This window comes from Streptomyces sp. NPDC059850 (assembly GCF_042731515.1).
Classification (GTDB): domain Bacteria; phylum Actinomycetota; class Actinomycetes; order Streptomycetales; family Streptomycetaceae; genus Streptomyces.
Genome location: NZ_JBHWJI010000060.1, coordinates 1 through 55,220, shown reverse-complemented (window position 1 = coordinate 55,220; position 55,220 = coordinate 1). Strand labels below are relative to the sequence as shown.

At 71.0% G+C, this 55,220-nt stretch carries 56 protein-coding genes and 2 CRISPR repeat arrays (1 of these 58 running past the window's edge); of the genes, 25 read left to right on the top strand and 31 right to left on the bottom strand.

The window, feature by feature from the left end:
* Positions 1–204: the 3' portion of a sporulation protein gene (locus ACFV9T_RS35045; protein ID WP_385446558.1), read on the top strand. 579 nt of this gene lie to the left of the window's left edge; the window shows 204 of its 783 coding nt (coding positions 580–783); its start codon lies off the left edge, out of view; its stop codon occupies positions 202–204.
* Positions 205–275: 71 nt separating this feature from the next.
* Here ACFV9T_RS35045 and ACFV9T_RS35040 read toward each other — a convergent pair whose 3' ends face one another.
* Positions 276–611: a barstar family protein gene (locus ACFV9T_RS35040; RefSeq protein ID WP_385446557.1), complete on the bottom strand. Its 336-nt coding sequence runs from the start codon at positions 609–611 to the stop codon at positions 276–278.
* Positions 612–698: 87 nt separating this feature from the next.
* Here ACFV9T_RS35040 and ACFV9T_RS35035 point away from each other — a divergent pair, with 87 nt between their 5' ends.
* Together ACFV9T_RS35035 and ACFV9T_RS35030 are read left to right on the top strand one after the other, a co-directional pair.
* On the top strand, positions 699–1,238 hold the full coding sequence (locus ACFV9T_RS35035) for a YbhB/YbcL family Raf kinase inhibitor-like protein (RefSeq protein ID WP_385446556.1): 540 nt from the start codon (positions 699–701) through the stop codon (positions 1,236–1,238).
* Positions 1,239–1,344: 106 nt separating this feature from the next.
* Positions 1,345–1,848, top strand: a complete 504-nt coding sequence (locus tag ACFV9T_RS35030) for an HNH endonuclease (protein ID WP_385446561.1) — start codon at positions 1,345–1,347, stop codon at positions 1,846–1,848.
* A gap of 72 nt (positions 1,849–1,920) precedes the next feature.
* Here ACFV9T_RS35030 and ACFV9T_RS35025 read toward each other — a convergent pair whose 3' ends face one another.
* From ACFV9T_RS35025 to ACFV9T_RS35015, 3 genes are all read right to left on the bottom strand, one after another.
* Positions 1,921–2,889, bottom strand: coding sequence for an SPFH domain-containing protein (locus tag ACFV9T_RS35025; RefSeq protein ID WP_385446555.1), 969 nt, complete (start codon positions 2,887–2,889; stop codon positions 1,921–1,923).
* Positions 2,890–3,026: 137 nt separating this feature from the next.
* Positions 3,027–3,452, bottom strand: coding sequence for an NfeD family protein (locus ACFV9T_RS35020; RefSeq protein WP_385446554.1), 426 nt, complete (start codon positions 3,450–3,452; stop codon positions 3,027–3,029).
* A 106-nt stretch (positions 3,453–3,558) separates the two neighbouring features.
* The gene (locus ACFV9T_RS35015; protein WP_385446553.1) at positions 3,559–4,350 is read right to left on the bottom strand and encodes an ABC transporter ATP-binding protein; all 792 of its coding nucleotides are present in this window, start codon (positions 4,348–4,350) and stop codon (positions 3,559–3,561) included.
* 110 nt (positions 4,351–4,460) lie between these two features.
* Here ACFV9T_RS35015 and ACFV9T_RS35010 point away from each other — a divergent pair, with 110 nt between their 5' ends.
* Positions 4,461–5,264: a hypothetical protein gene (locus ACFV9T_RS35010; RefSeq protein ID WP_385446552.1), complete on the top strand. Its 804-nt coding sequence runs from the start codon at positions 4,461–4,463 to the stop codon at positions 5,262–5,264.
* A gap of 101 nt (positions 5,265–5,365) precedes the next feature.
* On the opposite strand, the gene ACFV9T_RS35005 is transcribed toward ACFV9T_RS35010, so the two are convergent.
* The 3 genes from ACFV9T_RS35005 to ACFV9T_RS34995 form a co-directional block, all read right to left on the bottom strand.
* Positions 5,366–5,593: a chaplin gene (locus ACFV9T_RS35005; protein ID WP_385446551.1), complete on the bottom strand. Its 228-nt coding sequence runs from the start codon at positions 5,591–5,593 to the stop codon at positions 5,366–5,368.
* Positions 5,594–5,731: 138 nt separating this feature from the next.
* Positions 5,732–6,388: a response regulator gene (locus tag ACFV9T_RS35000; RefSeq protein WP_385446550.1), complete on the bottom strand. Its 657-nt coding sequence runs from the start codon at positions 6,386–6,388 to the stop codon at positions 5,732–5,734.
* Entirely contained in the window at positions 6,381–7,538 is a 1,158-nt protein-coding gene (locus ACFV9T_RS34995; protein WP_385446549.1) for a GAF domain-containing sensor histidine kinase, read from the bottom strand. The genes ACFV9T_RS35000 and ACFV9T_RS34995 overlap by 8 nt, the downstream gene beginning before the upstream one ends.
* Before the next feature lie 447 nt (positions 7,539–7,985).
* Between ACFV9T_RS34995 and ACFV9T_RS34990 the strand changes: the two genes are divergently transcribed.
* Positions 7,986–8,723, top strand: coding sequence for a lytic transglycosylase (locus tag ACFV9T_RS34990; protein ID WP_385446548.1), 738 nt, complete (start codon positions 7,986–7,988; stop codon positions 8,721–8,723).
* Positions 8,724–8,828: 105 nt separating this feature from the next.
* Here the strand turns inward: ACFV9T_RS34990 and ACFV9T_RS34985 are convergent, their stop codons facing one another.
* On the bottom strand, positions 8,829–11,471 hold the full coding sequence (locus tag ACFV9T_RS34985) for an FHA domain-containing protein (RefSeq protein WP_385446547.1): 2,643 nt from the start codon (positions 11,469–11,471) through the stop codon (positions 8,829–8,831).
* Positions 11,472–11,746: 275 nt separating this feature from the next.
* Here ACFV9T_RS34985 and serB point away from each other — a divergent pair, with 275 nt between their 5' ends.
* Complete coding sequence (serB, locus tag ACFV9T_RS34980) at positions 11,747–12,982, top strand: phosphoserine phosphatase SerB (protein ID WP_385446546.1); 1,236 nt, start codon at positions 11,747–11,749, stop codon at positions 12,980–12,982.
* A 71-nt stretch (positions 12,983–13,053) separates the two neighbouring features.
* Here the strand turns inward: serB and ACFV9T_RS34975 are convergent, their stop codons facing one another.
* From ACFV9T_RS34975 to ACFV9T_RS34960, 4 genes are all read right to left on the bottom strand, one after another.
* Positions 13,054–13,572 carry a SixA phosphatase family protein gene (locus ACFV9T_RS34975; protein ID WP_385446545.1) on the bottom strand — a complete coding sequence of 173 codons (519 nt, stop codon included), beginning with the start codon at positions 13,570–13,572 and terminating at the stop codon, positions 13,054–13,056.
* 97 nt (positions 13,573–13,669) lie between these two features.
* Complete coding sequence (locus tag ACFV9T_RS34970) at positions 13,670–13,885, bottom strand: hypothetical protein (protein ID WP_385446544.1); 216 nt, start codon at positions 13,883–13,885, stop codon at positions 13,670–13,672.
* 177 nt (positions 13,886–14,062) lie between these two features.
* Entirely contained in the window at positions 14,063–14,179 is a 117-nt protein-coding gene (locus tag ACFV9T_RS34965; RefSeq protein ID WP_385446543.1) for an SGM_5486 family transporter-associated protein, read from the bottom strand.
* Between the two features lie 23 nt (positions 14,180–14,202).
* Positions 14,203–15,480: a CynX/NimT family MFS transporter gene (locus ACFV9T_RS34960; RefSeq protein WP_385446542.1), complete on the bottom strand. Its 1,278-nt coding sequence runs from the start codon at positions 15,478–15,480 to the stop codon at positions 14,203–14,205.
* A gap of 130 nt (positions 15,481–15,610) precedes the next feature.
* Here ACFV9T_RS34960 and ACFV9T_RS34955 point away from each other — a divergent pair, with 130 nt between their 5' ends.
* A complete protein-coding gene (locus ACFV9T_RS34955) occupies positions 15,611–16,291 on the top strand; it encodes a FadR/GntR family transcriptional regulator (protein WP_385446541.1) in 681 nt (226 codons plus the stop codon).
* Positions 16,292–16,358: 67 nt separating this feature from the next.
* On the opposite strand, the gene ACFV9T_RS34950 is transcribed toward ACFV9T_RS34955, so the two are convergent.
* From ACFV9T_RS34950 to cas3, 11 genes are all read right to left on the bottom strand, one after another.
* Positions 16,359–16,694: a hypothetical protein gene (locus tag ACFV9T_RS34950; RefSeq protein WP_385446540.1), complete on the bottom strand. Its 336-nt coding sequence runs from the start codon at positions 16,692–16,694 to the stop codon at positions 16,359–16,361.
* A gap of 207 nt (positions 16,695–16,901) precedes the next feature.
* Entirely contained in the window at positions 16,902–17,672 is a 771-nt protein-coding gene (gene fabI, locus ACFV9T_RS34945) for an enoyl-ACP reductase FabI (RefSeq protein WP_385446539.1), read from the bottom strand.
* A gap of 5 nt (positions 17,673–17,677) precedes the next feature.
* The gene (gene fabG / locus ACFV9T_RS34940; RefSeq protein WP_385446538.1) at positions 17,678–18,382 is read right to left on the bottom strand and encodes a 3-oxoacyl-[acyl-carrier-protein] reductase; all 705 of its coding nucleotides are present in this window, start codon (positions 18,380–18,382) and stop codon (positions 17,678–17,680) included.
* A gap of 476 nt (positions 18,383–18,858) precedes the next feature.
* Complete coding sequence (gene cas2e / locus ACFV9T_RS34935) at positions 18,859–19,173, bottom strand: type I-E CRISPR-associated endoribonuclease Cas2e (RefSeq protein ID WP_385446537.1); 315 nt, start codon at positions 19,171–19,173, stop codon at positions 18,859–18,861.
* A gap of 25 nt (positions 19,174–19,198) precedes the next feature.
* Positions 19,199–20,191, bottom strand: a complete 993-nt coding sequence (gene cas1e / locus ACFV9T_RS34930) for a type I-E CRISPR-associated endonuclease Cas1e (RefSeq protein WP_385446536.1) — start codon at positions 20,189–20,191, stop codon at positions 19,199–19,201.
* Positions 20,188–20,913 carry a type I-E CRISPR-associated protein Cas6/Cse3/CasE gene (locus tag ACFV9T_RS34925; protein WP_385446535.1) on the bottom strand — a complete coding sequence of 242 codons (726 nt, stop codon included), beginning with the start codon at positions 20,911–20,913 and terminating at the stop codon, positions 20,188–20,190. The genes cas1e and ACFV9T_RS34925 overlap by 4 nt, the downstream gene beginning before the upstream one ends.
* Complete coding sequence (gene cas5e / locus ACFV9T_RS34920) at positions 20,910–21,785, bottom strand: type I-E CRISPR-associated protein Cas5/CasD (protein ID WP_385446534.1); 876 nt, start codon at positions 21,783–21,785, stop codon at positions 20,910–20,912. The genes ACFV9T_RS34925 and cas5e overlap by 4 nt, the downstream gene beginning before the upstream one ends.
* Positions 21,782–22,951, bottom strand: coding sequence for a type I-E CRISPR-associated protein Cas7/Cse4/CasC (cas7e, locus tag ACFV9T_RS34915; protein ID WP_385446533.1), 1,170 nt, complete (start codon positions 22,949–22,951; stop codon positions 21,782–21,784). Before cas7e ends, cas5e begins: the two co-directional genes overlap by 4 nt.
* 45 nt (positions 22,952–22,996) lie before the next feature.
* Complete coding sequence (gene casB, locus ACFV9T_RS34910) at positions 22,997–23,701, bottom strand: type I-E CRISPR-associated protein Cse2/CasB (RefSeq protein ID WP_385446532.1); 705 nt, start codon at positions 23,699–23,701, stop codon at positions 22,997–22,999.
* Positions 23,698–25,386 carry a type I-E CRISPR-associated protein Cse1/CasA gene (gene casA / locus ACFV9T_RS34905; protein WP_385446531.1) on the bottom strand — a complete coding sequence of 563 codons (1,689 nt, stop codon included), beginning with the start codon at positions 25,384–25,386 and terminating at the stop codon, positions 23,698–23,700. Before casA ends, casB begins: the two co-directional genes overlap by 4 nt.
* A gap of 277 nt (positions 25,387–25,663) precedes the next feature.
* The gene (cas3, locus tag ACFV9T_RS34900; RefSeq protein WP_385446530.1) at positions 25,664–28,624 is read right to left on the bottom strand and encodes a CRISPR-associated helicase Cas3'; all 2,961 of its coding nucleotides are present in this window, start codon (positions 28,622–28,624) and stop codon (positions 25,664–25,666) included.
* A gap of 403 nt (positions 28,625–29,027) precedes the next feature.
* A CRISPR array of direct repeats spans positions 29,028–30,031; the repeat unit is 29 nt; unit sequence GTGTTCCCCGCGCAGGCGGGGGTGGTCCG.
* A gap of 44 nt (positions 30,032–30,075) precedes the next feature.
* On the opposite strand from cas3, the gene ACFV9T_RS34895 reads away from it, so the two are divergent.
* The 5 genes from ACFV9T_RS34895 (at position 30,076) to ACFV9T_RS34875 (ending at position 32,849) form a co-directional block, all read left to right on the top strand.
* Complete coding sequence (locus ACFV9T_RS34895; RefSeq protein ID WP_385446529.1) at positions 30,076–30,714, top strand: HAD family hydrolase; 639 nt, start codon at positions 30,076–30,078, stop codon at positions 30,712–30,714.
* 70 nt (positions 30,715–30,784) lie between these two features.
* Entirely contained in the window at positions 30,785–31,900 is a 1,116-nt protein-coding gene (locus ACFV9T_RS34890; protein WP_385446528.1) for a helix-turn-helix domain-containing protein, read from the top strand.
* Between the two features lie 213 nt (positions 31,901–32,113).
* Complete coding sequence (locus ACFV9T_RS34885; RefSeq protein ID WP_385446527.1) at positions 32,114–32,482, top strand: hypothetical protein; 369 nt, start codon at positions 32,114–32,116, stop codon at positions 32,480–32,482.
* Entirely contained in the window at positions 32,479–32,679 is a 201-nt protein-coding gene (locus tag ACFV9T_RS34880; RefSeq protein ID WP_385446526.1) for a hypothetical protein, read from the top strand. Before ACFV9T_RS34885 ends, ACFV9T_RS34880 begins: the two co-directional genes overlap by 4 nt.
* Positions 32,676–32,849 (top strand): hypothetical protein, encoded by a 174-nt coding sequence (locus ACFV9T_RS34875; RefSeq protein WP_385446525.1) that lies wholly within the window; start codon positions 32,676–32,678, stop codon positions 32,847–32,849. Before ACFV9T_RS34880 ends, ACFV9T_RS34875 begins: the two co-directional genes overlap by 4 nt.
* A gap of 199 nt (positions 32,850–33,048) precedes the next feature.
* Positions 33,049–34,235: a CRISPR direct-repeat array (repeat unit 29 nt; unit sequence GTGGTCCCCGCGCAGGCGGGGGTGGTCCG).
* A 259-nt stretch (positions 34,236–34,494) separates the two neighbouring features.
* Here the strand turns inward: ACFV9T_RS34875 and ACFV9T_RS34870 are convergent.
* Together ACFV9T_RS34870 and ACFV9T_RS34865 are read right to left on the bottom strand one after the other, a co-directional pair.
* Positions 34,495–35,760 carry a CynX/NimT family MFS transporter gene (locus tag ACFV9T_RS34870; RefSeq protein WP_385446524.1) on the bottom strand — a complete coding sequence of 422 codons (1,266 nt, stop codon included), beginning with the start codon at positions 35,758–35,760 and terminating at the stop codon, positions 34,495–34,497.
* A 7-nt stretch (positions 35,761–35,767) separates the two neighbouring features.
* Positions 35,768–35,941 carry a hypothetical protein gene (locus tag ACFV9T_RS34865; protein ID WP_385446523.1) on the bottom strand — a complete coding sequence of 58 codons (174 nt, stop codon included), beginning with the start codon at positions 35,939–35,941 and terminating at the stop codon, positions 35,768–35,770.
* 73 nt (positions 35,942–36,014) lie between these two features.
* On the opposite strand from ACFV9T_RS34865, the gene ACFV9T_RS34860 reads away from it, so the two are divergent.
* The 4 genes from ACFV9T_RS34860 (at position 36,015) to tyrS (ending at position 41,516) form a co-directional block, all read left to right on the top strand.
* The gene (locus ACFV9T_RS34860; protein ID WP_385446522.1) at positions 36,015–36,953 is read left to right on the top strand and encodes a LysR family transcriptional regulator; all 939 of its coding nucleotides are present in this window, start codon (positions 36,015–36,017) and stop codon (positions 36,951–36,953) included.
* A 110-nt stretch (positions 36,954–37,063) separates the two neighbouring features.
* Positions 37,064–38,596, top strand: coding sequence for a TldD/PmbA family protein (locus tag ACFV9T_RS34855; protein WP_385446560.1), 1,533 nt, complete (start codon positions 37,064–37,066; stop codon positions 38,594–38,596).
* Positions 38,593–39,978 carry a metallopeptidase TldD-related protein gene (locus ACFV9T_RS34850; RefSeq protein WP_385446521.1) on the top strand — a complete coding sequence of 462 codons (1,386 nt, stop codon included), beginning with the start codon at positions 38,593–38,595 and terminating at the stop codon, positions 39,976–39,978. Before ACFV9T_RS34855 ends, ACFV9T_RS34850 begins: the two co-directional genes overlap by 4 nt.
* 119 nt (positions 39,979–40,097) lie before the next feature.
* On the top strand, positions 40,098–41,516 hold the full coding sequence (gene tyrS, locus ACFV9T_RS34845; RefSeq protein ID WP_385446520.1) for a tyrosine--tRNA ligase: 1,419 nt from the start codon (positions 40,098–40,100) through the stop codon (positions 41,514–41,516).
* A gap of 71 nt (positions 41,517–41,587) precedes the next feature.
* Here tyrS and ACFV9T_RS34840 read toward each other — a convergent pair whose 3' ends face one another.
* On the bottom strand, positions 41,588–41,869 hold the full coding sequence (locus tag ACFV9T_RS34840) for a GlsB/YeaQ/YmgE family stress response membrane protein (RefSeq protein WP_385446519.1): 282 nt from the start codon (positions 41,867–41,869) through the stop codon (positions 41,588–41,590).
* A gap of 213 nt (positions 41,870–42,082) precedes the next feature.
* Here ACFV9T_RS34840 and ACFV9T_RS34835 point away from each other — a divergent pair, with 213 nt between their 5' ends.
* Positions 42,083–42,463 (top strand): DUF3099 domain-containing protein, encoded by a 381-nt coding sequence (locus ACFV9T_RS34835; RefSeq protein WP_385446518.1) that lies wholly within the window; start codon positions 42,083–42,085, stop codon positions 42,461–42,463.
* A gap of 241 nt (positions 42,464–42,704) precedes the next feature.
* Positions 42,705–42,947 carry a hypothetical protein gene (locus tag ACFV9T_RS34830; RefSeq protein ID WP_385446517.1) on the top strand — a complete coding sequence of 81 codons (243 nt, stop codon included), beginning with the start codon at positions 42,705–42,707 and terminating at the stop codon, positions 42,945–42,947.
* Here the strand turns inward: ACFV9T_RS34830 and moaA are convergent.
* The 3 genes from moaA to ACFV9T_RS34815 form a co-directional block, all read right to left on the bottom strand.
* Positions 42,930–43,919 carry a GTP 3',8-cyclase MoaA gene (moaA, locus tag ACFV9T_RS34825; RefSeq protein WP_385446516.1) on the bottom strand — a complete coding sequence of 330 codons (990 nt, stop codon included), beginning with the start codon at positions 43,917–43,919 and terminating at the stop codon, positions 42,930–42,932. The two genes, ACFV9T_RS34830 and moaA, sit on opposite strands and share 18 nt — an antisense overlap.
* A 262-nt stretch (positions 43,920–44,181) precedes the next feature.
* Positions 44,182–45,801, bottom strand: a complete 1,620-nt coding sequence (locus ACFV9T_RS34820) for a cation acetate symporter (RefSeq protein WP_385446515.1) — start codon at positions 45,799–45,801, stop codon at positions 44,182–44,184.
* Positions 45,798–46,154 carry a DUF485 domain-containing protein gene (locus tag ACFV9T_RS34815; protein ID WP_385446514.1) on the bottom strand — a complete coding sequence of 119 codons (357 nt, stop codon included), beginning with the start codon at positions 46,152–46,154 and terminating at the stop codon, positions 45,798–45,800. Before ACFV9T_RS34815 ends, ACFV9T_RS34820 begins: the two co-directional genes overlap by 4 nt.
* A 326-nt stretch (positions 46,155–46,480) precedes the next feature.
* Here ACFV9T_RS34815 and ACFV9T_RS34810 point away from each other — a divergent pair, with 326 nt between their 5' ends.
* Both ACFV9T_RS34810 and ACFV9T_RS34805 read left to right on the top strand, forming a co-directional pair.
* Positions 46,481–48,025: a S8 family serine peptidase gene (locus tag ACFV9T_RS34810; protein ID WP_385446513.1), complete on the top strand. Its 1,545-nt coding sequence runs from the start codon at positions 46,481–46,483 to the stop codon at positions 48,023–48,025.
* Positions 48,026–48,115: 90 nt separating this feature from the next.
* Positions 48,116–48,637 (top strand): hypothetical protein, encoded by a 522-nt coding sequence (locus tag ACFV9T_RS34805; RefSeq protein WP_385446512.1) that lies wholly within the window; start codon positions 48,116–48,118, stop codon positions 48,635–48,637.
* Here the strand turns inward: ACFV9T_RS34805 and ACFV9T_RS34800 are convergent.
* Positions 48,612–49,277, bottom strand: a complete 666-nt coding sequence (locus tag ACFV9T_RS34800) for a lysoplasmalogenase (RefSeq protein WP_385446511.1) — start codon at positions 49,275–49,277, stop codon at positions 48,612–48,614. The genes ACFV9T_RS34805 and ACFV9T_RS34800 overlap by 26 nt on opposite strands.
* Positions 49,274–50,182 carry a sterol desaturase family protein gene (locus ACFV9T_RS34795; protein ID WP_385446510.1) on the bottom strand — a complete coding sequence of 303 codons (909 nt, stop codon included), beginning with the start codon at positions 50,180–50,182 and terminating at the stop codon, positions 49,274–49,276. The genes ACFV9T_RS34800 and ACFV9T_RS34795 overlap by 4 nt, the downstream gene beginning before the upstream one ends.
* Positions 50,183–50,334: 152 nt before the next feature.
* Here ACFV9T_RS34795 and ACFV9T_RS34790 point away from each other — a divergent pair, with 152 nt between their 5' ends.
* The 5 genes from ACFV9T_RS34790 (at position 50,335) to ACFV9T_RS34770 (ending at position 55,132) form a co-directional block, all read left to right on the top strand.
* Positions 50,335–51,342, top strand: a complete 1,008-nt coding sequence (locus ACFV9T_RS34790; RefSeq protein WP_385446509.1) for a DEDDh family exonuclease — start codon at positions 50,335–50,337, stop codon at positions 51,340–51,342.
* Positions 51,343–51,406: 64 nt separating this feature from the next.
* Positions 51,407–51,640 (top strand): hypothetical protein, encoded by a 234-nt coding sequence (locus tag ACFV9T_RS34785; protein WP_385446508.1) that lies wholly within the window; start codon positions 51,407–51,409, stop codon positions 51,638–51,640.
* 89 nt (positions 51,641–51,729) lie between these two features.
* A complete protein-coding gene (locus ACFV9T_RS34780) occupies positions 51,730–52,560 on the top strand; it encodes an SURF1 family protein (RefSeq protein WP_385446507.1) in 831 nt (276 codons plus the stop codon).
* A 30-nt stretch (positions 52,561–52,590) separates the two neighbouring features.
* On the top strand, positions 52,591–54,372 hold the full coding sequence (locus tag ACFV9T_RS34775) for a glycoside hydrolase family 15 protein (RefSeq protein ID WP_385446506.1): 1,782 nt from the start codon (positions 52,591–52,593) through the stop codon (positions 54,370–54,372).
* Positions 54,373–54,376: 4 nt separating this feature from the next.
* Positions 54,377–55,132: an SDR family oxidoreductase gene (locus ACFV9T_RS34770; RefSeq protein ID WP_385446505.1), complete on the top strand. Its 756-nt coding sequence runs from the start codon at positions 54,377–54,379 to the stop codon at positions 55,130–55,132.
* Positions 55,133–55,220 lie beyond the last annotated feature (88 nt).

Sequence of the window (55,220 nt, the reverse complement as noted above, 5' to 3'; positions counted from 1 at the left end):
AACCAGGTGGAGCTGTCCTTCGTCGCGGACGACCGCGAGATGGACGTCGTCCTGGAGATGGACAAGAAGCCGGGGCTGTTCAGCTCGGGCAGCGACTCGTACCGGTCCTTCACGGTCGGCCTGGACTCGTACCAGGAGACGGACTGGGCCGCGTACCTGAACCAGTGGCTCGCCGAGGTCGGCGGCAAGCGCAACTGGTTGTGAGCCCTGGCGGATTCCGCCACCACGATTCCCCGCGGGGCGTGCACCGGATGTTCCGGTGTGCGCCCCGCGCGCTATGCGTCGTCCGGGCCGTCGTCGTACCAGATGGTCAGCGGTGTGCCCCGGGCCGACCAGTACGTCACGGCGTCGCTGAGGATGTCCGCCGCGATCGCCGCGGCTTCGGGTGCCGCGTCGCGGAACGCCTCCCAGCCCCGGACCCGCAGCAGATAGCCGCTGGGCTCGGCGCCCTCGCCCCACCAGGAGAGGTCGGTGAGGCAGTCGGCGAGCGCGTCCCAGTTGTGCCCGTACCAGTCGGGGAAGCGCAGATCCCGGGCGCAGCGCTCAAGGAAGCCGTCCTTGTCGGCCACACCATCGAGGTGCAGCGGGAGGACGGGGGTCGGGCCGGTCATGGGCGCCATGGTGCCAGCCCGCGGCGGCCGGGTCTCGTTAGGCTGGCCGGACAGCTGATCAACCGCGATCATCAGGAGGTTTTCGACGTGTCCGACCAGAACCGGCGTCCGCTCCCCCATGACTTCCATCCGCCGGTGCCGTCGTTCGCCGTGGTGAGCGACGATGTGGCGGCGGGCGGCACGCTGCCGTCCGCCCAGGTGTACGCGGAGGGGAACACCTCGCCGCAGCTGCGCTGGGAGGGTTTCCCGGAGGGGACGAAGAGCTTCGCCGTCACCTGCTACGACCCGGACGCGCCGACCGGCAGCGGGTTCTGGCACTGGGTGCTGTTCGACATTCCGGCGACCGTCACGGAGCTGCCGACCGCCGCGGGCACCGGTGGCTTCGCGGGGCTTCCCGAGGGGGCCGTGCACGCCCGTAACGACTTCGGCACCCGGGACTTCGGCGGGGCCGCGCCGCCGCCCGGGGACGGTCCGCACCGCTATGTGTTCACGGTGTACGCGGTGGACACCGAGAAGCTGGGACCGGACGCGGACGCGTCGCCCGCGGTCGTCGGCTTCAACCTGCGGTTCCACACGCTGGGCCGCGCCCACCTGATCGGCGAGTACGAGGTGCCCGCGGCGGGCTGACCTGCCGCGAAATTGCGTTGTCCTCGGCCATCCTCCCGGCCAGAGTTGATCCCGGCCCGCCCGTCATGGAGCGGCGGGCGTGGCCGGGACGCGGGAGGTGGTCGGGATGCGCGAGACGCTGGTTCTGAACGCGAGCTTCGAGCCGCTGTCGACGGTGACGCTGCGGCGTGCGGTGGTGCTGGTCCTCCAGGAGAAGGCCGTCGTCGAACGCGCCCATCCCGGGCTGCGGGTGCGCGCCGCGGAGGTCGATCTGCCGGTGCCGAGGGTGATCCGGCTGTGCCGTTACGTACGGGTGCCATTCCGAAGACGGGCTCCGTGGTCGCGGCGCGGGGTGCTGGTGCGGGATCAGCACCGGTGCGCGTACTGCGGGCGGCGGGCGACGACCGTGGACCATGTGGTGCCGAGGTCGCGCGGGGGCGGGGACACCTGGCTGAACACCGTCGCGTCGTGTGCGGAGGACAACCACCGCAAGGCCGACCGGACTCCGGAGCAGGCGGGGATGCGGCTGCTCAACCCGCCGTTCGAGCCGACGCCTTCGGACGCGCTGCTGCTGGCGCTGGGGGCGACGGAGCGGGAGGGCCTGCCGGAGTGGCTGGCGCTGCCCGCCTGAGCCCGTAGGCCGCCAGGACGGCCGAAGGGCCGGTACCCGTCGCGGGTACCGGCCCTTCAGGCATGCGGCGTGTCAGTCGATCCTCGGCTGCTCGCGGCGCGGGGCGGCCTCCTTGCCGGTGCCCGACGGGGCGGCCGGGGCGGCGCCGCCGCCGTTCCCGCCGGTCAACGGGCCGAAGTTGCCCATGGCCCCGCCGAGGCCCTTGAGGGCGTCGCCGATCTCGCTGGGCACGATCCAGAGCTTGTTGGCGTCGCCCTCGGCGATCTTCGGCAGCATCTGGAGGTACTGGTAGGAGAGCAGCTTCTGGTCCGGGTCTCCGGCGTGGATGGACTCGAAGACCGTACGGATCGCCTGGGCCTCGCCCTCGGCGCGCAGCGCGGCGGCCTTGGACTCACCCTCGGCCCGCAGGATCGCGGACTGCTTCTCACCCTCGGCGCGCAGGATCTCGGACTGCCGGACACCTTCGGCCTGGAGGATCGCGGCGCGCTTGTCACGGTCGGCGCGCATCTGCTTCTCCATCGAGTCCTGGATGGAGGTCGGCGGCTCGATGGCCTTCAGCTCGACGCGGTTGACGCGGATGCCCCACTTGCCGGTGGCCTCGTCGAGGACGCCGCGCAGCGCCGCGTTGATCTCCTCACGGGAGGTCAGGGTGCGCTCCAGGTCCATGCCGCCGATGATGTTCCGCAGGGTGGTGACGGTCAGCTGCTCGATCGCCTGGATGTAGCTGGCGACCTCGTAGGTCGCGGCGCGGGCGTCGGTCACCTGGTAGTAGATGACGGTGTCGATGTTCACCACGAGGTTGTCCTGGGTGATCACCGGCTGCGGGGGGAACGGGACGACCTGTTCCCGGAGATCGACGCGGTTGCGGATCGAGTCGATGAACGGGACGACGATGTTGAGGCCCGCGTTGAGGGTGCGCGTGTAGCGGCCGAAGCGTTCCACGATGGCGGCACTGGCCTGCGGGATGACCTGGATCGTCTTGATCAGTGCGATGAAGACGAGCACCACCAGGATGATCAGGACGATGATGATCGGTTCCACAGCGGCTCCCCGTGCCCTTCATGCGTGCTTCTGGATGATCGGGATGATCAAGTCCGGTCTTGTGGGTGGAGTCTGTCAGATCGACGGCCGACTCCGCAGCTGAGCGGGGTGGCGCTCAGCTCTTGGTACTACGACGTCTACATGACGACGGCGGTGGCGCCGTCGATCTCGACGACATCGACCTGCTGGCCCGGTTCATAGGCCTGGCCGGGGTCGAGCGACCGGGCGGACCAGATCTCACCGGCCAGCTTGATGCGGCCGTCGCCGCTGTCGTCGACGCGCTCGAGGACGACGGCCTGCCGTCCTTTCAGCGCCTCCACGCCGCTGCGCAGCCCTGGTTGCTGGCGGCGGCTGCGGACCGCCATCGGCCGGACGACGGCGACCAGTGCCACCGAGACGGCGCAGAAGACGATGACCTGGAGCACGACGCCGCCGCCGAGCGCGTCAGTGATCGCACCGGCTACCGCGCCGACCGCGACCATCCCGAATTCGGGCATCGCGGTCAGCACGAGCGGAATGCCCAGTCCTACGGCGGCGATCAGCCACCACACCCACGGATCCACAAGGTCATGGTAGTTCTCATGGTCCGTCTGGGAACAGGGCGCGATGCGGGGCGCGCAGGACATGCGCCGTGTTCGGGGCGGGGGTTCAGGCCATCGGGGATCGGTTTCAGGTCAGCGGCAGGCCCTGGGCGGTCCACCGGTCGCCGTTGCGCTCGACGAGCAGCGGGAGCCCGAAGCAGCGCGAGAGGTTACGGGAGGTCAGCTCCATGTCGATGGGCCCGGCGGTGAGCACCTTGCCCTGACGGATCATCAGGACGTGGGTGAAGCCCGGGGGGATTTCCTCGACGTGATGTGTCACCATGATCATCGACGGCGCGTACGGGTCGCGGGCGAGCCGTCCGAGGCGCCGTACGAGGTCCTCGCGGCCGCCGAGGTCGAGCCCGGCCGCCGGCTCGTCGAGGAGCAGCAGTTCGGGGTCGATCATCATCGCGCGGGCGATGAGGGTGCGCTTGCGCTCTCCCTCGGAGAGGGTGCCGAACTTGCGGTCGAGGTACTCGTTCATGCCGAGGCGGTCCAGGAACGCCCGGGCCCGGGTCTCGTCGACCGCGTCGTAGTTCTCCTGCCAGTGCGCGGTCATGCCGTACGCGGCGGTGAGCACGGTCTGCAGGACGGTCTGGCTGCGCGGCAGCTTGTCGGCCATGGCGATGCCCGCCATGCCGATGCGCGGGCGCAGCTCGAAGACGTCCACCGCGCCGAGCTGCTCGCCGAGGATCCGGGCGGACCCGGCGCTCGGGTAGAGGTAGCTCGACGCGAGGTTGAGCAGGGTGGTCTTCCCGGCACCGTTGGGGCCGAGGATCACCCAGCGCTCGCCTTCTTTGATTGACCAGGAGACGTCGTCCACCAGAGCCCGACCGTCGCGGACCACGGATACGTCCACCAGCTCCAGAACCTCGCTCATGAGCGCGTTGTCTCCCATTGCAGTCTCGAGTGTCGCGTGCGCCTGTGGGCGCAGCCCCCAGAGGAAAACCTACGCCACGCGTTGTCGGTGGCAGTCCTTAGGCTGGTTCCATGCTCGATGAACCACGTTCAGGGCGCCTCGCAGCCTGGGGAAATGCCCTTCTCGCCGGACTTGTCTCACCGGACGAGGCCGCGCACCGGATCGCCGGGGAGGACGCGTCGCACCGGGTGGCGGCGCTGCCCGGCGAGTCCGGGCCGGTCGGACTGACGCTGGCGCTGGGGCGGCTGAGAGCGCTCGGGGCCAAGGGGCTGCGGGTGGCGCTGCCGATAGCGGGGCATCCGCTGGGGCTGAGCGGGCCGCCGGAGTTCAACGAGAAGGCGCTCGACGCGGGCGAGGCGGCGCTGGCCACGGGGGTGGCGCTGGGTCTGGTGCCCGAGGTGTCGGCGGTCGGGCCCGAGGGCGATCAGCACATCGAGGTGGTGTGGCGCTGTCTGCCGGTGCGGGAGGCGCCGCCCGCCGATGTGCCGTCGCTCGGCGAGGCCGAGCGGGAGCTGGCCGAGGCGCTGCGGGAGGCGACCGAGGTGCTGTCCCGGCTGAATGTGGCCGGGGCGGGCCCTGCCGCCCAGGCGGCGCTGGAGGCGTACCGGGCGCGGTCCGAGCGGGGGCGCGAGGTGCTGGCGCCGGGCTATCCGCCGCGGGCGCTGCGGGTGCTGGAGCTGGCGCAGCGGGTGGGCGCGCTGGTCGACATCGCGTACGCGCCGGGCGGGGACGGCAAGGATCACGGCGGGGCGGTGAGCGCGTCGGAGATCGGGGCCCGGGCGGAGGCGCTGCGGCCGGTGGAGCGCACGGCGCGGCGGGCGCAGGTGGCGGCGTACAACGCGTATGTGGAGGAGCTGGAGCGGGGCGGCTCCTGACGCCCTGGGCCGGAAGCACCCCGGCGGCATGGGGCCGGCCCCGCAGGCGATGCCTCCGGGGCCGGTCCGTGCTGAGCGGTATATCTGGCCCGAGGAGGGGCTCAGCAGAAGGCGGGGTTCATCGTCCCGATAGCGGAAATGGTGTTGCCGCAGACGCCGACCGGCACATGGACGGGCACCTGGGCGTTGTTGCCCGACGCGACGCCCGGGGACATGGTGGCCCGGCCGTCAGCCATGGGGCCGTCCTGGGCGGAAGCGACACCCGCACCGGCGACGGCGAGACCGCCGGCCGCGATGGTGATGGCAGCGATCCTCTTGATGTTCTTCACTTCTCAAGACCCTTCGTCCATAACGCGTCGCTGCGGCGAAGCACCGCAGTACGCCCTGAAGAACGGCGCCGGGACGGGCGGAGTTGCGCTGTTCGGGTGACATACACACGTTGGTGTGATTGCACGGAGAAACGCTGTTCATGCCCCGATTCCATGGCGTACCGCCCAGAGTGCGGCCTGAGTGCGGTCGGCGAGGTCCAGCTTCATAAGAATGTTGGACACATGTGTCTTTACGGTTTTTTCGGACAGTACGAGCGCGCGGGCGATCTCCCGGTTGGACCGGCCGTCCGCGATCAGCCCGAGCACTTCCCGCTCCCGCTCGGTGAGGGAACCCCCGCGCCCCTGGCCGCCGCCCGCCTCGTCCTGGGAGAGCAGCGCGTCGGCCACCTCGGGCTGGAGCACCACATGTCCGGCGTGGACGGACCGTATGGCGCTCGCGAGGGCGTCGGGGTCCACGTCCTTGTAGACGTACCCGGCCGCTCCCGCGCGCAGGGCGGGGACCACAGTGCGCTTCTCGGTGAAACTCGTCACGACCAGCACCCGGGCCGGGTTGCCGAGGTCACGCAGCTTGCGCAGCGCCTCGATGCCGTCGATGCCGGGCATCTTGACGTCCATCAGGACGACGTCGGGGCACAGCTCCTCGGCCCGGGCGATGCCCTCCTCGCCGTCCGAGGCCTCGCCGACCACCGCTATGTCGTCCTGCACCTCCAGGAAGGTCCGCAGGCCGCGCCGCACCACCTGGTGGTCGTCGACGAGCAGCACCCTGACCGCCACTCCGTCCCCTCGCTCAGCCACCGGGCACCTCCATCTCGATCACCGTTCCCTTTCCGGGCGCCGACTCCACGGTCAGCCCGCCGCCTACGCCGCTCGCCCGGTCGCGCATCGACACCAGCCCCAGGTGCCGTCCCGCCTGGCGCACCGCCGAGGGGTCGAAGCCGCGGCCGTCGTCGCTCACCCGCAGCAGGGCGCCCTGGCCGTGCCGGGCGAGGGTGACGCCGACCTGGCCCGCTTCGGCGTGGCGCAGCGCGTTGTGCAGGGCCTCCTGGGCCACCCGCAGCAGCGCCTCCTCCTGGGCGGCGGGCAGCGCCCGTACGCCGCGCGCCTCGAAGGTGACCCGGGCGGTGTGGGCCCGGTCCAGGACCTGGACCTGGGTACGCAGGGTCGCGACCAGGCCGTCCTCGTCGAGCGCGGCGGGGCGCAGCTCCACGACGGCGGAGCGCAGCTCGTCGGCGGCCTCGGCGGCGAGGGCCCCCACCTGCTGCAGCTCCTCCTTGGCACGGGCCGGGTCGCGGTCCACGAGCGCGGCGGCGGCCTGGGCGGTCAGCCGCAGCGAGAAGAGCTTCTGGGCGACGGCGTCGTGCAGCTCATGGGCGAGCCGGGCGCGCTCCCCCGCGATGGTCAGCTCGCGGCTGCGCTCGTAGAGCCGGGCGTTGGTGAGGGCGATGGCGGCGTGCTGGGCGAGGATGCCCAGCAGCTCCTCGTCCTCGGTGGTGAAGCCGCAGCCGCCGTCCGGCTTCGCGCAGCGCTTGTTGGCCAGGAAGAGCGCGCCGAGGACTTCGTCGCCGTCCGCGATAGGGAGTCCAATAAAGTCGGACATGTCCGGATGCGCGGTGGGCCAGCCCTCGAAGCGCGGATCCTGGCGGACATCGGCCAGCCGCTGCGGGGTGGCGTCATGGAGCATCGCGGCGAGGATCCCGTGCTGGCGCGGCAGCGGCCCGATGGCCTTCCACTGCTCGTCACTGACGCCATCTACTACGAACTGGGCGAAACCCCCGTGGTCGTCCGGAACCCCCAGCGCCGAGTATTCCGCGTCAAGCAGCTCACGGGCGGACACAACGATGGTCTTTAGGACATCCCGGACTTCCAGATGTCTGCTCATCGCGAGGAGCGCACTGCTCACCCAGGCCAGGCCCGCCCCGGCTCCACCACCCGGTCCTTTGGTCATGCGCTTCACCGTACCGGCGCCGCCGAGCAGTGCGTATAGGCCTTTCAGCAGCACTTCGTTGCGACCTGAGACCTAGGACGGGGGATGCGGCGATGGCGCTCGAAGGGGCCGTTACAAGGCCCGGAAATTCAGCCACACTCCGCATTTGCGCAGGCACACCTCGCAATATTAAAGACTCTGCAATGTGACGCCTAACACAGGATCCATGTCACTTACGAAGTCAGTTAGTTGATGTTTTTACCCGGCATGAGCGGGGACAACGCCCGCCCGCATGGGCAGCGAAGACCTACTTACCCACTAAGCAGCATCGTATGTCACACCTTTGCCACAGCATTTTGCGACCGCTAAGAATTTCCTCCAGTCGCACGGCGCCGTAGATCCAGAAACGGCGCACAAGGCGCCGATTTGGCCTGCGACACATAGCGATTGGAAGAGGTCTACTCCGCCATGCCCCTCCCCAGCATCTCTGGCTACAACCGCCTGAACAAGAAGACCAAGTACTCCGCCGCCGGTATCGCCGCGGTCGGCGCTGCCGCCCTGGCCGCCACCCTCGTCCCCGGTGGCAACGCCGACGCCACCTCGAAGGCCCAGGACCTTCCGGCGAAGCCGGTCGCCTTCACCTCGCAGAAGGTCGACAGCAAGGCCCAGCAGGAGGTTCTGCTCAAGCAGGCGACCCTTGCCAGTAAGCAGGCGCAGGCCGAGGCCGCGCAGAAGAAGGCCGCGGAAGCCGCCGCGGAGAAGGCCGCCGCGCAGACGGCCGCCAAGAAGGCCGCGGCGGCCAAGGCCGCCAAGGAGCGCGCCGCGGCGGAGGCCGCGAGCCGTGCCGCCGCGCGCGCCAAGCTGGCCGCCGCCAAGAAGACCTACCCGAACAACCTTGACGGCTGGATCCGGGAATCCCTCGACATCATGAAGAAGAAGGGCATTCCGGGCACCTACAACGGCATCCACAAGAACGTCATCCGGGAGTCCGGCGGTAACCCGCGGGCCATCAACAACTGGGACATCAACGCCCAGAACGGTGTCCCCTCGAAGGGTCTGCTCCAGGTCATCCTGCCGACCTTCCAGACGTACCACGTCGAGGGCACGCCCTTCGACCAGTACGACCCGGTCGCCAACATCGTCGCCGCGTGCAACTACGCGGCCGACCGGTACGGCTCCATCGACAACGTCAACGGCCCGTACTAAGCCCGGCGTCCACACGCCGAAGGGCGGCGGCACCCCCTGTGTGCGAGGGGTGCCGCCGCCCTTCGGGCGCTTCGTTCCGGGGCCTTCCGCCCCTTGCGCCTTCCGCTACTTGCGCATGACCTCCGGCTCATGGCGGCGCAGCAGCCGCGCCACCACGAACGCGCAGATGATGCCGAGCGCCAGCAGGACGGCCATGTCGATGCTCCACTGAGCGGTGGTGTGCTCCCACAGCGGGTCCGTGTCCAGCGGCTTCTTGCGGTCCCAGGGCGCCATCAGGTGACCCGGGCCGGGGCCGAGGTCCAGCGTCGCGCCGACCGCGCCGACCGCCCAGCGGGCGGGCATCAGATAGGCGAACTGCTCGATGCCCGGCGATCCGTAGATCTTGAACAGGACGCCGGTGAAGACGACCTGGACGATCGCGAACATGACCAGCAGCGGCATGGTCTTCTCGGCGGTCTTCACCAGCGAGGAGATCACCAGGCCCACCATCATCGAGGTGAAGCCGATCGCGATGATGGCCACGCACATCTCGACGGCGGGCGGCATGATCAGCGCTTCCTCGGGCAGCTCGCGGGGCGCGAAGCCGATGGCGCAGATGATCACGCCCTGGAAGGCGGTGATCACGCCGAGCACGATCACCTTGGACATCAGATAGGCGGAGCGGGACAGGCCGACCGCCCGTTCCCGTTCGTAGATCACCCGTTCCTTGATCAGTTCTCGTACGGAGTTGGCCGCGCCCGAGAAGCACATGCCGACCACGAGAATCAGGGTGATCGTGCCCGAGTCCTGGTTGAACTGGCCCTTCGGCGCCGGGAGGAAGCCGAAGTCCGACGGGATCACGGTACTGACCGCGCCGAGCACGGCGGGCAGGATCACCATCAGCGCCAAGAAGCCGCGGTCGGACGCGATGACGGACACGTAGCGGCGTATCAGCGTCCATAGCTGGGAGCCCCAGCCCTGCGACTTCTGCATCCGCGCGGGCGGCGCCTGTACGTCGACGGACTGCGGGGCGACGGCGTCGATGTCCGCGGCGTACATCTGGTAGTGCTGCGAACCGCGCCAGCGGCCCGACCAGTCGTAGTCACGGTAGTTCTCGAACGCCGAGAAGACGTCCGCCCAGCTGTCGTAACCGAAGAAGTTGAGCGCCTCGTTCGGCGGGCCGAAGTAGGCCACCGAACCGCCCGGCGCCATCACCAGCAGCTTGTCGCACAGCGCCAGCTCGGCGACCGAGTGGGTGACCACCAGGACGGTGCGGCCGTCGTCGGCGAGGCCGCGCAGCAGCTGCATGACGTCGCGGTCCATGCCCGGGTCGAGACCGGAGGTCGGCTCGTCCAGGAAGATCAGCGACGGCTTGGTGAGCAGCTCCAGCGCGACCGAGACCCGCTTGCGCTGACCGCCGGAGAGCGCGGTGACCTTCTTGTCCCGGTGGATGTCGAGCTTCAGCTCGCGCAGCACCTCGTCGATCCGGGCCTCGCGCTCGGCGGTCGCGGTGTCGCCGGGGAAGCGGAGTTTGGCGGCGTACCGGAGGGCCTTCTGAACGGTCAGTTCCTTGTGCAGGATGTCGTCCTGCGGGACCAGACCGATGCGCTGGCGCAGCTCGGCGAACTGCTTGTAGAGGTTCCGGTTGTCGTAGAGGACGTCGCCCTCGTTGGCCGGACGGTAGCCGGTGAGTGCCTTCAGCAGCGTGGACTTACCGGAGCCGGACGGGCCGATGACCGCGATCAGCGACTTCTCGGGAACGCCGAAGGAGACGTCCTTCAGGATCTGCTTGCCGCCGTCGACCGTGACGGTCAGGTGGCGGGCCGAGAAGGAGACGTCGCCGGTGTCGACGAACTCCTCCAGCCGGTCGCCGACCAGCCGGAAGGTGGAGTGACCGACGCCGACGGTGTCGTTCGGGCCGATCACCTGATGGCGGACCGGCTGACCGTTGACGTACGTACCGTTGTGGCTGCCGAGGTCGCGGATCTCGAAGCGGCCGTCGGGCAGCGCCCGGAACTCGGCGTGGAGGCGGGAGACCTGGAGGTCGGAGACGACCAGTTCGTTCTCCAGCGCACGGCCGATGCGCATCACGCGGCCCGCGTCCAGCTGGTGGAACGTCGTCGGGCTGCGGTCGCCCTGGCCGCTCCGCCCGTCGCCGGAACCGCCGGAACCGCCGGAACCTGCGGGTCCGCCGGATCCGCCCGGTCCGCCACCGGCGCCGTTCTGCGCGAGGTTGTCGCGCGGGCTCGGCTGCTGCGGTACGAACGGCTGCTGCTGGTGCGGGGCCTGGGGCTGCTGCCACCCCTGGCCCTGCTGGCCCTGCTGGCCCTGCTGCGGCCAGCCCGCGCCGGGCTGCTGCTGATAGGGCTGCTGCGGGGGCTGCTGTTGATACTGCTGGGGCTGTTGCTGGGCCTGCTGAGGTGCGCCCATGGCCGCCTGCTGGCTGTACGCGCTGGCCCCCGCGCCAGCGCCAGAAACGTTCAGGCGGGGCCCGTCGGACGCGTTGCCGAGATGCACCGCCGCGCCCGGGCCGATTTCCACCTGTTGGATTCGCTGGCCTTGCACATAAGTGCCGTTGGTGCTGCCGTGATCTTCGACGATCCAACTGCCCCCGCCCCAGCGCACCGTGGCGTGCCGCCAGGAGACCCTGGCGTCGTCCAGCACCATGTCGCCCTGTGGGTCACGCCCCACGCTGTATGACCTGGATGGATCAAGCGTCCAGGTCTGTCCGTTCAATTCCAGTACGAGTTCCGGCACTCCATGCCCCACTAGTTGTCCCCCGAGCTACCCCCTGCACAGGGAGTCTAGGGATGGCGAACATCGTGAGGAACTATTTCAGGCTCAGTCGCTCAACCGGAAGTCGGGTTTTGACAAGACCGCATGCTGGCCATCTCGCGCGGACTGGGGCGATCACGAACAGCGGCGGGGTACGGACCGGCCGTGACGGTGTGGCGTCCGGTAGATGAACGTTCCACACCGTATGGCCGTCCACGACCTGGGCTGCCGCGCGCCGGGCGGGGGCGTCCGGATACGGTGGGAAGACCATGAGCGCATCGCAGATTCCCCCTGCCACCGCCGTCCCCGCCGACGACGACCCCACCCTCCTTGTCAAGATCTTCGGCAAGGACCGCCCCGGCCTCACCGCCGGGCTCTGCGACACCCTCGCCGCCTACGGCGTGGACATAGTCGATATAGAGCAGGTCGTCACCCGGGGCCGCATCGTGCTGTGCGTGCTGGTCACGGCCCCGAAGGCCGACGGGGCCGAGGGGGAGCTGCGGGCCACCGTGCACAGCTGGGCCGAGTCGCTGCGGATGCAGGCCGAGATCATCTCCGGCCGGGGCGACAACCGGCCGCGCGGCACCGGCCGGTCCCACGTCACCGTGCTGGGGCATCCGCTGACCGCCGAGGCCGTGGCCGCGATCGCCTCCCGTATCACCGGCACCGGCGGCAACATCGACCGTATCTTCCGGCTGGCGAAGTATCCGGTGACGGCCGTGGAGTTCGAGGTCTCCGGCGCCGAGACGGAGCCCCTGCGCACCGCGCTGGCCACCGAGGCCGCCGACATCGGGGTCGATGTGGCGGTCGTGGCGTCGGGGCTGCAGCGCCGGGCCCAGCGGCTGGTGGTCATGGACGTCGACTCGACGCTGATCCAGGACGAGGTGATCGAGCTGTTCGCGGCCCACGCGGGCTGCGAGGCCGAGGTCGCCGAGGTCACGGCCCGGGCGATGCGCGGTGAGCTGGACTTCGAGCAGTCGCTGCACGCGCGGGTCGCGCTGCTGGCGGGGATCGACGAGTCGGTGGTGGACAAGGTGCGTACGGAGGTCCGGCTGACGCCCGGCGCCCGCACCCTGATCCGTACCCTCAAGCGCCTGGGCTACCAGGTGGGGGTGGTCTCCGGGGGCTTTACGCAGGTCACCGACGACCTCAAGGAGCGGCTGGGGCTGGACTTCGCCTCCGCCAACACCCTGGAGGTCGTGGACGGCAAGCTCACCGGCCGCGTGATCGGCGACGTCGTGGACCGGGCGGGCAAGGCCCGGCTGCTGCGCCGCTTCGCGGACGAGGCGGGGGTGCCGCTGGTGCAGACCGTCGCGATCGGTGACGGGGCGAATGACCTGGACATGCTGAACGCGGCCGGGCTCGGGGTCGCCTTCAACGCCAAGCCGGTGGTGCGGGAGGCCGCGCACACCGCGGTGAACGTGCCGTTCCTGGACACCGTGCTGTATCTGCTCGGCGTGACCCGTGACGAGGTCGAGGCCGCGGACGCGCACGTGGAGGACTGACCAGCCCGTTCCAGCTGACTGCCCCGTCCGCCCGCCTTGCTCGGCAAGGCGGGCGGTTGCGCGGCGGCGTCCTACTCGTGCGGCGCCCAGAAGTCGTCCAGGCGGCCGACGCCGTGCTCGACCGACTTCCACGAGCCGCTGAAGGACACCACCGCGATGCCCGAGGTCGGGAATCCGGTGCGGGCCATCCGCTCCCGGGTGCCCTCCGCCGCCTGGCCCGCGAGGGCGTCGGCGAGGGCGTGCACCCCGGGGTTGTGGCCGACCACCAGCAGGTCGGTGATGTCGTCGGACGTCTCGTTGAGGACCGCGATCAGTTCGCCGAGCGAGGCGTCGTACAGCCGCTCCTCGTAGACCGTCTTGGGGCGCTGGGGCAGCTCGTGGACCACGAGCTTCCAGGTCTCCCGGGTGCGCACGGCCGTGGAGCAGAGGGTGAGTTCGGGGACGAGCCCGGCTTCGGTGAGCCGGCGCCCGGCGAGTGGGGCGTCCTTGCGGCCGCGCTCCGCGAGCGGCCGCTCATGGTCTGCCACCTGGGGCCAGTCGGCCTTGGCGTGTCGGAGAATGACAATCCTGCGGGGCACATCGACGCTCATGCGTCCCAGCTTCGCATGAAACGGCTGGCGAGGCGCAGGGTGTTGAAACGGTGCTCACCTAAGTGAGCACCAGACGGGTCCCCTCGTACACCGTCGGTCACGCCCCCAGGCGGCCGAGGGTCTGGCGCAGCAGTTCCAGGAACTGCGAGAGGGCGCCGGACCCGCTCGCGGCGTGTGCGTCGGAGGGCCCGGCGAGCAGGAGCAGCAGCGCCACGAAGGCGAGGGCGGGCAGCGCGACGGCCCACCAGGGCAGCCGTACGTCCATGCCGCCGTCCGCCGGGGTCGCGGGCCGGGTGTGGGTGCGGGCGGACATGGGGATCGCCTCCGGGTCGGTGAACCGTGGTGCTTCGTATGGTTCGACGCTACGGAGCGGGGGTATCGGTTCCCATCCGGTGATCCACCCAGTTCCCCCTGACCCTCACCCCCTAGGGGATGGTGGGGCCAGCCCCACCCCCGGGCGGCGGGAGCGGGGCTCAGGGTGAGGCGGGGCTCAGGGTGAGGCGATGGTGGCGACCACGCCGATGACCACCGTGATCCCGAACATCACGCCCAGGATGAGGAGGAACTTCTTCTGGCCGTCCTGCGGGTTCTCATCGAGCACTGGCATGGGGCCAGTGTCCCACCCGCCGGTCAGATCTCGTCCTCGAGGGTACGGTCACGCCCGGCCAGCAGGCCCGTCACGATCTGCGGCACCATCAGCCCGGCCATCAGCGCGAGCGGCGGCCCCCAGCCGCCGCTGTGCTGGTACAGCGTGCCGACCAGCAGCGGGCCCGGGATGGACAGCAGATAGCCGGTGCTCTGGGCGAAGGCGGAGAGCCGGACCACGCCCGCGCTGGTCCTCGCCCGCATGCCGATCATGGTGAGGGCGAGCGGGAAGGCGCAGTTGGCGACGCCGAGCAGGACGGCCCACACCCAGGCGCCCTCGGCCGGGGCCAGCCACAGCCCCGCGTAGCCGATGAGCCCGCAGACGCCGAGGACCACGGCCAGCACGCCCTGGTTGCGCAGCCGGGCAGCCGCCCGGGGCAGCACGAACGCCAGCGGGACGCCCATGGCCATGATGACCGCGAGCAGCACCCCGGAGGTGGAGGCGGAGACCCCCGCGTCGCGGAAGATCTGCGGCATCCAGCCCATGGTGATGTACGCGGCGGTGGACTGGAGGCCGAAGAAGACCGCCATCGCCCAGGCGGTGGGGCTCCGGGTGATCCGGGTGATCCGGGCGGCGGACTCCGGCGCGGGCTGTGCGGCCTCGGGCCGCTCGTCGCGGTTCGTACCGCCCCGGGCGAGGAACAGCCAGGGCAGCATCGCGCCCCCGGCGAGCATCGCCCACACCCCGAGCCCGGCCCGCCAGCTGCCGCCCAGCGCGTCGGTCATGGGCACCGTGGCGGCCGCGGCGCTGGCCGTGCCCAGCGAAAGGCCCATGGAGTAGAGGCCGGTCATCGAGCCGACCCGGTCCGGGAACCAGCTCTTGACGATCACCGGCATCAGGATGTTGCTCACCGCGATCCCGGCGAGGCCCAGCGCGCTGGCGCACAGGAACGCCACCGTCCCGCCCGCGAACGGGCGCAGCGCCAGGCCCGTCGCGATGGCCGCGAGACCGGTGCAGACGACGGCTCCGGGCCCGAAGCGGCGGGCCAGCCGGGGCGCGGTCACCCCGAAGAGGGCGAAGCACGCGGCGGGCATCGAGGTGAGCAGTCCGGCGACGGTTCCGCTCATGCCGAGGTCGTCCCGGACCTCCTTGAGGAGCGGTCCCAGGCTGGTGACGGCGGGGCGCAGGTTGAGCGCGGCCAGCAGCAGGCCGACGACCACGATGCGACGGCGCCACGGCGAGGGCGCGGGCGCGGGGCGTTGTTCATGGTCCCGTCGGGCGGGGGCCGCGGCGTCGAGCGTCGCGAGGTCGTCGTTGGACATGCCGACCATCATAGAATCATGGGATGAATGCCTGTCCAGTTGATCTGTGACCACGAGATGACAACGGGACGGCATCATGGAACGACCCGTTGCAGAACGCAGCCCCAGCAGTCCCAGGCACAGGAGAGTCATGCCGCTGACGTCGCCCCAGCGCTCCGCCCTCGCCGATCAGGTGATCTCCCAGCTGCGCGCCCAGATCACCTCGGGCGACTGGCCGGTGGGCTCGCGCATCCCCACCGAGCCCGAGCTGGTCGAACAGCTCGGGGTGGCGCGCAACACGGTGCGCGAGGCGGTGCGCGCGCTGGCGCACAACGGTCTGCTGGACATCCGCCAGGGCTCTGGTACGTACGTCCTCGCGACCAGCGAGCTGGCCGGGGTGATGCACCGCCGCTTCGCGAGCGCCGAACCGCGGCACGTGGCCGAGCTGCGCAGCGCCCTGGAGACGAAGGCCGCGCAGCTGGCCGCGGAGCGCCGTACCGAGCAGGACGTCAAGCAGATCGACGCGCAGCTGGACCGGCGCGAGCGGGCCTGGGAGTCCGGCGAAGCGGAGGCGTTCGTGGAGGCGGACGCGACGCTGCACATGGCGATCGTCGCCGCCGCCCACAACGACGTGCTGGCGGCGCTCTACGCGGACCTGGGGTCGGTCGTACGGGACTTCCTGCGCGCCGATGTGGCGGGCGGCCTGAGCCCCGAGGCGTACGTGGACCACGCGCGGCTGGTGGAGGCCATCCGGGAGCGGGACGGGGCGCGGGCGGCGGCCGAGGCGAGCACCCATCCGTTCGCCTGCCGCCTCGCGCCGGACGCCGACTGACCTCGTACGCGCGGGGCGCTCGGCTCTCATACGCGTAGGCCGCCCAGCTCTCGTACGCCCGGGCCGCTCAGCGACGGTGGCTCACCCACGCCTTGCGGATCTCCTTCCAGCAACGCTCGCCCAGCTCCACGTGTTGCGCCGGGCCCACCTCCACCCGGCGGCTGTCCATGTCCGGGTCCCACCAGCGGGCGCATTCGACGTGCAGCTGCACCCGGTCGGCGCCCGGGTTGGGGTTGAAGCAGCTGGCGGTGGCGTGCGAGCCGCGCACCGAGGTGGCGCAGGCGGCCTCGCGCGGCCGGGGACGTTCCTGCGCGACGGACGCGACGGAGCCGGAGGCGGCGAGTACGCACCCGACCGCGGCGGCGAACAGCGAGGCGGCCGCGAAGCGCCGGGGCGTACGCATGGCAGGACCTCCTCGGCCGGGCTGTCGTGCCTTGTCGTGTCGTGCCTCGTCGTGCCGGTGTCGTGTGGTCCCTCTACCCTGCGCGCCACGCCATCCACGCGCCCGCCCGCTCTTCCGAACGGGTGAACGCCGCCATACGAACGGCCGCCGCCCCGTACCCCGCTTGCGCGCGGGACGGGACGGCGGCCGTATCGACGGGTCCGGGACTCAGGCGCCCATCATGTGCACGCCACCGTCGACGTGCACGATCTCGCCGGTGGTGCGCGGGAACCAGTCGGACAGCAGGGCGACGACACCGCGCCCGGCGGGCTCCGGGTCGGTCAGGTCCCAGCCGATCGGGGCCCGGTGGTTCCACACGTCCGCCAGCTCCTCGAAGCCCGGGATGGACTTCGCGGCCATGGACTTGATGGGCCCGGCCGAGACCAGGTTGCAGCGCACGTTCTTCTCGCCCAGGTCGCGGGCGAGGTAGCGGCTGGTCGACTCCAGGGCGGCCTTGGCCACGCCCATCCAGTCGTACTTCGGCCACGCGAACTGGGCGTCGAAGGTCAGCCCCACGATGGAGCCGCCGCGCGGCATGACCGGCAGGCAGGCCATGGTGAGCGCCTTCAGCGAGTACGCCGAGACGTGCACGGCGGTGCCGACGTCCTCCCAGCTGCCCTCCAGGAAGTTGAACGCGCCCTGCGGGCCGAAGGCGATGGAGTGCACGACCCCGTCGAGGTCGACGCCCTCGCCCAGGTGCTCGCGCACCTTGTCGGCGAGCCCGTCGAGGTGCTCCTGGTTCTGCACGTCCAGCTCGATGACCGGGGCGGGCTTGGGCAGCCGCTTGGCGATCCGCTCGACGAGCGAGAGGCGGCCGAAGCCGGTAAGGATGACCTCGGCGCCCTCCTCCTGGGCGAGCTTCGCGGCGTGGAAGGCGATCGAGGACTCGGTGAGGACGCCCGTGACGAGGATGCGCTTACCGGCGAGAATTCCACTCATGACGTTCAGTGACCCATGCCCAATCCGCCGTCGACAGGGATGACGGCTCCAGTGATGTACGCGGCCTCGTCGGAGGCCAGGAAGCGGACCGAGGCGGCGATCTCCTCGGGCTGCGCGTAGCGCGCGAGCGGCACCTGCTTGACGATGCCGTCGCGCTGCTCGTCGCTGAGCGCGCGCGTCATGTCGGTGTCGACGAAACCGGGCGCGACCACGTTGACGGTGATGTTCCGCGAGCCCAGCTCACGGGCGAGCGACCGGGCGAAGCCCACCAGGCCCGCCTTGGACGCGGCGTAGTTCGCCTGCCCGGCGGAACCCATGAGCCCGACCACCGACGAGATCAGCACCACGCGCCCCTTACGGGCCCGCAGCATGCCCCGGTTGGCCCGCTTGACCATGCGGAACGTACCGGTGAGGTTGGTGTCGAGGACGGCGGAGAAGTCCTCCTCCGACATCCGCATCAGCAGCTGGTCACGGGTGACCCCGGCGTTGGCCACCAGCACCTCGACCGTGCCGTGCTTCTCCTCGATCTCCTTGTACGCCTGCTCGACCTGCTCGGGCTCGGTGATGTCGCACTTCACCGCGAGGAAGCCGGCCGGCGGCTCACCGGACCGATAGGTGATGGCGACCTTGTCGCCTGCGTCGGCGAAGGCCCGGGCGATGGCGAGGCCGATGCCGCGGTTGCCTCCGGTGACGAGAACCGAGCGGCTCAAGGGACCACCCTCTCTTGTAGATGTCGTGCTCGACCCCACGCTGTGTCCGTACGTGTGTCGACCCTCGTGCGGAAAAACTACCGGGCTACGGATGGGTTCGGAGAATCGAGCGCGCACAGGGGCGCGTAGCCGACCCTGTCGACTTCCTACAGAAACCCCGACCCCGTAGGTACCGTAGGCGGTGCGCCCGGGGCGCCCCGGGCTTGCGCGGGGAGCGCGGCATGGACCCCGAGGATGCCCACGCGGCCTCCGGGCCACCTCCGCCTGCGCGGAGAACACGGTTGGCCGGTCGTCCTTGCCTGGCCCAAGAACGGACCACCCCCACCTGCGTGGGAGCACGTGAGGCGGATGACAGGCAGTTCGCGATCGGTCGGACCACCCCCACCTGCGTGGGGAGCACCCGGCGATGAGCGGCAGCATGGCTCAGCCCGCCGGACCACCCCCACCTGCATGGGGAACCTTTCTGACCTGCGACTCTAGAGGGGCTTTGCTGTTTCTTGGCATTCATCCGGGCGGAACGCCACCAACGCGAGACCGTCGAAGTCGACCGGGACGCGGCGGCGTTCGCCCGCCGTCTGGAGGGTGAAGCCTTGTTCGTTGGCTTCGGGGTGGATGAGGACCGCCGCCCCGGGGCCGATCGAGGCGCTTACGACGGACCACAGCTCGTCGCGGACGCGGGCCGAGAGGGTGCCGACGTAGAAACCTGGGGTCGGCTCGATCATCCAGCGGGTCAGGGCACCCCGGACGTGGTCGGGGACGGCGGTGGTGGCGAGGACGGTCATGGACGGCATGTGTTCTCCATGCGGCGGCAGCGCCTCATTCGGGGTTCGCGTAGTTGACGCCAGCGGGTACGGAGCCCGCCACGGGATCCCAGAGGCTGACCATGTCGACGGAGTGCCCGTCCGGCAGGGGCTCGGCCTCGTCGGGCGCGAGCAGGGTCTGGACGTCGGCCACAATCCTCGGCAGCAGCTTGAAGAGCCGTAGCCCTTCCCGGAACCGCCGTCGCGCGTCGCCTTCGGGCTGCGTCGAGTCGTGCAGGGAGAACGCGAGGGGCACGGTCAGCTCGGCCTTGTACAGGTCAGCGATGTCGTAGACGAAGGCGTGTTGCGCCCCCTGGTGAACGAAGCCGAGCGCGGGCGAGCAGCCCAGGGCGACGAGCGCGGCGTGGACGATGCCGTAGAGGCAGGTGTTGGCCGAGGACAGGGCGGTGTTGACCGGGTCCTGGTCGTCCCAGGAGGCGGGGTCGTAGGCGCGGCGGAAGCGGCCGATGCGGTGCTGCTGGGCGAGAAGTTTGTACAGGGCCTTCATCCGTTGGCCCTCCATGCCGCGCAGTTGCTGCACGGTACTGGAGGCGGACACCGGCATCTTGAACCGCATGAGGTACATCCGCCGGGCTACTGCCAGACGGCGTTCCGGATCGCTCCACTGGTGGACCTGGTGCTCAAGCCAGCGGGTGGTGAGCGAGTCGGGTGTGGTGGCGGAGTAGCAACGGACGCCGCCGGAGCCGGTACACACGACACTCGTGCCGTGGCGGGCGAAGGTGGCGAGGGCAGGTTGAGTGATGGAGGTGCCGGGGCCGAGCAGCAGGCAGGAGAGCGCCGACGTCGGGAGGTAGACGCGGGTCACGTCACCGTCGGCGGAGGTTGTTTCGGCGCAGACCCCGGTGTCGTCCTGCACGATGCGTACGACATCCGCGTAGAGGAAGGACAAGGAGTCGCCGATGCGTGGCAGCATCGCGAGGGTCGGAGCGGCGATCCGACGCCGCGCGGAGGACTTCGTGTGCTGGGTGGCGGCCATGGGGCGCGTCATGCCTCCCGTGCGCCAGGGGCGAGGCTGAGCAGCCCGCAGCCGTAGGACTTGCCGCGGCCGATGCCGTGCAGCAGAGCGCCGCGCAGCGCGGCGGGGTCGCGGACGGTGGCGGCGCCCTCGAAGAGGATCGCCGCATGGGCAACGCGGACGGTCTCCTTCGGCTGAGAGCGGCCCTTGTCGTGCTGCTTGGGCTGGTGCCAGGCGGTGGGGGCGTCGGCGCTTCGGGAGAGGACGGTGTGCAGGTCCAGTCCGGCGGCAGCCGCGCGGTCGGCCCACCATCGGTCGGCGTCATCTCCGTACAGCGGGATGGCCTGCTTCCACTTGCCGGCGGTGCTGTTGCGGCCGCAGCGTCGTACGGCGTTGCCGAGGAAGCGGTAGCGGACCGGCGTCCCGGGCCGCAGGGCCGCGAACATGCCGTGCATCATGCGGGTCTGCGCTTGCGCGTAGCCGGTGGGCAGCAGGGCCGGGTCCGGTGGCAGCTGGGTCTGGACGAGGAGGACGGGGGCGCCGATGCCGTCGGTGTCGAGCCGGAAGAGGACCCCGGCCCGGGCTCGCGGGGCATCGCCGAGCCCGCTGGGGACGAGCGTCATGACGCGGCGGTGGAGGGCTGCGGCGTTGCGCAGGTCGTGCTGGACCTGCCTGCTGCCCAGGTTGAGCATGAGCCGGGTCAGCCATGCCTGCTCGGCAGCGGCAGCCGTTTCGGGAGAGGCTGTGGTGGTCATGGGGCCTTTCCTTCGTTTCCTCCGGGACGCGGAGCGTGCAGGTAGGCGTCGAGAGCGTCGAGGTATTCCGAGCCGTACCCGCCGCACAGGTCGGCGGGCAGCCTGCGGCTGGTGGTGTACGAGGGGCGCGCGTGGTATGTACGGTCGCGCGCGGTGAGGCGGATCGGCTCGTCGTTCAGCGTGGTGACGGAGGTCCGGCTGGACGGTGCGTCCCCGGGCCCCGGCGGGAACGGCACGTCCGCCGTGAAACGCACCAGGACGGTGGCCTCCTCATCGGCGCCCTCCGCCGAGGCCCACGGAACCTGCCGGGCGAGGGGGACGCGGTCGAGTTCCGCGACCGGGTCGAGGACGCCGGTACGGAGCAGGAGCAGCGCGCCGGGCGGGCAGGAGCGGCGGCCCAGGTGGAGCGGCCAGCGCGGGGCCGCCAGCGCCTCGGCGCAGGCGGTGAGGAGAGGCGCGTCCGGCTGGGAAGCGGTGACCGCGACGGTGAAGACGGCATCGCTCAGATAGTGGCGGCGGGAGACGATGGTCGCCGTATCGCCGCTGCGCCGAGCGCCCTTGGCGGTGGGGACGGTCCGATGCTGGGGGTATCCGCCGCCCACGGTGTGGAAGTCACGCAGCCGGACGCCGGGGCGGTCGGTCCGTACGGTGAAGCGGAGCCGGGTGAGCCGGGCGAAGTCCGGCGTGTCCCCGGCGTCCGGGACGGCCGCCGGGGACACGGTCGCGTCGGCGCGCGGGATGCCCAAGGCGGAGGCGAACATCCCGATCAGACCCGAGCGGGTGGGGTGCGCCACCGTGTCGCGATCGGTGAAGGCGCTGTGCTCGCCCCAGGACTGGAGCGGCCCGCCGAGCTGCAACAGGAACCCGGTCACGTCCGGTCGGTCCCTTCCGCGGGCCAGACGGCGGCAACGGCTCCGGCGACCAGCTCGGGGTAGGAGGCGGACTGCTCGCCGAGCCCGTCCCGGGCCTTTTCGTCAACGGAGGCGTACGCGCTGTGGATCAGCCCGGTGTCACCGAGGAGTCGGTGGACCCGGGTGGCGTAGTCGCTGAGGGCATCGCGGGAAGAGCTTGCCCAGCCGTCCGACCAAGCCTGCACCGGCTTCTCGAAGGCGGCGGCGAGGGAGAGCGGCCGGTCGGCGCGGACGCAGATATGCACCAGGTCAGGGACGGTGTGCGGGGCGGTGGAGTTCTTCTTGGCCGACGGCAGGGTGTTGATGAACGCGGTGGCGAAGGCCGTGGCGAGGGTGCGTGCGGTGTCGGGTTCCGGGATGTTCTTGGCGAGGTCGCGGAGGTCGAGGGTGGCGTAACGGTAGAAGACGCCACTGCTGTACTCGCCGGTGTTCATGTGCGCGCTGCCCGCGTCCGTGGCCCACTGGTCGGCGTCGTCGACCGCCGTGAAGAAGTCCGCCTGGACGGAGGTGCTGTGGGTGGTGAAGGCGTGGGCGACCTGGACCGCGCCGTCCACTCCGGCCCCGGGGATCTCGGCGAGCATGCGGCCGAAGAGCGCGATGGAGCCGTTGCGGGAGCGCAGCACATCATGCACCGCGTCCTTGGGCAGCAGTGCCTTGGCGGAGGCGGCCTTGTTGCCGAGCGCCTTCTCAAGCGCCTCCCGGTGCTGCTCGGCGATGTCGGCGAGCGCGGCTGCCGCGGTGTCTGGCAGGAAAAGCAGGGAGGCGGTGGTCGTGTCGCCCTTCTCCAGCGCGAGCTTGGACTCGGTGGAGCGGATGACCTGCGCGCCTGCGAGGGCGGCGAGGTCGGCGGGCCAGCCGCGCTCGGTCTCCAGCTCCCCGGCGACCTGCTGGGGCAGACGGCGGGTCCGTAAGGCCTGCTGGCCGATGTGCTCCTCCACGGCGAGCCGGGTGGGCCGCTTCCACGCCTGGCTGGAGACCCGGGTGCGGGTGGTGCCGCCGAAGGTGACGGTCTTGGGCGAGCCGAGATCGTCGCGGTTGACGTTGCTGTACGGGAGCGTCTGGGTGATGTGGATGTCCAGGAAGCGGGGTGCGCCGGACGTCTTCGCCGAGGCGGCGGATGCGGTCATCGCGGGTGGTCCTTTCAGTGGAGCAGAGGGGTACGGGCGAGGGGTTCAGGCGGACCGGACTTTGTCCTCCGCCTTGCCTTCGGTCGCGGCGGCCTTCTCACGTCGCAGGGTGCGGTAGAAGCCCTCCAGCCACCGGGTCGCCACCTGGTCACGGCCGTACTCCCACGCGATCAGGTCGCGGAGGAGGCAGGCGTAGTCGGCCGCGACACCGGCGGAGCCCAATTGGCGGAGCACGGCCGGGAGCATCCGGTGAAGGCCACCGGTCTCCTGCCGGACCATCAGGTGGAGCCGGGACTCCACACCACCCTCCTTGAGACCGTCGGTGTCCTGGCGTGTGACGGCCAACGCCAGGCTCTCGCCCAAGCTCGTGCCGGAGGGCCGGAATCCGGCGGTGGCGGGGCTGCCGAGTGGCGTTGCGGTCTGGGCCACCTCGGCGCCGTCGGCCTCCGCCGTGCGCTGGGCCCGGGGGCGGGCCGCGATGAGGGCGGCCACCGCGTAATAGGCCCGTTTCCTGGCCCCTTTCGCCTCGTCCGGGACCAGGCCATGGCGCAGCAGAGCCGCGTGGGTGCGGGCGGGCACCTCGTCCACGGGTTTGGCCAGCCCGCGCCGGAGGGCTTGCTGGGTTCCGGGGTCGGCGCACTGGGCGAGGACGTTGGCCACGAAGGTGTCGTAGCGGTCCAGTGAGGAGTTTCGAGGTGCGGGAAGGGTCGCATCCCCGGTGTCCCCTGGGGCAGTCGTGGTCGTGGTCATGCTCGTGTCTTCTCCTTGTCCGATGCCCCTGGGGTCCCTATGAGCCCCGCGGTCCCTGCGGGGTGGCGGGGCAGCTGGTCGACTCGCCCGAGGAGGCTGCGTACCAGCCCCCGGGCGTCCTCGCGGGCCTTCGCGCCGCGTGGGGTACCGGCGACCGGCCTGGTCACGTCGTCGTACACGCGCAGGGCCAGACGGCCGAACGTCCGCATCGCGTGGGTGAAGTCCCGGGCGTCCAGGGAGTCCCAGAAGCGCTCCTCCGCCACCGGCCAGTACGCCGCCAGCGCCCCACCGGGCCAGGGGCCAGCATCCTTGTCCTTCCTGCCCGGCTTGTCGTCGGTGAACGGGGTCGTGTACGAGCGCCAGGCGACGCGCAGCGCGTACGCCAAGCGCTCCGCGGCCTTTTCGGCTGCCTCACGTCCCTCTTTCGCCCCGAGCGCGAGGGCGTTGTCCACCGACTCGTCCGAGGATTCGAGCAGGGCGAAGAGGTCGGGTGTGGTCGCGCTGAAATAGGTGCGGTCCCGGGTCTGGCCGTCCTGGTCGAAGCCGTACGCGCACATGCGCAGCGCGCGCAGGGAGGCTTCCGGGATCTGCCCGCCGACCAGGCCGTCCAGGACGAGCGGCCGCTTCCCTCCGTCGCCCCGCTTCAGCAGGACGAGCGCGTCCAGGTCTCGCCACAGCGACCGCTCGGCAGCGGCCTCGCGGGGGCGCAGCGTGCCGTCCTTGCCCTCGTCCCAGATCAGGTACGCGTCGGTGTGCGATACGGCGCGGGAAGTACGGAACGCCCAGGTGATCGTGGCGTCCACGACACTCTCGCCGTCCGGTCCGGGCTGGAGCAGGATGGCGTGCTGGTGCTGCTCGGTGAGGGCCGTTAGCGGGCCGACCGCGCCGGAAGGAGGGGCCAACGGGTCCGGGAGTTCTGCGCGTTCCCATGGGCAAGCGTCCGTCACCGCCGCTCCCCCGGTCCCACCGACCGCTCCTGCCCCGCCCGGCTGGGGCCAGGTGCTGAGGGCCGGGATGCCGAGCAGCAGCGTCTCGAACAGCGACCGGCCCTCCGGGTGGTACGACATCGCCTTGCGCAGCGGCCCGGCGAAGGAGTTCCCGAACCGCTTGCCGGAGACGATGCGCGGTGTGCACTGGCCGGACGGGCCGTAGTAGAGCTGGGTGATGAGGTGCAGGGCGGCATCGGCGGAGGGGATGGCCACCTGCTCGGCGTCGGTGAAGTGCCCGAAGAAGACCTGGTTGCTCCCTGCGGGACGAGCCATGACCAGCTTGTTGACGCCCGAGCTGCTGGGGCACTCGTCGGCCAGCCGAGGGTCCTGTAGGAACGGCCGGACGGGATCGTGGAGGCGGAGCCGACTGGCGTGCCGGGTGAAGTACGCGTCGACCGCGGCCGGTTCGAAACGCTGCGCCGCCTCCAGCAGGTCGTAGCGTAGGTCGAGCCAGGCGGTGGTGTTCGACGCCGTATCGAGGCCGGTGATGCGTGCGGCCATCGCGCACAGGATGCGCATCAGGCCCGAGGCGGCCGGTGGAAGGGCCACGCTGAGACCGTCGATCTGGTGCGCGCTGAGGAAGAGCTCGCGCAGGCTGACGCTGGCCCCTCCGCCGTCCCTCGTACGGACCGGAATCCAGGGGCGTGTGCGGAGGTCGAAGTGGTCGTGGTCGTCGTGGTGGGGGTGGGCGGGCATGGCGAGGATGCACCTCGATTGATGAAGAGCGTGTGCGATGGACGCGCTCGGGCAGCGCGATGCCGTAGATTTGAGGCCTCCGCGCAGGCGGAGGTGGCCCGATGCTGAGATGGGCGAGCGCCGGAGGATGCGCCCCTCTCCCCGCGAAGGCGGGGGCTGATGACGGGACTCCCCTGGCTGGCGACCAGGGGGCCCGATCCGGACATCCATGACCTTACGGATAACTCCGCGTGATCACAGCCCATTTGGACCCAAGATGCTGAGATGCGCGAGCAGGTTACGCCGTCTTGCGGACGACGAGCCCCAGCGCATGGTCGAGCGTCAGCAGTCGATCTCCCAGGACCGCCCCGGCCGGAACTCCCCCGTCGGTGATCCGATGCGGCAGCAGGACCAGGCGGGCCAGCGGTGGTTCCTTGAGCCAGGCGTCCGGGGGTTCGTGCGCCCTGGCGCATGCCTGCCGCCACGATCCGTGGGCGAGGGGCACCACATGCCCCAGCAGCGCGCGGATCTCGGCGCGGGTGAACCGGCCGTCGCGTCGACTCCCCGAAGTCGGCAACGGAATCGTGCACGCCGCGTCCAGCCAGCGCACCCCGGAACCGTCGTCGAAGACCGACAGCAACTGGACTGTTTCGGCCCCGAGTCGGGTGGCGATCAGATCCTCGTCCGCCTCGCTGGTGGTCAACTCGTACAGAGACACGACCCTCTCGGGCGGCGGCAGCATGACCATCCCCGCGAGACCGGCGCGCGCCATGTCGTCGCTGAGGCGGTCGATGTCCCGCTGCATCAGCGCATCGGGGTCGGTGGAGGCGAACTCCTCGTCATACACGTCATCGACCAGCCGCTGCACATCCTCCGGCACCCGGACCGGCTCGACTCCCCGCCGCTCCAGCAGCTCCAGCGTGCGCTGGAGCAAAGACGGAGCGTATACGTCACCCCAGGCGGCCGGTGGCAGCAGGCTCCCGTCGCCCCCGACCGGGGCGAGCACCGCGAGCCGGGGGCCTTCGCACCAGGCCGGGCGCGCCGGGGCGGGCGCGGAGTGCCGCCAGACCCGGCCCGCGCGCTGCAACAGCAGGGCCATCGGCGCGAGGTCGGAGACGATCAGGTCGAAGTCGAGGTCAAGGGACTGCTCGATGACCTGGGTGGAGACGAGCACGGCACCGCGCGGAGGCTCTGGCCGCCGTACGCCCGGTTTCCCGACCCGGCCGAACCAGCTCTCTACTTCCGCAGTGAGCGCGGCCCTGCGACGGGCGGGGAAGCGGGCGTGCAGCAGCCGCAGCCGCGGCCCCGCCTCGGCGTCGTTCCGCACCGCGTCCTCGGACGAACGGTCGTCCCAGCCCGCGTAATCGGGGCCGTAGAGCGTCGCGTAGTGCTCGCGCAGCGCCTCGTAGGTCTTCTGCGCCTCGGCGACGGTGGTGCAGATCACCGCCGCGCAGCCACCGTCTTCCGTCACGCCCCGGAGTTCCGCGATCAGCGCGGCGAGCCGTCCGTCCGCCACGGTGGTGTCGTAGGTGTGGGTGACCGGCAGGACGCACACGCTCAGATCCTGCCTCCGCTCGCTCCCCACCCCCTTCTCGGGCACGGTCACCGCACCGCTTCGCGCGTCAACGTACATCCAGCCCGGGTAGGACGGCGGCGGAAGCCGGTACGTGCCGGGGGTGCGGCCGGTCCCCGACAGGTACGCCTCCACCAGGCCCTTAGCCGTCTCGCCGGTGACCGTGGCCGAGAGCAACACCACCGGCACGCCCATGGCACCCAGCCAGGTCAGCAGCCGCAGGAGCAATGCGTGGGTGTACGCGTCATAGGCGTGGGCCTCGTCGATGACCACCGTCTTGCCGGAGAGTCCCAGGTGGCGCAGGGCGTTCCGCTTCAAGGGCAGAACGCCCATCAGGATCTGGTCGACGCTCCCGACGGCGATCGGGGCGAGGACGCCACGGCCACGAGACCGCAGCCAGCGGCTGGCCACGACGGACATGGCGGTCGCTTCTCGTGGTTCGTCCTCGTGTTCTGACAGCACGCGGGGCTCGGCGTCGCCCTCGCCCGGCGCGTCGTGCGGCGGCTGTTCGGCGTACGGCTCGTAGAGGTCGGCGGCGCCGTGAAGCAGGGTCACTTGTGCCGGGTCCAGCAGATTCCGCTCGGCGAATCCGACGACGCGGTGGTACATCTGGTTGGCCGTGGCCTGGGTCGGCAGCGCGAAGAACAGCCCGCTTCTGCCGGACGCCGCGCCCATCACCGTCGCGGCGTACAGCGCGACCTCCGTCTTCCCTTCTCCGGGCGGCGCGGTCACGAGCAGTACGCCGGGGCCGTGCACGGCCCCGGGCAACGCCTCATCGATGCTCGTCTGCAACGAGTAGGGCCGATCGATCTCCGGGAACAGCCCGGTGAACCCCTGGAGCCGGAAGTCCGCCCGCCCCAGGCCTGCATCTGTGATGAGGGAGGGCGCTACGGTTGACGCCCGTCGGGCGTGGGCGACCAACGACGCCGGGGACGCCAGGATCCTTTCCCCACCCTCTTCCCCGTCAACGTCAGCGTCCGCTGCGGCCTGTTGAGCGGAGACGACATGTTCCTGGCTCGCCAGCCAGTCAGAGACGATGACCACCCCCGCGATGGTCACCGCCAATTCCACCGGCATGGCTCGTACTGTGGGCGTCTCCGGCCGCCCCAGTACGTCATGAAGAGCGGCCACATGCTCGCGTCGCTGCTCGGCCCAGCCGCCGACCCCCAGCTCGGGAAGGTTGCCCAACGGGTCGCGGATGTCGCGTGCCTCGGCGGCTTCGGGATACCGACCGTGATGCCCGCCGAGCATTTGGGCCACCTGCGTGAGCAACAGGCTGGCAGGCCGCCCGGAAGCCGGATACCCGAGCGCCGCCAGGAGCTGCGGGAGCGCCCGGTTCGTGGCGGCCTCATGGCGGATCTTCCGCGCCTGGCTGTCGTTCCGGCGGTCGTGCGCGTACGTGTCCTCGCCGAGAAACGCGCAGTGTCCGGGACTGTCCGGGACCGCCATGTCCTGGAACCGCGGCAGGATCTTTCCGATGTCGTGCAGCCCCGCCCAGAACATCACCAGCCGCCTGGCCTCGACCGTCGGCACCTTCAACGCGTCGGATATCGCCTCACGTTGCGGGGCCGCCAGCACGGCGTCCCACACGGCCCCGGCGACCATGGCCGTGTCCACGAGATGCCCAATGACCGGGTAGGGCTTCTCCAGCCCCTTGGACTTCCCCCACAACCGCGTATCGATCACGGCCTCGCCCCCTTCTGCATGCGCACACTCCGGCCTCGCGTGTTCTGCGTTACGTACCGGTCCGCACAGCTTTGGGTACTGGAAGAGCAGTACGGGCAGAAACCGAAAAAGATCCCCCGAGCCTGCAACCACCCACTATGGTTCGCGCGCGAAGCCAAGCCTCAGCACACGTGCTGGCGTTGACTCCCCCGCCCGGCCCGCGCTGAGGGCCACCCCGCCAACCCACGCCTCCCTTCCCGTGCAGCCACCCCAGCGATGCCCGACACGCTCCTCCCTGCTTGCATCACGCCAACGGGTGCCTGACTCCCGGCGCGTGGCGAGGTGTGTCTGCCATCATGAGCGGGAGATGAAGGCACTTGGTCAAGAACCCGCAAAGGGCTTCTGAATCCGCAGGTCGCGAAGGGTGTTCCCCGCGCAGGCGGGGGTGGTCCGGCTGGATGACGACCAGTGGCCGCGACTACTGCGTGTTCCCCGCGCAGGCGGGGGTGGTCCGGACGAAGGAGCAGCAGCAGGTGACCACGCTCAGTGTTCCCCGCGCAGGCGGGGGTGGTCCGCTGTGGGAGGCGCTGGCCGAGGCCGACCGCGCGTGTTCCCCGCGCAGGCGGGGGTGGTCCGCCGGAGACCTCTTCCACCTCCCCACCATTCGGGTGTTCCCCGCGCAGGCGGGGGTGGTCCGTACGGCGACGCCCCCGCAACCCCGATCGAGGCGTGTTCCCCGCGCAGGCGGGGGTGGTCCGCAGAAGTCGTTCCAGGGCACCGGGGTGCGCAGGTGTTCCCCGCGCAGGCGGGGGTGGTCCGTCGTCGCTCAGCGCCGGACGCTGACTCCGGAGGTGTTCCCCGCGCAGGCGGGGGTGGTCCGACCAGGCGAGCCGTGAAACTGTGGAGGTCTTCGTGTTCCCCGCGCAGGCGGGGGTGGTCCGTCCACGACTTCACTGTCGAGGACCCGTCCGTCGTGTTCCCCGCGCAGGCGGGGGTGGTCCACGGTCACGATGCCGCGGACGAGGTTCAGCCGCGTGTTCCCCGCGCAGGCGGGGGTGGTCCGCAGTCCACGTGGATTCCCACGCGGTGCCACGGGTGTTCCCCGCGCAGGCGGGGGTGGTCCGTTCGGGTACATGGATCTCGCGCGGCTCTCTCTGTGTTCCCCGCGCAGGCGGGGGTGGTCCGTCCTCGGCGCAGTCCTTCACCGTCACGTTGCGGTGTTCCCCGCGCAGGCGGGGGTGGTCCGGTGCGACCGGAGGTGGGAGCCGCACAAATCGGGTGGTCCCCGCGCTGGCGGGGTGAGCCGTGTTCTACGCTGCCCGCATGATTGGTGCAGTCGTGGTCCCCGCGCAGGCGGGGGTGGTCCGCATCCGGCCGGTTCGTCGACTAGCGGCACCCCGTGGTCCCCGCGCAGGCGGGGGTGGTCCGGCCGGAGTCTCTGCGGCGGCCGGGTCCCCACGCAGGCTGCCCGAATGATTCGCGCGGTGGTGCTCGACGTCGGCGAGACCTTGATCCGGGATGACCGTGGCTGGGCGGTGTGGGCCGACTGGTTGGGCGTTCCCCGGCACACCCTCTCGGCCCTGGTCGGGGCGGTCGTGGCGCAGGGGCGTGACAACGCGGAGGCGCTGCGGCTCGTCCGGCCCGGTATCGACATCCCTGCCGAGCGAGCCGCCATGGAGGCCAGCGGCGTCAACGAGCGGCTGGACGAGTCCGATCTCTATCCGGATACACGTCCAGCCCTTGCTGCTCTTCGTGAGCGCGGCGCGCGCGTCATCATCGCGGGCAACCAGACCGCGCGTACCGGAGAGTTGCTGCGGGACCTCGCGCTGCCGGTCGACGCGATCGCCACCTCGGGCGAGTGGGGCGTGGCCAAGCCGGACCCTGGCTTCTTCGCCCGCGTTCTGGAGCTTGCGGGTGCGGCGCCCGGCGAGACCGTTTACGTCGGTGATCACCCCGCGAACGACACGGGCCCGGCGAAGGCCGCAGGCCTGCGCGCCGCGCATCTGCGGCGTGGACCCTGGGGCCATCTCTGGGCGGGCAGGCCCGAGGCGGCTGCCGCTGATTGGCAGGTCGACTCGTTGCACGACCTCGTGCGACTCGTCGCCACCTGAGGCAAAACGCCCGAGTTCGAGGGCGCCACTGAGTACCGTTCGGAACGGATGCGGCGAACGGAGTACGAACATGCCCACCGAGCTTGCCCGGCGCGTGGCCTATCAGCGCCGCATCGCGCGTATGACACAGCAGGAGCTGGCGGACGCCGCCGGAGTGCACGTCGGGACGCTGCGGAAGATCGAGCGTGGCGCCAGGGGCGCGAGCGACGACGTGGTCGAGGCCCTCGCCGCTGCTCTCGGCGTCGATCCCGCCCTCCTGTTGGGCAGCCGGGACCGGGCGGACGCCCGGGTGCACGCCGCCATGCCGACGTTGTCGGCCGCCATCGCCGCGTACGACGCACCGGACGACGGACCGGTCCGGCCTCTGGCCGAGTTGCGCGCATCGGTGGACGAGGCGGTGACCTGGCGCCTGGCCGCCCAGTACGTCCGCATCGCTCGCCACGTACCGTCCCTCGTCGGTGAGTTGCTTCGCGGCTTCCACCTGGCGAGGCCCGAGGAGACTGCCGCGACTGCGAATCTTCTGGTCTCCGCGCTGCGGACCGCCGACGCCGTGGCGTACAAATACGGTGCCCGGGACCTGTCCGCCCGCTTGGTGGAGCTGATGCGGTGGGCAGCGCCGCATGCGGAGGACCCACTGCTGGACGCGGCTGTCGCTTACGTCCACACCGAGGTCTTCTTCGCTGCTCGTGCGTACGTCGCCGGGCTGCGTGCGCTCGAGGCCGCCGCGGACAGCACACCTGTCGGCCGTGATGACACGACCGTCGCCGCGCGGGGCGCCCTGCACATGCGGGCGGCCGTGATCGCAGGACGCGCCGGTCTGCCCCAGGCAGCGGGTCGGCACCTCGCGGAGGCCCGGCGCCTGGGGGACGCCGTGCCGGAGAGCGTCTATCAGGGCACGGCGTTCGGGCCGGTCAGTGTCCGCATTCACGAGGTGTCCGTCGCTGTCAGCCTCGGTGATGACCATGTGCGCCGAGCGCTCGATGCCGTGGGTGGCTGGGCCCCGCCCTGTGATCTGCCTGCCGAGCGCCGGAGCGGGTTCTTCATCGAGAAGGCACGTGCCCAACTATGGTCCGGACTCCCGCGCGACGCGTTCGAATCGCTGAAGGCCGCGCGCCGGATCTCGCCGCAGCACACCCGCGACCACCCGTGGGTGCGTGAGGACGTTGCGTCGGCTGCGGCGCGCTGACGCCGAAAGCCTCAGCAGTTTCGCCGAATGGTGTCACGCGGGCGAGTGACCTGACTGACCCTCACTGGGTCACTTTTGGCTCTCGCGGCCGAGAACCATCTACCTGCCCATACCGACCAGGCAGATGGGACGGCGATAGCCATGTCCAACGCAGACGGGTTCCCGCCGGGGAACACCCCCCGATCGTGGGCGCCACCGAGCGGAACCGACGTGGTGTTAGTCGAGGTAGGTCCGCACTGGGATGTCGTTCGGGCCCCCTTCGACGTCGGTGAGAGCGCCCTGCGGCTGCTCGGCGCGGCGACCGGTGCCGCCATCGCCGACTACGGCCTCATGTACTGGCTCATCCCTGCGGGCAGCTCCCAGTGCTGGCGACGCCTGCCGAGCAACGTCAACGCCCTCGGCGCGGATGGCACCACCGTCACCTACGTCGGTGTGCCCCCGGCCGCCCACACCACCGGGCCCCGTCTCCACTGGCGCATCCCAGTGGGCCCCGACCGGTATCTCACTGACCCGTACCGACTGCGCGAAGCCCTCATCCGGGCGATCGCAGCCCAACCCGCAATGGAGGCGACGGCTCGATGACGTCCCAGGTCTGCGCCCGCTGCGACAAGCCGACCAGTGCCCCGGTCGTCGTCGCGATCGGGCACGGCGCGAGCGGGGGTGGCGGCACCGTCTATGCCTGCCCCGGCACGTGCGCCGACAGCTTCCCCCGCCAACGCGACCCGTTCGACCACAGCACGCTGCCCACCCGGGACACCGCCGTCAGGCGCACCCCATGACTCTCGCGAACACCACCACGGACATCGGCGAGACTTGGCGCGCGGCCCTCGACCACGCCGCAGGCTGCCCCGACTGCCGCGCCGCGGACGACGGATGCGCAACCGGTCAATCCCTGGTGCACACCTACCAACAGGCGCGCCGCGCCCACCACGCCGAAGGTACGCAATAACTGCCCACCACCCGGACCGTGCCGCCACGAGCACTCACCGTTGCCCGGGCCCCACGGACACGCTGCCTCGTGCCGCCATGGCGACAACAGTTGGCTGGCGCCCCTCGCGCAGGGAGGTGCGTCTGCCATCATGAGCGGGAGATGAAGCCACTTGGTCAAGAAGTTGCAAAGGGCTTCTGAGTCCGCAGGTGGCGAAGGGTGGTCCCCCGCGCAGGCGGGGGTGGTCCGTCCACCTACCTCACCCTCATCGACCCCGTGTGGTGGTCCCCGCGCAGGCGGGGGTGGTCCGCTGAGCGGGACGAAGCCCGCACCGCTGCTGCGGTGGTCCCCGCGCAGGCGGGGGTGGTCCGTTACTGACCCAGAGGGGCAGTCATGAACAACTGTGGTCCCCGCGCAGGCGGGGGTGGTCCGCCGCACTGGGCGAAGGCCCAGCCCCAGGAGGGGTGGTCCCCGCGCAGGCGGGGGTGGTCCGGTCCGTTTTCAGCAGCGTCTCCAGCCGGTTTCGTGGTCCCCGCGCAGGCGGGGGTGGTCCGAGGTCGGTGATGGCGCCCATCTGCGGGTCGTAGTGGTCCCCGCGCAGGCGGGGGTGGTCCGTGGTGCTATGTGGTCGATCTGGCATACAACCCGTGGTCCCCGCGCAGGCGGGGGTGGTCCGCTGCCGATTGCCACCAAAGAGCCCCCGGATAGTGGTCCCCGCGCAGGCGGGGGTGGTCCGAGGTCTCGGTCCGCGTGGCCTTCGGGGAGGCAGTGGTCCCCGCGCAGGCGGGGGTGGTCCGTACCAGGACGCGATCACCGAGCACGGCCAGACGTGGTCCCCGCGCAGGCGGGGGTGGTCCGCACTCGACGTCGAAGCCGGACTCACTGAAGTCGTGGTCCCCGCGCAGGCGGGGGTGGTCCGCCGCTGGTGGTGACGATGACGGCGAGCGCGCAGTGGTCCCCGCGCAGGCGGGGGTGGTCCGGCCGAGGACGGCAAGCTCCACGCCTTCAACGGGTGGTCCCCGCGCAGGCGGGGGTGGTCCGGCTCTGGCCAGCCTCCGATACTCACCCCCGACGTGGTCCCCGCGCAGGCGGGGGTGGTCCGTCCGGGAAGAAGCGCCGCCCGGCCGACGACCGGTGGTCCCCGCGCAGGCGGGGGTGGTCCGCCAGTTCAGCACGTGGGCGGCGTCGTGGAGAAGTGGTCCCCGCGCAGGCGGGGGTGGTCCGGGCACGTTCTTGACGATCGGGACTACGTCGAAGTGGTCCCCGCGCAGGCGGGGGTGGTCCGTGGCCCGCGACGCCTGCGAAGAGGCCCTGTCCGTAGTCCCCGCGCAGGCGGGGGTGGTCCGACCTTCGGACCCGTGCACGGCGTCCTCATCCAGTGTTCCCCGCGCAGGCGGGGGTGGTCCGCCGCGACCGAGAGCGTGGCCCGGAGACGGGCCGTGGTCCGCGCGGGCGGGGAAGCGCTCTCAGATCGTGGGCGCCACCAAGCGGAACCAACGTGGTGTTAGTCGAGGTATGGCCGCGCCCTGTTCGGCATCGGTGCGAGCGCCCTGCGGCTGCTCGGCGGGCAAGCCGGTGCCGTCGACATGCACTGGTTCATCCCTGCAGGCAGCACCCAGTGCGGCAGCCTGCCCGCCCGGGATGTGGCCGTCAGGCGCGCCCGGGGTCAGCGCGAACGGTCCGCTTCGGTGGGCCGGGCGGGGGTGTCCGCTGGTTCGGTGGGGTGCTCCGGGTGGCCCTCCGGGCTCGGGGGGCTCGGCGTTACGAGGCCGGGGCGGGCGGCTGCGAGGCCGCACAGCAGCTCGGGGATTACCAGCAGGAGCAGCAGGGCTATCGACGGCTTCCAGCCGCCGGTCGCGCTGTGCAGTACGCCGAAGGTCAATGGGCCGGTCGCGGCGAGGAGGTAGCCGCCGGACTGGGCCATGCCCGAGAGGCGGGCCGTGATCGCGGCGGTGGGTGAGCGCAGGTTGAGGAGGGTGAGGGCGATCGGGAACGCGCTGCCGGTGGCGACGCCGAAGATCGCGACCCAGACCCATCCGGCCTGCGGAGCCAGGAGCAGGCCGACGAGGCCGATCGCCATCAGGGTGACGACCCCGAGGACGAGCGGGCGTTGGTCGCGCAGGCGGGCGGCGACCACCGGGACGAGGAAGCCGAGGGGGATGCCGATGATGATGACGACCGCGTTCATCATCCCGGCGGTGGCGGGCGAGAACCCGTGGTCGCGCATGATCTGGGGAAGCCACGCCGTCAGCGTGTAGAACATCAGCGACGTCATGCCCATGAAGACTGTGATGGACCACGCGAGGGGCGAGCGCAGCAGGGAGACCTGCTCCGCGTGGGCGGGCGGAGGTTCGGGGGGCCGCTTTCGTCCGTGGAGGGCGAGGGGACACCACGCCAGGGCCGCGATCAGGGACGGGGCCGCCCAGGCGGCCAGGGCGAGCCGCCAGCCGCCCAGGTCGCCGAGGGGGACGGCGAGGCCCGCCGCGGCGGCGCCGCTGACCGACATCAGCATCATCGCCAGGCCGGTGAGGGGGCCCACGCGGTGGGGGAACGCGCGCTTGATGACCGCGGGCACCAGCACGTTGCCGGTGGCTATCCCGGCTCCGGCCAGCACGGTGCCGGTGAACAGCGCCGCCTGGGCGGGGACCACGCGCAGCAGCAGGCCGGTGGTGATCACCAGGAGCGCCGCGGTGATCGCCGCCTCGGTGCCGATGCGGCGGGCGAGTGCGGGGGTGACGGCGGAGAAGATGCCCAGGCACAGCTCCGGCAGCGTGGCGAGGACGCCCGCCTCGACGCCGGTGAGCCCGAACCGGTCCTGGAGTTCGCCCAGGACCGGGGGGACGCCGGTGATGGCCGCCCGCAAGTTGAGGGTCAGCAGTATCAGGGCGATGAGGGAGCAGAGGGCTGTGAAGCGAGGGGAACGGAGAGTCATCTCGGGGCTAGCGGCCGCAGCGGGGGCACTGGCGGTCGTGTCCGCCCGCGGCGAGCGCCTTGCCTCGGGCGCCGTACGGGATCAGGGCCATCTGCAGCCGCCCGCAGCCGCAGCGGGTCCAGACGACGACGCCCTCGCTGGTGGTGTGCCGGGAAACGATGGTGTGCGTGTTGGTGCGCATAACAGCAGGATGAGCCCGGACGACCGTTGCGGTCCATTGCACGTTTTGCGGGTGGTGTGTGCAAGATAGTTGCATGATTGACCTGCGTCGGCTTCACATGCTCCGCATGGTGCACCAGCAGGGCACGGTCACCGCGGCCGCCGAGGCCCTGCACCTCACCCCGTCGGCGGTCTCCCACCACATGCGCGAACTCGCGCGCGAGCTGAGGGTTCCGCTCCTGGAGCCGCAGGGTCGCGGCGTGCGGCTGACTCCGGCCGCGCTGCTGCTCATCGGTCACGCCGACGCGCTGCTGGCCCGGTGGGAGGAGGCGCAGGCGGAGCTGGAGTCCTACCGGGCGGGCATGACCGGGCCGCTGCGCATCGCGGGCTTCACCACCGCGATCAGCGGCCTGGTCGCCCCCGCGGCCGGGCGGCTGCGGCGCAGCCATCCCGACCTCCTGGTGCGGGTGCACGAGTGCGACACCGTGGAGAGCATGGATCTGCTGGTGGCGGGCGAGGTGGATATCGCGGTCGTGGAGCCCATCGAGGGCGGGCCGCAGCCGGATGACGCGCGGGTCGAGCAGAGCCCCCTGCTGGAGGAGCCGTATCTCCTGCTGGTGCCCGCCGACCACCCGCTGGCGCGGGCGGGTTCGGTACGCCTGGAGGACGCGGCGGCCGAGGACTGGATCGTCGCCCACCCGGGCACCTGCGACCACGCCCAGCGGGTGCGGGTGCTGTGCGCGGCGGCCGGGTTCTCGCCGCGGATCGTGCACGCCGCCACGCAGTGGCCTGCCGTCTGGTCGCTGGTCGGGAACGGGCTGGGCGTCTCGCTGATCCCGCGACTGGCCGAGGGCCCGGCGGGCCAGGCGGTGGTGCGGGTTCCGGTGGCGAGCGAGAACATGCCGACGCGGCGGATCCTCACCTGCCTGCGCCGGGGCAGCCGTCAGAGCCCGCTCATCGACCTCGGGATGCGGACGCTGGAAGAGACGGCGCGCGACCACCAGGGCATGGGCGACTGGCCCCGGTCCGCCTGACGGCTCGCCGGGCGCGCGCCGGTGGGTCATGCGGGGGACGCCCCCGGTGTCGTAGCGGCGTGATTCACTTCCCACGGATACTCACCGACGAGACCGACGAAGGGGTCGCCGTGGTGCACGAGATCGATCCGTCCTTCCTCGCGCTGCCGCTGCACGCGCTCGCCGACGCGGCGCTCGCGCGGGCCCGGGCGTTGGGGGCCGAGCATGCGGACTTCCGGTTCGAGCGGGTGCGGAGCGCCTCGTGGCGGCTGCGGGACGCGCGGGTCGCGGGGTCGTCCGACATCACGGACCTCGGGTACGCGGTGCGGGTGGTGCACGGGGGCAGTTGGGGGTTCGCGTCCGGGGTCGACTTGTCGATGGACGCGGCGGCGCGGGTGGCCTCGCAGGCGGTGGCGATGGCGAAGCTGTCGGCCAAGGTGATCGAGGCGGCGGGGTCCGATGAGCGGGTGGAGCTGGCCGCGGAGCCGGTGCATGCCGAGAAGACGTGGGTGTCGTCCTACGAGATCGATCCGTTCGGCGTGCCGGACGCGGACAAGACCGGGCTGCTGGCCGAGTGGAGCGGGCGGCTGCTGGCGGCGGACGGGGTGGCGCACGCGGACGCGTCGCTGCTGACCGTCCATGAGAACAAGTTCTACGCGGATACGGCGGGCACCACGACCACCCAGCAGCGGGTGCGGCTGCATCCGCAGCTGACCGCGGTGGCGGTGGACCCGGTGAGCGGGGAGTTCGACTCGATGCGGACCCTGGCCCCGCCGGTCGGGCGGGGCTGGGAGTACCTCACCGAAACCGGCACCAACGGCTGGGACTGGGACGCGGAGCTGGCCGAGCTGCCCGTCCTGCTGGCGGAGAAGATGGCGGCGCCGCCGGTCGAGGCGGGCGCGTACGACCTGGTGATCGATCCGTCCAACCTCTGGCTGACGATCCATGAGTCGATCGGGCATGCGACCGAGTTGGACCGCGCGCTGGGGTACGAGGCGGCGTACGCGGGGACGTCGTTCGCGACCTTCGACCAGCTGGGCAGCCTGCGCTACGGCTCGGAGATCATGAACGTCACCGGTGACCGGACCGCCGAGCACGGGCTGGCCACCATCGGGTACGACGACGAGGGCGTGGCCGCGCAGTCCTGGGACCTCGTCAAGGACGGCAGGCTGGTGGGGTATCAGCTGGACCGCAGGATCGCCCGGCTGACCGGTCTCGGCCGCTCGAACGGGTGCGCTTACGCCGATTCGCCGGGCCATGTGCCGGTGCAGCGGATGGCCAATGTGTCGTTGCGGTCCGACCCCGAGGGGCCTTCGACGGAGGCGCTGATCGGGGACGTCGAGAACGGGCTCTATCTGGTCGGCGATCGCTCATGGTCGATCGATATGCAGCGCTACAACTTCCAGTTCACGGCGCAGCGAGCGTACCGGATTCGGAACGGGGTCCTCGCCGGGCAGGTGCGGGACTTCGCCTACCAGGCGAGCACCACCGACTTCTGGGGCTCGATGTCGGCCGTCGGCGGCCCGCAGACGTACGTCCTGGGCGGCGCCTTCAACTGCGGCAAGGCCCAGCCCGGCCAGGTCGCGTCCGTATCGCACGGCTGCCCGTCCGCGCTCTTCCGCGGCGTCAGCATCCTCAACACCACCCAGGAGGCGGGAGCATGAGCGTGAAGCCGCACGAGATCGTGGAGCGCACCCTGGAGCTGTCCCGCGCGGACGGCTGTGTGGTGATCGCGAACGAGACGTCGACCGCCAATCTGCGCTGGGCGGGCAACGCGCTGACCACCAACGGCGTCACCCGCGGCCGCACCCTGACCGTGGTGGCCACCGTGGACGGCGCGGAGGGCACCGCCTCCGGGGTGGTGTCCCGGTCGGCCGTGACCGCCGGGGAGCTGGAGCCGCTGGTACGGGCCGCCGAGGCGGCCGCGCGGGACGCGGGACCGGCCGAGGACGCCCAGCCGCTGGTCGGCGATACGAACGTCTCCCCCGGCTTCACCGACTCCCCCGCCGAGACCTCATCCGAAGTGTTCGCGGCGTTCGCCCCGGCGCTCGGCGAGGCGTTCGCCGCCGCCCGCGCGGGCGGCCGGGAGCTGTACGGGTTCGCCAGCCATGAGGTGATCTCCAGCTATCTGGGCACCTCCAGCGGGCTGCGGCTGCGCCATGACCAGCCGAGCGGCACGCTGGAGCTGAACGCCAAGTCGCCGGACATGACGCGCTCGGCCTGGGCCGGGCGGACGACCCGCGACTTCCGGGACGTCGACCCGGCCGCGATCGACGCCGAGCTGGCCCAGCGGCTGCGCTGGGCCGAGCGGAAGGTCGAGCTTCCGGCGGGCCGCTACGAGACGCTGCTGCCCCCGACCGCCGTCGCCGACCTGCTGATCTACCAGCTGTGGTCCGCCTCAGCCCGGGACGCGGCGGAGGGCCGTACGGTCTTCAGCAAGCCGGGCGGCGGCACCCGGGTCGGCGACACCCTGTCCGAACTGCCGCTGACACTGCGCAGCGACCCGCACGCGCCGGGTCTTGAGGCGGCGCCGTTCGTGATCGCGCACTCCTCCGGGGACGACGCGTCGGTGTTCGACAACGGGCTGCCGCTGCCCGCGACCGACTGGATCCGGGACGGAGTGCTGAAGCACCTGGTCACCACCCGGCACTCGGCGGAGCTGACCGGGCTGCCGCTGGCCCCGGGGATCGACAACCTGATCCTGGACGCGGGCGGCACCCGCTCACTGGAGGAGATGGTCGCCTCGACCGAGCGGGGCCTGCTGCTGACCTGCCTCTGGTACATCCGCGAGGTCGACCCGGCCACCCTGCTGCTGACCGGGCTCACCCGGGACGGCGTGTATCTGGTGGAGGGCGGCGAGGTCGTCGGCGAGGTGAACAACTTCCGCTTCAACGAGTCGCCGGTGAGCCTGCTGTCCCGCGCCACCGAGGCGGGGCGCACCGAGCCGACCCTGCCGCGCGAGTGGGGCGACTACTTCACCCGTGCCGCGATGCCCGCGCTGCGCGTCCCGGACTTCAACATGAGTTCGGTCAGCAAGGGGGTGTGAGTGCGGCCGCTCTCACAGGGTGTGAGTCAGGCCGGACGATATTGCGTCCGGCGGCGGGAGACCGGCGAATAGACTGGTCCCCGCCCATCCGTCCGCTCCCCACTCTCACCAGGAACCCCATGACACGCCTCGGCGCATCCGTCGCCCGCGCCCGCGAGCTGCTCGACCAGGACCTCTCCTCCGACAAGACCGTCGAGCAACTGCTCGCCGAGACGTCAGCCCGGCGCTCCCTCGATCTGAGCGATCTGTCGGCCCAGGAGCAGGCCGAGCTGATCGCCTCCCGTACGGTCGAGGTCCTGCCGGGGGTCAAGGAGCTGGCCGAGCGGATCGAGGAGCGGCGGGCCGCGGGCAAGGGCCTCGCGATCAAGCTGGGCATCGACCCGACGGCCGCCGATGTGCACCTCGGCCACACCGTGCCGATGATCGTCCTCAACCGCTTCCAGCGGATGGGGCACGACGTCACCCTGCTGATCGGCGACTTCACGGCCAAGATCGGCGACCCGTCGGGGCGTACGGCGGAGCGTCCGCCGCTCACCGACGACGACATCGCCCGGAACCTCGCGGGCTACCAGCGGCAGGTCAAGCCGTTCTTCGACTTCGAGAAGGTCAACTTCCGGCAGAACAGCGAGTGGCTGGCGCCGTACACCTTCCCGGAGCTGCTGGGGCTGCTCGCCCAGGTGCCGGTGTCGCAGCTGCTGCAGCGCGAGGACTTCCGCAACCGGCTGGCGGCGGGGTCCGGGCTGACCATGTCAGAGCTGCTGTACCCGATCGCGCAGGGCCTGGACTCGGTGGCGCTGGAGAGCGACGTGGAGCTGGGCGGCGCCGATCAGCTGCTCAATCTGCAGATGGGCCGCAAGCTGATGGAGCTGCGCGGCCAGCAGCCGCAGCTGGTCGTCACCATGCCGCTGATCGAGGGCACGGACGGCACGGGCGCGAAGATGTCCAAGTCCAAGGGCAACTACGTGGCGCTCAGCGCGACCTCCGAGGATGTCTTCGGCAAGATCATGTCGATCCCGGACCGGCTGATGAAGCCGTACCTGGAGGCGTGGACGGAGTGGACGGACGCGGAGATCGCGGCCGCGACCACCCGGTTGGAGACCAAGTCGCTACACCCGATGGACCTCAAGAAGGTGCTGGCGGGCGAGGTCGTGGCGGCGCTGTACGGCGTCGAGGCGGCGATGGCGGCGCGTGCGGGCTTCATCGCGCAGTTCTCCAAGAAGAGCTTCACCGACGTCGGGACGCTGCCGGTGGTCGACGCCGCGGAGCACGGCGGCGAGACCATCGCGACCGTGCTGAGCAAGGTCCTGGAGTTCCAGCCGAGCGCGTCGGCGGCCCGCCGGGTCGCCAAGCAGAACGGTCTGCGGCTGGTCGTCGAGGCCGAGGACGGCCAGAAGGCCATCGTCCTCGCCGAGGCCCAGGCGGTGCGGCCGCTGGCCGAGGTGGTCGCGGAGGTGCTGGCGGACGCCGGGCTCACCGCGCCCTCCGGCGGGGTCTACCTCAAGGCCGGACGGAAGATCGCCCAGCTCCAGGGCGTGTGACCCGGGCGATCGGCCGGTGAGGCCGGAGCGGCGGCCGGTGCGCTTCCACCATGCGCGCCGACCGCCGCGGCTCAGGCCCGCTCTCTCCTGCCGCCGTGGCGGATCGTCTGCCACAGCGGGGTGCCGAGGGCGACGATCACGATGGCCCCGGCCAGCTGCAGCAGATGCCGGATCCAGTCGAACCCGCCGGTGTGCCTGACCCCGATCCACCCGGCCACCGCGTTGCCGACGAGGGCCCCGAGGATGCCGTAAATGCAGGTCAGCCAGAGCGGAATGTCTTGCTTGCCCGGCAGGATCGCTCTGGCGATCACACCGAGAATGATTCCTACGACGATCGCCCACAGCCAGTTCATGTCGCCTCCTGACGCGGCGGGGGACACGCGTTTCCTCCCAGTGTTCGACCGTTTTCGCTACGGCGCATGTCGAAGCGTCCCGTACGCGCCCTGCCGTACCGGCTTCGCCACCCGTCGGGGTGCCCCGGCCTCGAACCGTGCGGGGGCGCGGCGTAACGTTGAGTACGTATCGGAGCGGGGGATACCTGCTCGGGGACCAGGTGGTGGAACGTGATGCGGAAGCACAGCGAGGCCGAGGTCTTCCGGATCACCGGGGCCCGCCAGGGGCTGGCCGATGATGTGCGCGGACGGCAGCGGCGCTATGTGATCTCGATGTCGGTGCGGACGGTGGCGGTCGTGCTCGCGGCCGTACTGTGGAACGTCGAGCGCCATGTGGCCATCGTCGCCCTGGTGCTGGGGGTGCTCCTGCCGTACGTCGCGGTCGTGATCGCGAACGCGGGCCGGGAGAACGTCACTTCGCTTCCCACGACCTACATCCCGACTCCCTTGCGGCCGATGCTCGGTCCCGGTCGGGACGAGGATTCGGCGGCGTCGGAACCCGGTCCGGAAGATGCCGCACATACCAGCGAGGATGGACGCGGCGGGCCCGGCTGACCTGCCGCGTTGCCGCAAGCTCAGGAAAAGCTCAGATCAATCATGCTGTTCCGGTGCACCTCGCCCTATCCCTCGTGACATACTTCGTACGCGCTCCGCATCCCCCGTCGGAGCGACAGACCGACGCCGGGCGGCTCCCCCCGTGGCTGCCCGGCGTCGTCATGTCCGCAAGTCACATGTCCGCGGCCGTCATGTCCCCACCGCTTTCTGCAGAGACGACGGTGTCCGTAGCATCTGCGGTGTGAACATCCTCAACGCCGCCTCCGAGACCGAGACCGACACCCCGATCTGCTCCGCCAAGGGCTGCCGCGCCGACGCCGTCTGGGTGCTGGCCTGGAACAACCCCAAGCTGCACACCCCGGAGCGGCGGAAGACCTGGCTGGCGTGCGAGGAGCACCGCGAGCACCTGTCGAAGTTCCTGGGCATGCGCGGTTTCCTCAAGGACGTCGTGACCCTGGAGGAATGGTCAGCCACCGATCGCTGACATCGGGCGGTCCGGCTGCAGGAACGACGGGTCGTCCAGCCCGGATCCCGCCTTCTTCCCCCACATCGCCACCCGCCACAGCCGGGCGATCTCCTCGTCCGGTGCGCCGGAGCGCAGCGCGCCCCGCAGATCGGACTCCTCGCGCGCGAACAGGCAGGTCCGCACCTGTCCGTCGGCGGTGAGCCGGGTGCGGTCGCAGGCGCGGCAGAAGGGGCGGGTGACGGAGGCGATGACGCCGACCCGGGCCGGGCCGCCGTCGACCAGCCAGCGCTCGGCGGGGGCGGAGCCGCGCTCGTCGTCGCCCTCGGCGGTGAGGGTGAAGCGGGTGCGCAGGCTCTCCAGGATGTCCCCGGCGGTGATCATGCCCTCGCGCTGCCAGCCGTGCTGGGCGTCGAGCGGCATCTGCTCGATGAAGCGCAGCTCATAGGCGTTGTCCACGGCCCAGGCGAGCAGATCGGGGGCCTCGTCGTCGTTGAGTCCTGGCATCAGCACGGCGTTGACCTTGACCGGGGTGAGCCCGGCGTCGTGCGCGGCGGCGAGGCCGCGCAGCACATCGCCGTGGCGCTTGCGCCGGGTCATGGTCTGGAAGACGTCGGGGCGCAGGGTGTCCAGCGAGACGTTGACCCGGTCGAGACCGGCGTCGCGCAGGGCCACGGCGGTGCGCTCCAGGCCGATGCCGTTGGTGGTCAGGGACATCTCGGGGCGCGGGGTGAGCGCGGCGCAGCGCTCGACGATGGAGACGAGGCCGGGGCGCAGCAGCGGCTCACCGCCGGTGAAGCGGACCTCGGTGACGCCCAGCTCGGTGACGGCGATCCGGATCAGCCGGACGATCTCGTCGTCGGTGAGCAGATCAGGCTTGGCAAGCCATTGAAGCCCCTCTTCCGGCATGCAGTAGGTACACCGCAGGTTGCACCTGTCGGTCAGGGAGACACGCAGGTCGGTGGCGGTCCGACCATAGGTGTCGATCAGCATGTCGGCGGCCCCTCACGGTTCGCTTGCGTGCGCTGAGGTCAATTGTCCCGCAGCGTACGTGAAAGCGGTGACATCGAGGGGCCGCCGGGGGTGGGGTAGGGGGTGTCTTGTCGGTCAGGCCGGATCAGCGAGCGGCGTCTGGTGCGGTGCCTCGCAACCCGCGTGAGGAGAGCGCAGCGGCGCTGCGTGCGACGAGCGCGGGGCCGCGAGGTGCCGTGCCAGGCGTCGGGAGCCCGGCATGACCGGCAAGACACCCCCTGGGTCAGTGGGCGCCGTGTCCGGTGAGGGAGCGGACCTCCAGTTCGGCGTATTTGGCCTTGTCCGGCTCCTCCTTGGAGACGAGGGTGCCCAGCCAGCCGAGCAGGAAGCCCAGCGGGATGGAGATCAGGCCGGGGTTCTCCAGCGGGAACCAGTGGAAGTCGACGTCCGGGAACATCGAGGTCGGCTTGCCGGAGACGACGGGCGAGAAGAGCACCAGGAAGACGGAGGAGATGAGTCCGCCGTAGATCGACCAGAGGGCGCCCTGGGTCGTGAAACGCTTCCAGAACAGGCTGTACAAGATGGTCGGCAGGTTGGCGGAGGCGGCGACCGCGAAGGCGAGGGCGACGAGTCCGGCCACGTTGAGATCGCGGGCGAAGACCCCGAGGACGACGGCGACGGAGCCGATGCCGACGGTGGCCCAGCGGGCGGCCCGGATCTCCTCCTTCTGCGTCGCCTGGCCCTTGCGGATCACGTTGGCGTACAGGTCGTGGGCGAAGGACGACGAGGACGCGAGGGTGAGCCCGGCGACGACGGCGAGGATGGTCGCGAACGCCACCGCGGAGATCACCGCGAGCAGGATCGCGCCGCCAGTGGAGGACGCGCCGCCGCCGATCTCCTCGGCGAGCAGGGGCGCCGCGGTGTTGCCGGACTTGTTGGACTTGATGATCGTGTCCCGGTCCAGCAGGGCCGCCGCGCCGAAGCCGAGCGCGATCGTCATCAGGTAGAAGCCGCCGATGATGCCGATCGCCCAGTTGACCGACTTACGGGCGGCCTGGGCGGTGGGCACCGTGTAGAAGCGGATGAGGATGTGCGGCAGTCCGGCGGTGCCGAGTACCAGCGCGATGCCGAGGGAGAGGAAGTCGAGCTTGGAGGTGGCGTTGATGCCGTACTTGAGGCCCGGCTCCAGGAACGAGCTGCCCATGCCGCTGTTCTTGGCGGCCTCGCCCAGCAGCGCCGAGACGTTGAAGTCGAACTTGAGCAGCACCAGGAAGGTGATCAGCAGCGTGCCCGCGATGAGCAGGACGGCCTTGACCATCTGCACCCAGGTGGTGCCCTTCATGCCGCCGATGGTGACGTAGAGCATCATCACCACGCCGACCAGCACCACGATGAGGATCTTCCCGGCCTCGCTGGTGATGCCCAGCAGCAGCGAGACGAGGACGCCCGCGCCCGCCATCTGGGCCAGCAGGTAGAAGATCGACACGACGATGGTGGAGACGCCCGCGGCGGTGCGCACCGGGCGCTGGCGCATCCGGTAGGCGAGCACGTCGCCCATCGTGTAGCGGCCGGAGTTGCGCAGCGGTTCTGCGACCAGGAGCAGGGCGACCAGCCAGGCGACGAGGAAGCCGATGGAGTACAGGAAGCCGTCGTACCCGGAGAGCGCGATGGCCCCGGCGATGCCGAGGAAGGACGCGGCGGACATGTAGTCGCCGGAGATCGCGAGCCCGTTCTGGAAGCCGGAGAACTGTCTGCCACCGGCGTAGAAGTCGTTGGCGTCCTTGGTCTGGCGGCCCGCCCAGACGGTGATGGCCAGGGTCGCCACGACGAAGACCGAGAAGAGCGTGATGATCAGCGGCCGGTTGTCCGAAGCGCTCTCGGCCGCGAGCAGGTACGTGCTCATGAACTGTCCCCCAGACGGGCCTTGATGGCCTCCGCGCGCGGATCGAGCTTGGCGGCGGCGTGCCGGGAGTACCACCAGGCGATCAGGAAGGTGGTCAGGAACTGGGCGAGGCCGAACACCAGCGCGACGTTGATGTTGCCGACGACCTTGGTGCCCATGAAGCCGCCCGCGTAGTTGGACAGCAGGACATAGAGCAGGTACCAGCTGACGAACGCTATGGTCAGCGGGAAGGCGAACGAGCGGTGCGCGGAGCGCAGTTCGCCGAACTCGGGGCTCGCCTGCACCTCGTCGTACGGGGGGCGTTGGTGCTGCCGCTGATCGTCGGGACGATCGCTGGCCGGTGCGGTATCCACGGTCTCTCCTGGTGAGTGGGTCCGACGGGACGTACGGCGGTGCGACGGTGATCCGGATCACGCATCGTAAAGGCGGTAGCGAAGTCTGCGACAGGGTCTGGTGGTTGAAAGACGGAGAGAGATTCGCTGATGCGTTTGGATCCGGGCGCTGTGGCGGGTTTTCTTCCGGAATGTATTGATACTCGGTGATGATCAGCGATAGCTTCGCTCGTCATGTACCCGCCCACGCGCATCCGCGCTGCGGCGGTCGCTACGGATGAGGTGGAGACCCCATGGCTCAGCTGAGATCGGATGCTCCCAGACCCGGGACGAGTTCCACTGTGCGAATGAAGTCTTCCGGATCGCGGGGGCTGACGCCGCGAGCCGTCGCCATACCCGCCGCCCTGGCGCTCACCGGCGCGCTGGCGTTCCTGCCGACCTCGGCGGGCGCCACCGGGCAGGACAGCCCGGCTCCCGCCGCCCGGGCCGCGACCGCCGACGGCCCGTCGCTCAGCTACGTCGTCAACGTCCGCCCGGGCCACCGCGACAGCTCGCGGATCGAGAAGGCCATCAAGCGGGCCGGTGGCACGGTGGTCATCTCGTACGACCGGATCGGCGTCATCGTGGCCCACTCGGCCAACCCGGACTTCGCCAAGACGCTCCGTACGGTCCGTGGCGTCGCCTCCGCCGGTGCCACCCGCACCGCGCCGCTGCCCGCCCAGTCCACCGGCGACATCGGCACCCCGAAGCTGCTCAGCGAGAAGGAGCGCAAGGCGGTCGCGGCCAGCGCCAAGGCCGGTCAGGACCCGCTGGAGCCGCTGCAGTGGGACCTGCCCGCCATCAAGGCGGACAAGGCCCATGAGAAGACCCTCGGCAGCCGCAAGGTGACGGTCGCGGTCATCGACACCGGCGTGGACGACACCCACCCCGACCTCGCGCCCAACTTCGACCGCAAGGCCTCGGCCAACTGTGTGTCCGGCAAGGCGGACACCACCGAGGGGTCCTGGCGGCCGAGCGCGGAGGAGAGCCCGCACGGTACGCATGTCGCGGGTGAGATCGCCGCCGCGAAGAACGGCATCGGCGTCACCGGGGTCGCCCCGGGCGTCAAGGTGTCCGGCATCAAGGTGTCCACGACCGCCGGGTGGTTCTACACCGAGGCCGTCGTCTGCGGCTTCATGTGGGCTGCCGAGCGCGGTGTCGACGTCACCAACAACAGCTATTACACCGACCCGTGGTACTTCAACTGCACCGGTGACCCGGACCAGAAGGCCCTGGTCGAGGCGGTGCGCCGGGCCTCGTCGTACGCCGAGCGCAAGGGCGTGGTCAACGTCGCGGCGGCGGGCAACGAGAACTATGACCTGACCTCCGACTCGATCACCGACACCTCCAGCCCGAACGACACCACCCCCGTCGAGCGGGTCGTGGACCCCAGCACCTGCCTGGACATCCCGACCCAGCTGCCGGGCGTCGTCACCACCGCCTCGACCGGCGCCAAGGGGCTGAAGTCCTCGTTCTCCAACCACGGGCTCGGGATCATCGACGTCGCGGCCCCCGGCGGCGACAGCACGGTCTACCAGAAGCCCGCGCCCCCGGCCCAGGACGGCCGGATCTACAACACCCTGCCGGGCGGCAAGTACGGCTACATGGCGGGCACCTCGATGGCGTCCCCGCACGCGGCGGGCGTCGCGGCGCTCATCAAGAGCACCCACCCGCGGGCCTCCGCCGCCATGGTGAAGGCCCTCCTGAAGGGCGAGGCCGACGACACCGCCTGCCCGACGTCGTACGACCTCGACGGCGACGGCAAGATCGACGCGGTGTGCGAGGGCGGCAAGAACTACAACGGCTTCTACGGGGCCGGAATCGTGGACGCCCTGGACGCGGTCAAGAAGTAACCCGCTGACAGGATGTACGGGCCGCCGGGCAGCGCTTCCGCCCGGCGGCCCGTCACGTGTTCCCGGGAAGCCCCGAGAGGATCCGCCGCCGTGCACCACGACGACTCCTGGGGTCCGCTGCCGCCACGGCCGCCTGCCACGCTGTGGCTCCGGTTCGCCTTGAGCGTGCTGATCCTGCCGCTGTGGTGGCTGCTGCTGGCGGTGCTCTTCGTGGTCCTCCTGGCGTTCGCCCTGGTGGCCGATATCTTCGCCCTGGTCCCCGGGTTCGAGAAGGGGTTCGGGAAGGGGATCGACCGCTCCCGCCGGGCGCTGGAGCTGTGGCCCGCCTGGTGCGTGACCTGGCCGGAACTGCGGCACGAGGGCGACACGGACCACTACCGGGCGCGGGCGGACGGGAAGGTCGCCGGGCTGACCGACAAGCAGCTGGCCGCCCGGGAGGCCGGGAAGCCGCCGCCGCCCGGCCCGTACGACGTCCCGGTGCGCGACTACCGCGCCGTGGGCGCGGGTTACGTCGTCGAGACGGCGCGGGCGCGGGGCTGGGACCTGAGCCACGACCTGCCCTCCGACCCGGCCCGGATCGTCCGGCTCAGGCGGCTGCCGGAAGCGGCCTGAGCGGCGCTTCGCGGGCGGTCTGGCGCAGCAGTCCGGTGGTCAGCAGGTACTGGGCGGCGATATAGGTGGCCATGATCCAGAACTGGGGTACGGGGAGCTGCGGCCAGTCCGCGAGACCGGCCGCGATCAGGCCGTCGGACAGCAGGAACAGCGCCCCGCCGAGCCCGGCCCGCACCCCCGTCCGCAGCGCGCCCAGCGCCATGGCCGTCAGCAGCAGGCTGTACGCGGCGACCGGCACGCGCAGCCCGGCGTCGAGCCCGGACCACAGCGCGGCCGTGCTGCCGAGCCACACCGCCCCGTAGCCGTACGCCACCCAGGGCACCGTACGGCGCCGCCCGGACCGTGCGAACAGGGTGAGGTAGCAGAGGTGTCCGGCCGCGAAGCAGCCCATTCCGGCCAGGAAGGCGGTCTCACCGCCGAGTTGGAGCAGTACGTCGCCGCCGCAGCCGCACAGCAGGGCGGCGACCAGCGGGCGGGGCGCGCCGCGCAGGGCCGCGTACGCGGCGAGGACCGGCATCAGGGCGGGCTTCGTCAGCTGGACGAGCGTGGTGGCGTCCGCGAGCAGCGCGCCCAGATGCACGGCCACGAGCAGCGCGAAGAGCACCGTGAAGCATCGGGGCAGGGCGCGCGGCGCGCTCATACGGCGCGCTCCGGCGCCCGCTCCGGCGCGGGAGGCGCGCCGGGGGCGCCAGGCGCATCGGGAGCGTCGGGCGGTGGCGCGGGCGCCCAGCCCGGGCCGCCGAAGACCCGCCCGGCGCGCTCGCGCCAGTCGCGGGCGGCCGCGATGTCCCGGGCGATGGCCGCGTACTCATGGGTGGCCACGCGCAGCGGGTTGTAGGTGTCGATGTTCTTGGTGAGCCCGAAGACCGGGGCTTCCGTCTCGGGGACGAACGACCGGAAGAGCCGGTCCCAGACGATGAGGATCCCGCCGAAGTTGCGGTCCAGATAGCCCCCTTGGGAGGCGTGGTGGACCCGGTGGTGCGACGGGGTGTTGAAGACGAACTCGATAGGGCGCGGCAGGGTGCCGATCCGCTCGGTGTGGATCCAGAACTGGTAGACGAGGTTCAGCGACGAGCAGAACGCGACCGCCGCCGGATGCACACCGAGCGCGATCATCGGTACGTAGAACGGCCACACCGTCCAGGTCGTCCACGGCTGTCGCAGCGCGGTGGTGAAGTTGAACTTGCGGCTGGAGTGGTGCACCACATGACAGGCCCACAGGATGCGGATCACATGGTGCCCACGGTGCGACCAGTAGTAGAAGAAGTCCTGCGCGAGCAGCATCAGCGGCAGCGTCCACCACTCCACCGGGACGCGCAGCGGGGTGAGTTCGTACACGGCGGTGTAGACCGCCACGATCGGGATCTTCCACACCAGGTCGAAGACGAGGCTGCCGAGCCCCATGGTGACGCTGGTCGCGGCGTCCTTGGCCGCGTATCCCTCGGCGTCCTCATCGGGGCGCAGGCGGTAACTCACCATCTCCACGACGGTGAGCAGCACGAAAGCGGGTATCGACCACAGCACGGCGTTGGGCAAATGCGGCATACCGGCAACATAGAACCGCTTTCACCCCACCGCCAGAGGTAGTTACCAACAAGTATGCTAGACGTGTTGTCAACAACGAGCCGCGATCGGAACGCTGACGGCACGTACCCGGCGGTCCGTGGCGTCCGAGCGGGCCCGTATCCTCATGGACCATGCTCGAAGACCCCACGGCTGCCGCACCGCGAACCGCGTCAACACCCTCGTGGCCGGAGGCCTATCCGCAGGGGTACGCGGTGGTCGACGTCGAGACCACCGGTCTCGCCCGCGACGACCGGATCGTGTCCGCGGCGGTCTACCAGCTCGACGCCCGGGGCGACGTGCAGGACCGCTGGTACACGCTGGTCAACCCGCAGCGCGATCCGGGACCCGTATGGATCCACGGCCTCACCCGGGAGACGCTGAAGGACGCGCCGCTCTTCCCGGACATCGCCGCCGCGTTCGCAGAGCGCCTCGCCGGGCGCGTCCTGGTCGCGCACAACGCCGCCTTCGACTGGTCGATGATCGCCCGCGAGTACGCCCGCTCGAAGACCGAGGCACCGGTGCGTCAGCGGCTGTGCACCATCGCCCTCTCCAAGGAGCTGGGGCTGCCGCTGGCCAACCACAAGCTGGAGACCCTGGCCGCGCACTACGGGGTCGTCCAGGAGCGGGCCCACCACGCGCTGGACGACGCGCGCGTGCTCGCCGAGACGTTCCGGCCGAGCCTGCGGCGGGCCGCCGAGGCCGGGCTGCGGCTGCCCCTGCTGGCCTGTCAGCCGCTCACCGAATGGTCGGACCCGCCGTCCCGTTCGGTCGGCCCGCAGCGCTCGTACCGGCAGCAGAGCTGGCGCCCCAGCCGTAAGCGCCCCGCCTGCCCCTACCCCAACCCGGGGCGCTACCAGCCGGGCGGGCTGCTGACCCAGGGCATGCGGGTGGCGTTCTCCGGGGACACCTCGGTCGACCGGGAGCTGCTGGAAGACCGGGCCGTCGAGGCCGGGCTGCACGTGGCGACCAGCGTGTCCCGGCTCACCAGCCTGCTGGTCACCAACGATCCTGAGGCGGCCACCTCCAAGACCGCCAAGGCCCGCTCCTTCGGCACGCCCATCGTCGACGAGGCCGCCTTCACCCAGCTCCTCCTGGACGTCACCCCCGCCGAGCCTCCGGCCGAGCCGACAATCAGGTGAAATACGCGCGGCGCGCCCGCCGCGCCGCGCGCCCGGCACCGCCTCGGCCCGCACGCTGTGGCGCATGGCACGCTGTGAGGTCTGCGGAAACGACTACACCATGACGTTCGAGGTGCACGCCCAAGGGCAGGTGCACGTCTTCGACTGCTTCTCCTGCGCCATCCACCGCATGGCGCCCATCTGCGAGCACTGCCGGTGCCAGATCATCGGCCAGGGCGTGGAGGTGGACGGCCACTACTACTGCGGCGCCCACTGCTCCCGCGCGGAGGGGAAGGAGGGCATCGTCGACCACGTATGAGCCACGTATGAGCCCGGGCCGGATGCGTGGATTGTCGTCCGGTGCCCCCCATGGCCGGGGGACAATCCACGCCGAGTACTGTCAAGGACGTGTACCGCTTCCTGTTGACCCGACAGTGGGTGATCCTCACCCTGATCGGGCTCGCGCTGATCCCCACCATGATCAGGCTGGGCTTCTGGCAGCTGCACCGCCACGAGGCCAAGGTCGCGCAGAACCAGCTGATCGGGAACAACCTCGGCGCCCCCGCCGTGCCGGTCGACCAGCTCACCGCCCCCGGCCGGACCGTCCCCCGCGACGACACCTTCCGCACGGTGACCGCCACCGGGACGTACGACACGGCCCATGAGGTCGTCGTCCGCCAGCGCACCGGCTCCGACGAGCAGAGCATCGGCTACTTCGTCCTCACCCCGCTGATCGAGGGCAAGCGGGCCGTCCTCGTCAACCGAGGCTGGATCCCCGCCGGGGCCGACCTCACCAAGTTCCCCGAGATCCCGGCCGCCCCCCGGGGCAAGGTCACCGTCACCGGCCGCCTCAAGGCCGACGAGACCAGCTCGGGCAGCGGCATCAAGGACAAGTCGGGGCTGCCGCCGCGCCAGGTCATGCTGATCAACAGCGAGCAGCAGGCCAAGGCGCTCGGGCGGCCCCTCCAGGGCGGCTACATCGAGCTGACGTCGTGGTCCCCCAAGGGCGGCAAGCAGCCCGACCCGGTGCCGGAGCCGGAGCACGACGACATCGGCCCGCATATGGCGTACGCCGTCCAGTGGTGGCTGTTCACCGCCGGGGTGCCCGTCGGCTGGTTCGTCCTGGCCCGCCGGGAGCGGCGCGACCGGGCGGCCGAAGCCGCCAAGGCCGCCTCCGAGACGGCCGAGAGCGCCGAGCAGGAGCCCCGGAAGGCCCCCGCGGCCGCCAATGCGGAGTAGCCTTCCCGCTCCCCGGGAAGATGCTCCGACGTGCCACAGGACATCGACGACTACGCGCTCATCGGGGACCACCAGACGGCGGCCCTGGTCAGCCGCGAGGGCTCGGTCGACTGGCTGTGCCTGCCCCGCTTCGACTCCGCCGCCTGCTTCGCCGCCCTCCTCGGCGACGAGGACAACGGCCACTGGCGGCTCGCCCCCAAGGGCGCCGGTGCCTGCACCCGCCGCGCCTACCTGGACGACTCGCTCGTCCTGGAGACCGTCTGGGAGACCGGCTCCGGCACCGCGAAAGTCATCGACTTCATGCCGCAGCGCGACCGCGCGCCCGACCTCATCCGCATCGTCGAGGGCGTCTCCGGCAGCGTCGAGATGGCGGGCGTCCTGCGGCTGCGCTTCGACTACGGGCACGTCATCCCCTGGATGCGGCGCACCGACGGCCACCGCATCGCCGTCGCCGGGCCCGACTCCGTATGGCTGCGCTCCGAACCCGAGGTGCGGACGTACGGCCAGGACTTCAGCACCCGCTCCGAGTTCACCGTCTCCGCCGGGGAGCGGGTCGCCTTCGTCCTCACCTGGCACCCCTCCCACGAGCCCCGGCCGCGCCTCGTGGACCCGTACGAGGCCCTGCGCTCCAGCCTGGACGACTGGCGCGCCTGGGCCTCCCGCTGCCGCTACCAGGGCCCCTACCGGGACGCCGTCGTACGCTCCCTCATCACCCTCAAGGCGCTCACGTACGCGCCCACCGGCGGCATCGTCGCCGCCCCCACCACCTCGCTGCCGGAACAGCTCGGCGGGGTGCGCAACTGGGACTACCGCTACTGCTGGCTGCGGGACTCCACGCTCACCCTGAACGCCCTCCTCTCCGCCGGATACCGCGAAGAGGCCGCCCACTGGCGCGACTGGCTGCTCCGCGCGATCGCCGGGGACCCCGCCGAACTCCAGATCATGTACGGGCTCGGCGGCGAGCGGCGCCTCCCCGAGCAGGAGCTGCCCTGGCTGGAGGGGTACGGCCACTCCGTCCCCGTCCGCGTCGGCAACGACGCCGTGGGCCAGCGCCAGCTCGACGTCTACGGCGAAGTCCTCGACACCTTCCACCTCGCCCGCACCCACGGCATGGCGCCGCAGCCGCACGCCTGGAAGATCCAGAGCGCCCTCATGGACTTCCTCGAATCCGCCTGGCAGGACCCCGACGAGGGCCTGTGGGAGGTGCGCGGGCCGCGCCGTCACTTCGTCCACTCCAAGGTCATGGCCTGGGTCGCCGCCGACCGCGCCGTCCGCACCACCGAGGCCCACCCCGAGCTGGACGGCGACGCCGACCGGTGGCGGGCCATGCGGGAGGCGGTCCACCGCGAGGTCTGCGAGAAGGGCTACGACGCCTCCCGCAACACCTTCACCCAGTCCTACGGGTCCACCGCGCTCGACGCCGCCACCCTGCTCATCCCCCGCGTCGGCTTCCTGCCGCCCGACGATCCGCGCGTCGCCGGCACCATCGACGCGGTGCGGCGGGAGCTGAGCCACGACGGGGTGATCCGCCGCTACTCCACCGACGAGACCGCCGATGGGCTCCCCGGCTCCGAAGGGGCCTTCCTGGCCTGTTCGTTCTGGCTCGCCGATGCGCTTCATCTCACCGGGCGTCGTGGGGAGGCTGCCGCCTTGTTCGACCGGCTGCTGTCCCTGCGCAACGACGTCGGGCTCCTCGCCGAGGAGTACGACCCTGTCGCCGACCGGCTGCTCGGCAACTTCCCGCAGGCTTTCAGCCACATCGGGTTGGTGGGGACCGCCCTCACGCTTTCGGATGCGGCCCAGGCAGACTGAACCCATGGATCTTGGACTGAAAGACCGCGTGTACATCGTCACCGGAGCCACCCGGGGGCTGGGCCGCGCCGCCGCCGCTGAGCTGGTCGCCGACGGCGCCAAGGCCGTCATCACTGGCCGCGACGCCGAGACGGCGGCCGCGGCCGCCGCCGGTCTGGGGCCGGATGTTGTCGGCGTCGCCGCCGACAATGCCGACCCCGACGCCGCCGAACGCCTCATCGCCACCGCCCGTGAGCGGTTCGGGCGCTTCGACGGCATCCTCATCAGCGTCGGCGGGCCGCCCGCCGGGCCCACCGCCGACATCACCGACGCCCAGTGGCAGACCGCCTTCGACTCGGTCTTCCTCGGTGCCGTGCGGCTGGCTCGCGCCGCTGCCGCCGAACTCACCCCCGGCGGTGTGATCGGCTTCGTCCTCTCCGGCTCCGTGCATGAGCCCGTGCCCGGGCTCACCGTCTCCAACGGGTTGCGGCCGGGGCTCGCGGGTTTCGCCAAGAATCTCTCGCTGGAGCTGGGGCCGCGGGGCGTTCGAGTCGTGGGGCTCCTTCCGGCCCGTATTGACACCGATCGGGTGCGGGAGCTGGACGGGCTGTCCGGGGACGCCGATGCGGCGCGGGAGCGGAACGCCGCGCTGATTCCGTTGCGGCGGTACGGCGCTCCTGAGGAGTTCGGCAAGGCCGCCGCGTTTCTGCTGTCCCCCGCCGCCTCGTATCTGACCGGGCTGATGCTGCCGGTGGACGGGGGCGCGCTCCACGGCTGGTGACGCCGGGGGGTCGTGTTCCCCACCCCGCCCCTACCCGACCCCGGGGCTCCGCCCCGGACCCCGGCGGGGGCTCCGCCCCCTGCACCCC

Coding starts and splice junctions, on each gene's coding strand:
- ACFV9T_RS35040 (WP_385446557.1), bottom strand. CDS start 611: ATGACCGGCCCGACCCCCGTCCTCCCGCTGCACCTCGATGGTGTGGCC.
- ACFV9T_RS35030 (WP_385446561.1), top strand. CDS start 1,345: ATGCGCGAGACGCTGGTTCTGAACGCGAGCTTCGAGCCGCTGTCGACG.
- ACFV9T_RS35015 (WP_385446553.1), bottom strand. CDS start 4,350: ATGAGCGAGGTTCTGGAGCTGGTGGACGTATCCGTGGTCCGCGACGGT.
- ACFV9T_RS35010 (WP_385446552.1), top strand. CDS start 4,461: ATGCTCGATGAACCACGTTCAGGGCGCCTCGCAGCCTGGGGAAATGCC.
- ACFV9T_RS34995 (WP_385446549.1), bottom strand. CDS start 7,538: ATGACCAAAGGACCGGGTGGTGGAGCCGGGGCGGGCCTGGCCTGGGTG.
- ACFV9T_RS34990 (WP_385446548.1), top strand. CDS start 7,986: ATGCCCCTCCCCAGCATCTCTGGCTACAACCGCCTGAACAAGAAGACC.
- serB (WP_385446546.1), top strand. CDS start 11,747: ATGAGCGCATCGCAGATTCCCCCTGCCACCGCCGTCCCCGCCGACGAC.
- ACFV9T_RS34975 (WP_385446545.1), bottom strand. CDS start 13,572: ATGAGCGTCGATGTGCCCCGCAGGATTGTCATTCTCCGACACGCCAAG.
- ACFV9T_RS34970 (WP_385446544.1), bottom strand. CDS start 13,885: ATGTCCGCCCGCACCCACACCCGGCCCGCGACCCCGGCGGACGGCGGC.
- ACFV9T_RS34965 (WP_385446543.1), bottom strand. CDS start 14,179: ATGCCAGTGCTCGATGAGAACCCGCAGGACGGCCAGAAGAAGTTCCTC.
- ACFV9T_RS34960 (WP_385446542.1), bottom strand. CDS start 15,480: ATGTCCAACGACGACCTCGCGACGCTCGACGCCGCGGCCCCCGCCCGA.
- ACFV9T_RS34955 (WP_385446541.1), top strand. CDS start 15,611: ATGCCGCTGACGTCGCCCCAGCGCTCCGCCCTCGCCGATCAGGTGATC.
- ACFV9T_RS34950 (WP_385446540.1), bottom strand. CDS start 16,694: ATGCGTACGCCCCGGCGCTTCGCGGCCGCCTCGCTGTTCGCCGCCGCG.
- fabI (WP_385446539.1), bottom strand. CDS start 17,672: ATGAGTGGAATTCTCGCCGGTAAGCGCATCCTCGTCACGGGCGTCCTC.
- cas2e (WP_385446537.1), bottom strand. CDS start 19,173: ATGCCGTCCATGACCGTCCTCGCCACCACCGCCGTCCCCGACCACGTC.
- cas1e (WP_385446536.1), bottom strand. CDS start 20,191: ATGACGCGCCCCATGGCCGCCACCCAGCACACGAAGTCCTCCGCGCGG.
- ACFV9T_RS34925 (WP_385446535.1), bottom strand. CDS start 20,913: ATGACCACCACAGCCTCTCCCGAAACGGCTGCCGCTGCCGAGCAGGCA.
- cas7e (WP_385446533.1), bottom strand. CDS start 22,951: ATGACCGCATCCGCCGCCTCGGCGAAGACGTCCGGCGCACCCCGCTTC.
- casB (WP_385446532.1), bottom strand. CDS start 23,701: ATGACCACGACCACGACTGCCCCAGGGGACACCGGGGATGCGACCCTT.
- casA (WP_385446531.1), bottom strand. CDS start 25,386: ATGCCCGCCCACCCCCACCACGACGACCACGACCACTTCGACCTCCGC.
- ACFV9T_RS34895 (WP_385446529.1), top strand. CDS start 30,076: ATGATTCGCGCGGTGGTGCTCGACGTCGGCGAGACCTTGATCCGGGAT.
- ACFV9T_RS34890 (WP_385446528.1), top strand. CDS start 30,785: ATGCCCACCGAGCTTGCCCGGCGCGTGGCCTATCAGCGCCGCATCGCG.
- ACFV9T_RS34880 (WP_385446526.1), top strand. CDS start 32,479: ATGACGTCCCAGGTCTGCGCCCGCTGCGACAAGCCGACCAGTGCCCCG.
- ACFV9T_RS34875 (WP_385446525.1), top strand. CDS start 32,676: ATGACTCTCGCGAACACCACCACGGACATCGGCGAGACTTGGCGCGCG.
- ACFV9T_RS34870 (WP_385446524.1), bottom strand. CDS start 35,760: ATGACTCTCCGTTCCCCTCGCTTCACAGCCCTCTGCTCCCTCATCGCC.
- ACFV9T_RS34865 (WP_385446523.1), bottom strand. CDS start 35,941: ATGCGCACCAACACGCACACCATCGTTTCCCGGCACACCACCAGCGAG.
- ACFV9T_RS34860 (WP_385446522.1), top strand. CDS start 36,015: ATGATTGACCTGCGTCGGCTTCACATGCTCCGCATGGTGCACCAGCAG.
- ACFV9T_RS34850 (WP_385446521.1), top strand. CDS start 38,593: ATGAGCGTGAAGCCGCACGAGATCGTGGAGCGCACCCTGGAGCTGTCC.
- tyrS (WP_385446520.1), top strand. CDS start 40,098: ATGACACGCCTCGGCGCATCCGTCGCCCGCGCCCGCGAGCTGCTCGAC.
- ACFV9T_RS34840 (WP_385446519.1), bottom strand. CDS start 41,869: ATGAACTGGCTGTGGGCGATCGTCGTAGGAATCATTCTCGGTGTGATC.
- ACFV9T_RS34835 (WP_385446518.1), top strand. CDS start 42,083: ATGCGGAAGCACAGCGAGGCCGAGGTCTTCCGGATCACCGGGGCCCGC.
- moaA (WP_385446516.1), bottom strand. CDS start 43,919: ATGCTGATCGACACCTATGGTCGGACCGCCACCGACCTGCGTGTCTCC.
- ACFV9T_RS34820 (WP_385446515.1), bottom strand. CDS start 45,801: ATGAGCACGTACCTGCTCGCGGCCGAGAGCGCTTCGGACAACCGGCCG.
- ACFV9T_RS34810 (WP_385446513.1), top strand. CDS start 46,481: ATGAAGTCTTCCGGATCGCGGGGGCTGACGCCGCGAGCCGTCGCCATA.
- ACFV9T_RS34800 (WP_385446511.1), bottom strand. CDS start 49,277: ATGAGCGCGCCGCGCGCCCTGCCCCGATGCTTCACGGTGCTCTTCGCG.
- ACFV9T_RS34795 (WP_385446510.1), bottom strand. CDS start 50,182: ATGCCGCATTTGCCCAACGCCGTGCTGTGGTCGATACCCGCTTTCGTG.
- ACFV9T_RS34790 (WP_385446509.1), top strand. CDS start 50,335: ATGCTCGAAGACCCCACGGCTGCCGCACCGCGAACCGCGTCAACACCC.
- ACFV9T_RS34785 (WP_385446508.1), top strand. CDS start 51,407: ATGGCACGCTGTGAGGTCTGCGGAAACGACTACACCATGACGTTCGAG.
- ACFV9T_RS34770 (WP_385446505.1), top strand. CDS start 54,377: ATGGATCTTGGACTGAAAGACCGCGTGTACATCGTCACCGGAGCCACC.